Source organism: Streptomyces sp. CA-243310 (assembly GCF_050936775.1).
Classification (GTDB): domain Bacteria; phylum Actinomycetota; class Actinomycetes; order Streptomycetales; family Streptomycetaceae; genus Streptomyces.
In genome coordinates, this window is sequence record NZ_JBNJMF010000005.1 from 53,794 (window position 1) to 100,668 (window position 46,875).

Annotated in this window: 43 protein-coding genes; 30 read left to right on the forward strand and 13 right to left on the reverse strand. The window is 69.1% G+C overall.

All coding sequences use genetic code 11. The features are described 5' to 3' along the window. Positions 1-634 precede the first annotated feature (634 nt). Both ACQEVM_RS38150 and ACQEVM_RS38155 read left to right on the forward strand, forming a co-directional pair. Positions 635-2,083: a transcriptional regulator gene (locus tag ACQEVM_RS38150; protein WP_433087298.1), complete on the forward strand. Its 1,449-nt coding sequence runs from the start codon at positions 635-637 to the stop codon at positions 2,081-2,083. Positions 2,084-2,092: 9 nt separating this feature from the next. Then, positions 2,093-2,986, forward strand: coding sequence for a DciA family protein (locus tag ACQEVM_RS38155; protein WP_433087300.1), 894 nt, complete (start codon positions 2,093-2,095; stop codon positions 2,984-2,986). 114 nt (positions 2,987-3,100) lie between these two features. On the opposite strand, the gene ACQEVM_RS38160 is transcribed toward ACQEVM_RS38155, so the two are convergent. Then, complete coding sequence (locus ACQEVM_RS38160; RefSeq protein WP_433087302.1) at positions 3,101-4,078, reverse strand: hypothetical protein; 978 nt, start codon at positions 4,076-4,078, stop codon at positions 3,101-3,103. A 490-nt stretch (positions 4,079-4,568) separates the two neighbouring features. Here ACQEVM_RS38160 and ACQEVM_RS38165 point away from each other — a divergent pair, with 490 nt between their 5' ends. The 5 genes from ACQEVM_RS38165 (at position 4,569) to ACQEVM_RS38185 (ending at position 7,495) form a co-directional block, all read left to right on the forward strand. Next, positions 4,569-5,096 (forward strand): RNA polymerase sigma factor, encoded by a 528-nt coding sequence (locus ACQEVM_RS38165; protein WP_433087304.1) that lies wholly within the window; start codon positions 4,569-4,571, stop codon positions 5,094-5,096. Then, positions 5,093-5,758, forward strand: coding sequence for a hypothetical protein (locus ACQEVM_RS38170; RefSeq protein WP_433087306.1), 666 nt, complete (start codon positions 5,093-5,095; stop codon positions 5,756-5,758). Before ACQEVM_RS38165 ends, ACQEVM_RS38170 begins: the two co-directional genes overlap by 4 nt. A 93-nt stretch (positions 5,759-5,851) precedes the next feature. Then, positions 5,852-6,019, forward strand: coding sequence for a hypothetical protein (locus ACQEVM_RS38175; RefSeq protein WP_433087309.1), 168 nt, complete (start codon positions 5,852-5,854; stop codon positions 6,017-6,019). Between the two features lie 424 nt (positions 6,020-6,443). After that, complete coding sequence (locus ACQEVM_RS38180) at positions 6,444-6,752, forward strand: STAS domain-containing protein (RefSeq protein WP_433087385.1); 309 nt, start codon at positions 6,444-6,446, stop codon at positions 6,750-6,752. Between the two features lie 404 nt (positions 6,753-7,156). Continuing rightward, positions 7,157-7,495: a PRC-barrel domain-containing protein gene (locus ACQEVM_RS38185; protein WP_433087311.1), complete on the forward strand. Its 339-nt coding sequence runs from the start codon at positions 7,157-7,159 to the stop codon at positions 7,493-7,495. A 125-nt stretch (positions 7,496-7,620) separates the two neighbouring features. Here the strand turns inward: ACQEVM_RS38185 and ACQEVM_RS38190 are convergent, their stop codons facing one another. Further along, positions 7,621-8,010 (reverse strand): hypothetical protein, encoded by a 390-nt coding sequence (locus ACQEVM_RS38190; RefSeq protein ID WP_433087313.1) that lies wholly within the window; start codon positions 8,008-8,010, stop codon positions 7,621-7,623. A 207-nt stretch (positions 8,011-8,217) separates the two neighbouring features. Between ACQEVM_RS38190 and ACQEVM_RS38195 the strand changes: the two genes are divergently transcribed. The 3 genes from ACQEVM_RS38195 (at position 8,218) to ACQEVM_RS38205 (ending at position 14,141) form a co-directional block, all read left to right on the forward strand. Continuing rightward, complete coding sequence (locus ACQEVM_RS38195) at positions 8,218-8,625, forward strand: STAS domain-containing protein (protein ID WP_433087315.1); 408 nt, start codon at positions 8,218-8,220, stop codon at positions 8,623-8,625. 1,320 nt (positions 8,626-9,945) lie between these two features. Further along, positions 9,946-13,389, forward strand: coding sequence for an RHS repeat-associated core domain-containing protein (locus tag ACQEVM_RS38200; protein WP_433087317.1), 3,444 nt, complete (start codon positions 9,946-9,948; stop codon positions 13,387-13,389). 530 nt (positions 13,390-13,919) lie between these two features. Next, positions 13,920-14,141 carry a hypothetical protein gene (locus ACQEVM_RS38205; RefSeq protein WP_433087319.1) on the forward strand — a complete coding sequence of 74 codons (222 nt, stop codon included), beginning with the start codon at positions 13,920-13,922 and terminating at the stop codon, positions 14,139-14,141. Between the two features lie 28 nt (positions 14,142-14,169). Here the strand turns inward: ACQEVM_RS38205 and ACQEVM_RS38210 are convergent, their stop codons facing one another. Continuing rightward, positions 14,170-15,435 carry a hypothetical protein gene (locus ACQEVM_RS38210; RefSeq protein ID WP_433087321.1) on the reverse strand — a complete coding sequence of 422 codons (1,266 nt, stop codon included), beginning with the start codon at positions 15,433-15,435 and terminating at the stop codon, positions 14,170-14,172. A gap of 582 nt (positions 15,436-16,017) precedes the next feature. On the opposite strand from ACQEVM_RS38210, the gene ACQEVM_RS38215 reads away from it, so the two are divergent. The 3 genes from ACQEVM_RS38215 (at position 16,018) to ACQEVM_RS38225 (ending at position 19,591) form a co-directional block, all read left to right on the forward strand. Beyond that, entirely contained in the window at positions 16,018-16,287 is a 270-nt protein-coding gene (locus tag ACQEVM_RS38215) for a hypothetical protein (protein WP_433087323.1), read from the forward strand. Positions 16,288-16,990: 703 nt separating this feature from the next. Then, positions 16,991-17,623, forward strand: a complete 633-nt coding sequence (locus ACQEVM_RS38220) for a hypothetical protein (protein ID WP_433087325.1) — start codon at positions 16,991-16,993, stop codon at positions 17,621-17,623. Between the two features lie 111 nt (positions 17,624-17,734). After that, the gene (locus ACQEVM_RS38225) at positions 17,735-19,591 is read left to right on the forward strand and encodes a zeta toxin family protein (protein ID WP_433087327.1); all 1,857 of its coding nucleotides are present in this window, start codon (positions 17,735-17,737) and stop codon (positions 19,589-19,591) included. On the opposite strand, the gene ACQEVM_RS38230 is transcribed toward ACQEVM_RS38225, so the two are convergent. Beyond that, on the reverse strand, positions 19,549-19,815 hold the full coding sequence (locus tag ACQEVM_RS38230; RefSeq protein WP_433087329.1) for a hypothetical protein: 267 nt from the start codon (positions 19,813-19,815) through the stop codon (positions 19,549-19,551). The two genes, ACQEVM_RS38225 and ACQEVM_RS38230, sit on opposite strands and share 43 nt — an antisense overlap. Before the next feature lie 162 nt (positions 19,816-19,977). On the opposite strand from ACQEVM_RS38230, the gene ACQEVM_RS38235 reads away from it, so the two are divergent. From ACQEVM_RS38235 to ACQEVM_RS38245, 3 genes are all read left to right on the forward strand, one after another. Then, positions 19,978-22,626, forward strand: a complete 2,649-nt coding sequence (locus tag ACQEVM_RS38235; protein ID WP_433087331.1) for an ATP/GTP-binding protein — start codon at positions 19,978-19,980, stop codon at positions 22,624-22,626. A 274-nt stretch (positions 22,627-22,900) separates the two neighbouring features. Then, a complete protein-coding gene (locus ACQEVM_RS38240; RefSeq protein WP_433087333.1) occupies positions 22,901-23,104 on the forward strand; it encodes a hypothetical protein in 204 nt (67 codons plus the stop codon). A gap of 17 nt (positions 23,105-23,121) precedes the next feature. After that, positions 23,122-23,742, forward strand: coding sequence for a hypothetical protein (locus ACQEVM_RS38245; RefSeq protein WP_433087335.1), 621 nt, complete (start codon positions 23,122-23,124; stop codon positions 23,740-23,742). Positions 23,743-23,916: 174 nt separating this feature from the next. On the opposite strand, the gene ACQEVM_RS38250 is transcribed toward ACQEVM_RS38245, so the two are convergent. Beyond that, on the reverse strand, positions 23,917-25,428 hold the full coding sequence (locus tag ACQEVM_RS38250; protein WP_433087337.1) for a hypothetical protein: 1,512 nt from the start codon (positions 25,426-25,428) through the stop codon (positions 23,917-23,919). 505 nt (positions 25,429-25,933) lie between these two features. Then, positions 25,934-27,004 (reverse strand): hypothetical protein, encoded by a 1,071-nt coding sequence (locus tag ACQEVM_RS38255; RefSeq protein ID WP_433087339.1) that lies wholly within the window; start codon positions 27,002-27,004, stop codon positions 25,934-25,936. 506 nt (positions 27,005-27,510) lie between these two features. Here ACQEVM_RS38255 and ACQEVM_RS38260 point away from each other — a divergent pair. After that, the gene (locus ACQEVM_RS38260) at positions 27,511-29,358 is read left to right on the forward strand and encodes a hypothetical protein (RefSeq protein WP_433087341.1); all 1,848 of its coding nucleotides are present in this window, start codon (positions 27,511-27,513) and stop codon (positions 29,356-29,358) included. After that, the gene (locus tag ACQEVM_RS38265) at positions 29,355-30,143 is read left to right on the forward strand and encodes a hypothetical protein (RefSeq protein ID WP_433087343.1); all 789 of its coding nucleotides are present in this window, start codon (positions 29,355-29,357) and stop codon (positions 30,141-30,143) included. Before ACQEVM_RS38260 ends, ACQEVM_RS38265 begins: the two co-directional genes overlap by 4 nt. A 101-nt stretch (positions 30,144-30,244) precedes the next feature. On the opposite strand, the gene ACQEVM_RS38270 is transcribed toward ACQEVM_RS38265, so the two are convergent. Together ACQEVM_RS38270 and ACQEVM_RS38275 are read right to left on the reverse strand one after the other, a co-directional pair. Next, positions 30,245-30,490, reverse strand: coding sequence for a type II toxin-antitoxin system RelE family toxin (locus ACQEVM_RS38270; protein WP_433087345.1), 246 nt, complete (start codon positions 30,488-30,490; stop codon positions 30,245-30,247). Then, positions 30,487-30,747, reverse strand: coding sequence for a type II toxin-antitoxin system Phd/YefM family antitoxin (locus ACQEVM_RS38275; RefSeq protein WP_433087347.1), 261 nt, complete (start codon positions 30,745-30,747; stop codon positions 30,487-30,489). The genes ACQEVM_RS38270 and ACQEVM_RS38275 overlap by 4 nt, the downstream gene beginning before the upstream one ends. Before the next feature lie 123 nt (positions 30,748-30,870). Here ACQEVM_RS38275 and tap point away from each other — a divergent pair, with 123 nt between their 5' ends. Both tap and tpg (ACQEVM_RS38285) read left to right on the forward strand, forming a co-directional pair. Continuing rightward, complete coding sequence (gene tap, locus ACQEVM_RS38280; RefSeq protein ID WP_433087349.1) at positions 30,871-33,123, forward strand: telomere-associated protein Tap; 2,253 nt, start codon at positions 30,871-30,873, stop codon at positions 33,121-33,123. A 5-nt stretch (positions 33,124-33,128) separates the two neighbouring features. Beyond that, complete coding sequence (tpg, locus tag ACQEVM_RS38285) at positions 33,129-33,692, forward strand: telomere-protecting terminal protein Tpg (protein ID WP_433087351.1); 564 nt, start codon at positions 33,129-33,131, stop codon at positions 33,690-33,692. 119 nt (positions 33,693-33,811) lie between these two features. On the opposite strand, the gene ACQEVM_RS38290 is transcribed toward tpg (ACQEVM_RS38285), so the two are convergent. Then, positions 33,812-35,068 carry an endonuclease domain-containing protein gene (locus ACQEVM_RS38290; RefSeq protein ID WP_433087353.1) on the reverse strand — a complete coding sequence of 419 codons (1,257 nt, stop codon included), beginning with the start codon at positions 35,066-35,068 and terminating at the stop codon, positions 33,812-33,814. 637 nt (positions 35,069-35,705) lie between these two features. On the opposite strand from ACQEVM_RS38290, the gene ACQEVM_RS38295 reads away from it, so the two are divergent. The 3 genes from ACQEVM_RS38295 to ACQEVM_RS38305 all read left to right on the forward strand — a co-directional run bounded on the left by ACQEVM_RS38295 (position 35,706) and on the right by ACQEVM_RS38305 (position 38,467). Further along, positions 35,706-36,464, forward strand: a complete 759-nt coding sequence (locus ACQEVM_RS38295) for a DUF4231 domain-containing protein (RefSeq protein ID WP_433087355.1) — start codon at positions 35,706-35,708, stop codon at positions 36,462-36,464. A gap of 64 nt (positions 36,465-36,528) precedes the next feature. Beyond that, the gene (locus ACQEVM_RS38300; protein WP_433087357.1) at positions 36,529-37,602 is read left to right on the forward strand and encodes a hypothetical protein; all 1,074 of its coding nucleotides are present in this window, start codon (positions 36,529-36,531) and stop codon (positions 37,600-37,602) included. 424 nt (positions 37,603-38,026) lie between these two features. Beyond that, positions 38,027-38,467: a hypothetical protein gene (locus tag ACQEVM_RS38305; protein ID WP_433087359.1), complete on the forward strand. Its 441-nt coding sequence runs from the start codon at positions 38,027-38,029 to the stop codon at positions 38,465-38,467. 1 nt (position 38,468) lies between these two features. Here ACQEVM_RS38305 and ACQEVM_RS38310 read toward each other — a convergent pair whose 3' ends face one another. Further along, positions 38,469-39,290: a GNAT family N-acetyltransferase gene (locus ACQEVM_RS38310; RefSeq protein ID WP_433087361.1), complete on the reverse strand. Its 822-nt coding sequence runs from the start codon at positions 39,288-39,290 to the stop codon at positions 38,469-38,471. A 126-nt stretch (positions 39,291-39,416) separates the two neighbouring features. On the opposite strand from ACQEVM_RS38310, the gene tpg (ACQEVM_RS38315) reads away from it, so the two are divergent. The 4 genes from tpg (ACQEVM_RS38315) to ACQEVM_RS38330 all read left to right on the forward strand — a co-directional run bounded on the left by tpg (ACQEVM_RS38315) (position 39,417) and on the right by ACQEVM_RS38330 (position 41,987). Next, positions 39,417-40,007 (forward strand): telomere-protecting terminal protein Tpg, encoded by a 591-nt coding sequence (gene tpg / locus ACQEVM_RS38315; RefSeq protein WP_433087363.1) that lies wholly within the window; start codon positions 39,417-39,419, stop codon positions 40,005-40,007. Positions 40,008-40,110: 103 nt separating this feature from the next. Beyond that, the gene (locus ACQEVM_RS38320) at positions 40,111-40,887 is read left to right on the forward strand and encodes a hypothetical protein (RefSeq protein ID WP_433087387.1); all 777 of its coding nucleotides are present in this window, start codon (positions 40,111-40,113) and stop codon (positions 40,885-40,887) included. Then, positions 40,884-41,144: a hypothetical protein gene (locus tag ACQEVM_RS38325; RefSeq protein WP_433087365.1), complete on the forward strand. Its 261-nt coding sequence runs from the start codon at positions 40,884-40,886 to the stop codon at positions 41,142-41,144. The genes ACQEVM_RS38320 and ACQEVM_RS38325 overlap by 4 nt, the downstream gene beginning before the upstream one ends. 405 nt (positions 41,145-41,549) lie before the next feature. After that, positions 41,550-41,987, forward strand: a complete 438-nt coding sequence (locus tag ACQEVM_RS38330) for a hypothetical protein (RefSeq protein ID WP_433087367.1) — start codon at positions 41,550-41,552, stop codon at positions 41,985-41,987. Between the two features lie 65 nt (positions 41,988-42,052). Here ACQEVM_RS38330 and ACQEVM_RS38335 read toward each other — a convergent pair whose 3' ends face one another. Continuing rightward, positions 42,053-42,976: an HNH endonuclease gene (locus tag ACQEVM_RS38335; RefSeq protein ID WP_433087369.1), complete on the reverse strand. Its 924-nt coding sequence runs from the start codon at positions 42,974-42,976 to the stop codon at positions 42,053-42,055. A 541-nt stretch (positions 42,977-43,517) separates the two neighbouring features. Here ACQEVM_RS38335 and ACQEVM_RS38340 point away from each other — a divergent pair. The 3 genes from ACQEVM_RS38340 to ACQEVM_RS38350 are packed head-to-tail and all read left to right on the forward strand — an operon-like array spanning position 43,518 to position 44,560. Next, the gene (locus ACQEVM_RS38340) at positions 43,518-43,751 is read left to right on the forward strand and encodes a hypothetical protein (protein ID WP_433087371.1); all 234 of its coding nucleotides are present in this window, start codon (positions 43,518-43,520) and stop codon (positions 43,749-43,751) included. Further along, complete coding sequence (locus tag ACQEVM_RS38345; protein ID WP_433087373.1) at positions 43,751-44,023, forward strand: hypothetical protein; 273 nt, start codon at positions 43,751-43,753, stop codon at positions 44,021-44,023. The genes ACQEVM_RS38340 and ACQEVM_RS38345 overlap by 1 nt, the downstream gene beginning before the upstream one ends. Positions 44,024-44,041: 18 nt before the next feature. After that, positions 44,042-44,560, forward strand: coding sequence for a hypothetical protein (locus tag ACQEVM_RS38350; protein WP_433087375.1), 519 nt, complete (start codon positions 44,042-44,044; stop codon positions 44,558-44,560). A gap of 898 nt (positions 44,561-45,458) precedes the next feature. Here the strand turns inward: ACQEVM_RS38350 and ACQEVM_RS38355 are convergent. Together ACQEVM_RS38355 and ACQEVM_RS38360 are read right to left on the reverse strand one after the other, a co-directional pair. Further along, positions 45,459-45,935: a hypothetical protein gene (locus tag ACQEVM_RS38355; RefSeq protein ID WP_433087377.1), complete on the reverse strand. Its 477-nt coding sequence runs from the start codon at positions 45,933-45,935 to the stop codon at positions 45,459-45,461. Then, the gene (locus tag ACQEVM_RS38360; RefSeq protein ID WP_433087379.1) at positions 45,932-46,591 is read right to left on the reverse strand and encodes a hypothetical protein; all 660 of its coding nucleotides are present in this window, start codon (positions 46,589-46,591) and stop codon (positions 45,932-45,934) included. Before ACQEVM_RS38360 ends, ACQEVM_RS38355 begins: the two co-directional genes overlap by 4 nt. Positions 46,592-46,875 lie beyond the last annotated feature (284 nt).

The following is a 46,875-nucleotide window of genomic DNA, read 5'->3' on the forward strand; positions in this document are numbered from 1 at the left end:
GGAGAAATCTCCCCCCGCCCGATCGGTGTCTGCCCCGCTTCTCACGAAGGGGGGCTTACCCGTCACATCCACATGGAGGTCGGTCCAGCCCCGAGGGGCTTGGTCGGTCCAGCTACATGGAAGGCAGGTCGTTTCTCATAGTGCACGAGAGTGGTGCCCCCTGTCAGCTTGACCTTGTCCGTTTCACCCCGGTTCAGGCGCGGCAGTCGTCCCGCGCGACGGGACCGGCGTACGGTTCATGCCCCTTTTTCCGTTCCGTACCGGAAATTAGATTTCCGGTAGGAAGCTACAAGAGCAGCAGCTTCGGAGCGGGCTCGCCGGGCTCGGTCGCGGCCTCTCCCACCCGGCTCGCGCACCCGCTCGCGGAGGTCGTCCACAACCCCGTCGGCGGGGACGTCCTCGAGGGCGCCGTCCCGTGTGGCGGGACGGGTTCGAAGATTCCTGCCCGCCGCGCGGGAACGCAGGGGGTGATCCGCGCTGAGCGGGCTCTGTCCACAGGTCGCCTGATGCAGGGTCGGCGGATGGATCACGAAGCGCGTGTTTTGCCTGTTGAGGGGGGTGTCCGCTTTGGCGTGTACACCGGCCTGATGACGACACAGACGGTGTTCCCCACCCCGGCCGGAACGGTGGGCCGATGAGCGGCACGGCGGCACCGGTCACCGCGCTGATTCCTGCCCCGCGTCCGTCGGTCGACGGCGACGCGGTCTCCGTGCTGCCCGCGCTGTATGTGGCGGAGGCGAGCCAGTGGCTGACGGCGTCGACGGGCCGGATCGCGCTGGATGGCTACTCCTGGATGCAGGCGGTCCACTGGGTCGCCGGGTCCGGGCTGTACGAGCCGCGGCGTCACCGGTCGCACGGGCCGCGCGCGTTCGGGCCGACGACGGTGCGCGTCGCCCAGGAACTCGCGGAGCTGTTCCCGTGCCGTCCGGGGATCGAGTACCTGGTGCGCCGCACCGGGCTGTCGGAGCGGTCGGTGGAGTACCACCTGGGGATGCTGAGGGAGTCCGGGCTGCTCGCGTACATCGTGCGGGGCACCCGGGTCCGGGGGGAGGCGGCGCTGGCGTCGGAGTTCGCGCGGATGATCCCTGTGGAGTTCGACGTCGCGCTGGGGATCCGGACGGCCGGTGAGGGCGCCGGGCGCCGGATGACCGGGATCGCGGCCGCGGGCCGGGAACTCATCGCGGCGCTGTCGAAGAAGGCGGCCCGGAAGGTGCGCAAGCGGCGCGCGAAGACGTCCCCGAAGACGTCGGCGAGCTCCACGGGAGGTGCTCGGAAGGCGGGTGTGACGGCTGTTTCGGATGAGGCCCGTTGCACCCCAATGGTGGGTAGTTCCCGCAGTGTTCTTTCTGCGGGTACTACTTCCTTCCCCTCTGAGAACAGGCTCGCCAGCGGGCAGAGCGATTTCCCCACCCCGAAGAAGGTCAACTGCGGCCGCCGGAAGCTCAACAGCGTCGGGCGCCGCTTCCAGCTGGCCGGTGAGCTGATTCGCCAGGTGCCGTGGATGGGCAGGGCGGCGGTGCCCCGGATCGCCTGGATCCTCAAGGAGGTTGCGGACACGGGCTGGACGGCCGACGAGGTCATCGCCTTCCTCGACCTGGGTGATGCCCCGGAGCGCGTCCACCGTCCCTCGGGGTTCCTCGCCGGACGGCTGGCCACTGCTGTGGCGCAGTGGCCGAACGCTGAGGGCCGGGCCCGCGCTGTCCAGGCGTACCGGGACTCCCGGCGCGCGGGAAATGCCCGTCACCAGGAGTGGGAGGGCCGCTGGCAGGCCCCGATCAGCGAGTCCGTCCGCCGCCTGGTCGCCGAGTCCATCCCGCGTCAGCAGCAGCCGGCCAACGACGCCCAAGGCGAGGTCCTGCCCGCCCAGACCGGGATCGACGACCTCGACCAGGAGCAGCAGCGCGAGCTGCGGGTGATGGCCCGGGGCGAGTTCGCGCGCGGCGAGACGACGCTCGTCATGGGCGCGGTCGACACGTTCGGGCGGGCCGCCGCCGAGCGGCTTTACGGCGCTGACCTGGTGCAGCGCGCACTTCGATTCACGAGCGGCAGCCGCAGCTCGCTGATGGCCCTGGGAAAGAAGTAGGAGGCCGAAATGACCGAGACGATCACCCACAGCCAGCAGGACCAGGAGCAGCCGGTGGCGGCCGCCGGGGAGCTGTCCGGCGTCGACCTGGCCCGTGTCGCCCTGCACCAGGCCCGCGAGGCCGCCAAGGCACGCGGCGCTTCGGGCGGAACCCGGAAGGCGAAGCGGCAGACCCGTAAGGCGTCCGTGCGGCGTGACGGGCGCGAGGTCACCGGGTTCGGCGCCGTGCTCCAGGGCCTGCTGGCCGACCGGGCCTGGGACATCCCGGCCGCAGGCGGCGGCATCCTGGACCAGTGGCCGGACATCGCGGACGCTGTCACCGCAAACCTGTCCGCGCACGTCACGGCGGCGGCCTTCAACGCGGACAGCGGCCAGCTGGACCTGCGCCCCGACTCGCCCGCCTACGCCACCCAGCTCCGACTCCTCAACGCGCGCATCATCGCCGCGGCCAACGACCGGGCCGGGACCCAGGCCGTCCGGACCATCCGCGTTCTGGCTGCCGGCCAGACCACGGTGCCGGAGCCCCGCACGGCCGCTCCGGCACCGGCGGCCGCCGCAGGGCCCGAAGCGCCGGTGCGGACCCGGGACATGGCCCCCGCAGGCTTCCACCGGGCACTCGCCGCGCACCAGGCAGTCCCGCGCACGCGAGAGGTGGCCCTGGACACATCGCAGGCGGCCGCGCGGCAGGCCCGCGTGCTGCGCGAGCTCAGCCAGTGGGCCTTCCCCGAAGAGGAGGAGCGCGCCGACGAGCCGGCGCCGATCGACAGCGCCATCCTGCAGCGGCGCCGCGAGTTCGCCGCCACCGAGACCGCCGCCCTGCACCGGGCCCGGGCCGAGCGCGCCCAGCGGTCCGGGGCCACGGTCATCCTCCCGCGTACCGCAACGCTACGGACCACGGCGTGACCGGGTCCAAGCCAGTTGGGAAGTGATGGCCCGATCCTCGACTGCTCCGGCAGCGGGGCTGGCTCCGGGTGAGTGTGAGGAGGCCCGCAGGACGCGGGCCTCCTCGTGACTGTCTCAGTCGTCGTCGATCTCGGTGTGGCCCAGTCCGTCGTCCAAGGTGATGCGGATGGTTTCCCCGGAGCCGGTGGCGCCGGCGAGTTCGGCCGCGATCCGGTTGTAGGCGGTGGTGGCCAGCGCCCAATCGGCCTCCAGGACGGTGGCGGTGGTTCGGGTGTTCCAGAGCTCGATCAGGACCGCGATGAGCGAGCGCCCCGAGAGGGCTGCCTGGATGCGGCCCTCCTTGACGTCCTCAACCGCAGGCGGGGTGCGGAAGTGGCCGTGGTCGACGGCCAAGGCGGAGAGGAACTCCCAGGTGTCGCGGTGCAGGACGAGCTCGGCCGAGGCGACGCCCGCGGCCTTCAGCAGCAGGACCCCGTGGGCGATCCTCGCGTCCTCGGGCTGAGGCTCGGGCTTGTGGCCGGAAGCCGCAGGGGCGGATACGGCACTGGTGGCCGTGCCGCGGTAGGCGGCCTCGATGGCGTTCTTCAGACCGGCTTCCCCCACCGACTCGCTGTCGGTCGCCTGTCGCGGTTCCCGGCCTTCGGTGTGCTCCACGTTCTCCCCCTGGTCGGCATGGCTGGTCACGATCTGCTGGGCAGATCCTTCGGTGGGCTCCGTCATGTCGTCCGGGCCCGGCGTGAAGTCGGATTCATGTACGGATGACGGCTGCTGTGGAGCGGTGGGCACCGAGGTTGTGGCGAAGTCGCGCAGGAGGTCGGCGAGGTCGCGCAGTTGCTGTGTCTCGCCTCGTACTTCCTCTCGGCTCTCTTGCAGGTCGGCGATCATCTTGTCTTGGCGGCGGCGCAGCTCCCGGTTCTCCTCGCGCAGCCCGGTGACGCCGTTCTGGACGACTTCCTGGATCTTCATCCGTGCTTGGGCGAGCTCGCCGTGCAGCGCGGACAGGCCGACCGTCGGGTCGTCCAGGCGCTCCAGCTGCTTGCGTGCTCCCTTCAGTTCCCCCAGCGCCTCATCGAACGCCTGCTTCCACCCCATGTGACTCCCTGACTACTTTCAGCTAATAGACCGCCCGTATCTCCCCATGGACAGCTCGGCCGACACGGCATTTTCCGGCCCTTCCATGGCCGACGGAGGGGATCGACGGAGGCGGGCTCCACTGGAGCGAGCGTCTCCCGGTCGAGTTCGGCGCGGGCACAGGCCGCTCGAGGTAGCAGTCGCACGTGCGGGCCGGCGCGATCCGTTCAGGGAGTGGCGGGAAACAAACAGTGAACCCCAGCCCAAAACTTGTGAGTTACGCCACCTTGGGCACGCTTTCCGTCAGGTGCATGGCACTCGATGCCATGAAAAGTGGCAGGTCATTCCGCATTCACCATCCAGTCGATCATCACTGTGGGCATCGAATGCCTTTCCGAGCGTGACATTCGTGGGGGCGCGCATGCGTGTTCAGCCCTCACCACCGATTGAGTAAGCGCGCACCGGCGTACTCACGCCGCACCCACCTGTCATCCCTCAACGAAGAGGATTCATGATCGACGATGTCCGTGAGGAGGACGGCCGTAGCCCCGTGGCTGCAGCCCCGCTCCCGCTCCCGCTGGAATTCGAGGCTCACTACCTCACCAACCAGGAGGCGTTCCACGAGTACGCCCTCGCCTTCCTCGGCACAAACGACCTGGCCGAGAAGGCGGTACACCGCGTCTTCCTGGAGATCCTGCGGCACTGGAACACCCTGCTGACGGAAAGTGACCTTCAGGAACAGACCTGGGCGATCATGCGACGCACCGTGATAGCCGAGTCCCTGCTCGGCTTCCGGGACCAGCTCGCCACGATGGACAGCGGTCTCGGCCTCTACAAGGCGCTCGGCAGCCTCCCGCCGCGTCAGTTCGACGTGATCGTCCTGCGGTACATCGCCAAGTACGACACCAAGCACATCAGCTGGTACATGGGCATCACGCCCAGCACCGTGGACTACCACTGCCGCAAGGCCCGGGAGCGCCTCTCCCCGGTCTACCGCCGCGCCACGAAGCCGAAGCAGGAACAGGAGGACACCCTGTGAACACCTGGGAGAAGCGTCTGGCCGACGCTGCCGTGCGCGAGCCCCGGCGCACCTTCGATGTCGCCGCGGGGCTACGGGCCCTGGCGGAGGAGGCCGGCTACGTTCAGCCCGCGCCGGAGGTACGCCGCGCTTCGCGCGCCCGCCGAAACCTGGACACCTTCGGCAGTCTGACGCTGAAACAGGTAGGTGCCAGCGCGCACATGCGGGACCTCACCGCGATCATCGGCGACCCGATGGCGCCCGGTTTCGCCGGATGGACCGAGGACGTCGACATCGACGGCGTCCAGGTATTCGCCTGTGCCCTCCACCTGGCCGGTCACCCCGAGAGCGCGCGCTTCTGGTGGCAGCTGGCCGCGGGCGCCGGTCACAGCGGGGCTGCGTACTGCCTGTATCTGCACCACCTCGGTGGGGGAGACCTCCGCGAAGCCAGGTTCTGGAAACGCCAGATGGAGAAGCTCTTCGCCGACAGCTCACAGCTCGTCGAGGTGCTGGAGTCGTTCACCGGCTACACCGCCCGCCACCGGGACACAGCTCCCGTACCGGCTGGACAGCTGATTGCCGAGTTCGACCGTCTCGCTGAACAACACGAGGACGGCGGGCTCATCTGCCGCCCCGACACCCAGCTCGCGGACCAGATCCACAATCTCGCCAGCCATCCCTGACCGGCGGACGAAGCCCGGCAGGAGCATTCGGTTCCTACGCCTGCAGGCTCCGGCCGGGCTTCTACGACACACCCACACAAGAGGAGCATCACCATGAAGAGTAACCACCGCCCCCAGCAGCGAACCCGGCTCATCCGCGCCCGTCGCTGGTTCGTCCGCCGCCGCAACGTGATGATGACCAGCGCGCTGCGGGGGACCTGTTACGGCATCGGCGCAGGTGCCGTAGGGCTCGTGTTCTGGTGGTGCGAGCAAACCCTGTAACGACGGCCCCGGTCTGGCCGGCAGACTGCCGGCCAGACCGGATGTGCGGTTCTGACCGCACGGCGCGACCGGCGCGGCGCTGCCGTCCCCGGCACTGACAGCCCTGCAGCGATCCGTGGAGCCACGTGGACGGACACGGCCCCGTGCCCGGACCGGGGACCGGGACCGTGCCGCCGGGGCCAGGGCCGGGGCGCCACCCCGCGACCCACGCTTGATGTACTCCTTCAAGGCCCGCCCCGCATGGCGGCGTCTCTTCGACGCCGCGTGGCGGGCGTACCGATCCTGTGGGTGCACGCTCACGGGGAGGTCGCGGAGTTCCAGGCCGCGCCGGTTGCCCGGTGGAACTGCGGGGCGCGCCCGTTCCGGACCTGGGCATCGGGTCCCTCAGGGGTAGCGGCGATAGCCGTTGGGGCATGCTGTGGCCATGGATGAGGAAAATCGGAAAGCCGAGGCGGCGATCGTCATGGCGGTCGGCGAATACGACATCGACACCCTCGGCCCGATCGGCGACGAACTGACCGCTGCGGCCGAAACCCACCAGGTCGTCGTCCTGGACACCAGCGGCCTTGACTTCGCCGACTCCATGTTCCTGAACCTGCTCCTACGCATCCACCGCGCCACGACACTCCGGATTGCGGCGCCCCCCATCCAGTTGACCCGTCTACTGGAGATGACCGGCACCGATGCCGTCTTGGATGTCCGTCCCACCGTCGACGACGCCCTCGCCACATAGTTCCCCAGGCCGTCGACTTCCGGCGGGTACCCGCGACAAGGATCGCTTGTCCTGCGCGAAGGCATCCGCCCCCATGGCTCCAGTGAGGGGCGCGGCCTGGGACGCCACGCGCCGTGCCCTCGCCCGGCGGCCCGTTGGCGTACACGGCGGCGGCCATCTGGATGCCCTCCGAGGGGAGCCGCGCCGACTGCCCGCGCGGCATCGCAGGTCCTCGTATCTATGCCCCAGGTGGTAGCGGGCGCCCGGGCAGTGTGGGCCGTGCGGGTGGCACGCATGCCCGACCTCGCGGGTTGGGGCGCTGTGAGGGGCAGGGATCGTTCTGTTCACATCGCGGGGGTGTGCCGCGGGCTGCGTCACATATCCCCTACGCCATCGACAGAGACGAGAGACTCACCGTGACGGACATGTGGAGCTACACCTCCGACTCGCATTACTCTCCCGGCACCCATCTGACCGGCTTCAAGGTCGAGGCGACCGACGGGCACATCGGGAAGGTCGACGAGGCCACCGAGGAGGTCGGATCCTCCTACATCGTCGTCGATACCGGCCCGTGGATCTTCGGCAAGGAGGTCCTCCTCCCCGCCGGCACCATCGTCCGCGTGGACGTGAAGGAGGAGAAGATCCTCGTCGACCGCACCAAGGAGCAGATCAAGAACGCTCCCGAATACGACAAGGACAAGCACCGCGGCGACGCCGCCTACCGCACCCAGCTGGGCACCTACTACGACCGCGACCACAGCTGAGACAAACCCCGCGCGCACGCGGCAGGGCTCACCACGCCAGGTGAGACCTGCCGTATTCGGGACGGCTCCTGCCGAGAATCCGGCCGGGGCCGCCCCGACTCCGGCCCCGCTGCGGGTAGGCGGGGCTATTTGCCCGTGCGGTCCTTGGCGTGGGGTTCCTGTGGGTCCACTCCCGTGACGGCGGAGGCGTCCCTGGTGCCGCTGGGGCGCTGGGAGCGGCCCTTGGGGCCGAGGTCGTGCATGCCCTCGGGCTTGCCCTTCTTTGCGAGGTCCTCGCCACTGCGGCTGGTGCTCTCGCCCGTGCGGGCGCCGGTGCCCTTCGTCTCCTCTTTCGAGACCTTCCTGCCCGGCCCTGCCGCGGGGGCGTACTTGTCCGGGTGGAAGGAGCGGCTCGCGCTCGGGTTGTCCTGCGTGTGCGTGCTGTCGACGTCCGGCGACCAGCCGTGCTGCTCTGTCCCCGAATGCGGACTCGGCCCCTCACCGTGCGAGGGCTGGGATTTCGGCTTCCTGGACATGACCCGTCCTTCGTTCGACACTCCCCGAGCCCTTCCCATACTGCCCCTCCCGCGTCCGAACACGCTTCGGCCTCCTCGGCGCACCCCACCCCTGTGCCCGGTCGGGACAACCGAGGCCATGCTCCAGCGAGCCTCGCATCGACGTCGGGGGATGCCGGGCCAGGATGGTGGCCCCGCGGGCCCAGCGCCCGGGGAGAAGGAGATCGGATGATCACCACGGACGTCCAGCACTGCGGCAGCTCGATCCTGCTCAGCGCGAAGGGGGAACTCGACGAGGACGCGGGCACCGCGCTCCGGCAGGCCTTGGACCACGCCACCGGGGACGAGGGGGACCTCTTGGTCGACCTCCACGGCGTGGTGATCATGGACTCCACCGGCCTGCTCCACCTCCTGGACCTGCACCGACGAGCGGAATGCCTGGGCCTGCGCGTTCTGGTCGTGGGATGGCAGCCCCAACCCCAACAGCTCATGGCGCACGTCGCCGGCATCCCCGGACCCGGCTCCGCCACCGGCGAGCGCTACGCCTTGGCCAGCTTCCGCCGACTCATCGAGGACCGGGCGCAGCGCGCACGAGATCTGGCGGACTTCGGCGTCGAGTCGCTGCCCCGCTCCTAGAGCGGCACGGCCCTGTCAGTGGTCAGGGTGGTCCGGGCACGTGGACTACTTCGCAGCGCATGTCCTGAAGTACCTGGGGCGAGGCAACAGCTACATCCCGGAGGAGAAGATCCCCAAGCACCGAGGGCGGTCTCCGGGCTGCCCGCAGCCGGCCACGCTGCGCCCTGCCGTGACGGAGCGAGGTGCCGCCGGGAGCAGGACTCCGCCGGTGGCTGCCGACTCCCTCCGGGTGCTCAGGGAGAGCCGGTCAGCACCAGCGATCCGTCGGTGGATGTGTGGACGCCGCGGAGTTCAAGCCGGGGTGACGAGTAGAGGACGGCGCCGTCTGACCCGACAGCGAGCTGGGCCTCCTCGATCGCTGAGGAAGTCCGAGGCTCACTGCCAACCTGGACGCAGAAGGTCGAGAACCTCGGCGGCCACGCAACCCAGCGCTTGGACGACCGGAGCAGAAGATCGGCGCCTCTATCACCGTGCGACGGATCGTGAACGCGTCCATGGTCGGGCTGCTGTCCACGCTGGTGAACCCGCCCCTCTTCACGTGCGAGTGCGGGGTCGGCGCTCTGCCGCGTCGAGGCGTGATGTCACCGGGAGCAGGGCTCCTCCCAGTGACTGCCGGCTCCGACCGGGTGTCGCGGGCGAGCCGGTCGGTACCAGCCGGCTTGTCGTGCCGGTGCAGTCCGCGAAGGACGATGACCTGCCGTAGGTGGGCACTGGTTCAACTCGCCGAGCCACTTGAGGATCGTGCCGACATGTGTCGTCCTTCCATGCCTACGTCACCGCATTGCCCCTCGCGGACGTGGTCCGAAAGCCCCGGGGTGGAGGGGTGGATGTGACGGCCCAGCAGAAGACCGGCGCCGGTTGCGGCCAGGGTCCAGCCCGCGAGGACAGTGAGCACGGTGAACCAGAGGGGCATGGGGGATCGTCCATTCGCTGAGGCGGAGAGTAGTCGCCCCGTGTGCCCGTGCAAGTGCGGTGCATGCGTGTGGACTTGTTCATATGGTCTGCATCTTCAACGTTTTGTTAGGTGTTCAGGCGCGGCCGCCGTGGATCGGTAGGCCGAGAGGGGCGACCCTCCTTGCAATAAGGCCGAAGGGCCAATGAAATTCCGTGGAATCACCTCTGGTGACCTTCGTTTCTGTGAGTGATGGGCGCGTGGAACCTTTCATTCCACTGTGAGGGAGTGCGGATGATGACGAAGCACCCGCCGTGTGGCGGGTGCTTCTTCGCATGGGGGGTTCCATGTCGTATTCGGGCGTCAAACGACGCTGGTCGCAGGCGGTTTGCGCAGCGGGGGTGGCTGCGACAATCACCGCTTGGGGCATGACTCCGGCGATGGCCGCGCCGGGGGCGCTGTCACAATTGGTGGCGTTGACGGAGTCGACGCAGCCGGTCCTGACGGCGAAGACCGCAACCGGCACAGGCCAGGTCACGGTCAAGTTCTACGCCGGCACGTACGCCGCCGGCGGAGCCAACGATCTCGTCAACGGCACCGCGGTGACCGTCAACGCGGGGGAGGTGGCCCGCCTGAAACTGCCGGACCCGCAGCGCATCGGTACCCAGTTCGACTGGCAGGCACAGGCCTGCCAGGGCAGTGACTGCACCGCGCTCACGACGCGTCAGTCCACCAGGGTCAGCCCGATGGTCGGCGCCGGTGAGCGGCCGGGCGCGACGCGGCTGAAGTTCGCCGCCGGTGACCACGTCGGCGCGCAGGTCGATGTCGGCACCGGCAACCTCTTGGTGACGACCGGCGATCTGACGCTGCCGGGCATCAACGCGGACACCGGCCTCGGGGTGGCTTACAACAGCGCCGCGATCGGCACCGACGCCACCGGTGCGAACGCCGCGGCCGGCTTCGGCTGGAAGCTGACCCCGTACGACATCGCGCTGACTGTGCATGAGGAAGGCTCCGTCAGCTATTACGGGCGCGGCGGGACGACCTGGCTGTTCACCAACTCGGCCTCGGGCCTCACGGCTCCCAACGGGGCCAAGGCCAAGCTGGTCAAGAACGCGGACGGGACCTACACCCTCAGCGCGAACGACGGTTCGGGCAAGCAGGACTTCGACGCGGCCGGCAAGCTGACGAAGACCACCGACCGCAACGGCAACGCCACCACCCTCGCCTACAACGGCGCCCTGCCCACGACGATCGTCTCCACTCGCGGCACACAGGCCCAGAAGACCGCCGTGTACGCCTCGACGTCCGGGCACGTCACGACGCTGTCCCAGACCGCTTCGGACGGTAAGAAGCGCACGGTCACCTACACCGTCAACGGGGCCGGCGACCTGGGCTCGGTCAAGGACACCCTGGGCCGCACCACCTCGTTCGCCTACTCCGCGCACAAGCTGACCTCGATCATCAACCCGGGTGGGGGAGTGACCCGCTTCGACTACGGCTCGATCGGCGTCACCTCGATCACGCAGGAGAACAAGGCGGCCGGATCCCCGGGAGACTCCGTCACCCGCCTCTCCTACGCGGACCCCGCCAAGACGGTGGTGGCCTCACCCACCACCGACCAGGCGCAGGCCATCACCGCGGTCCCGCACACCACCTACGAGCTGAGCGACGACAAGTCGGGCCGAGTCAAGAAGGCCACCGACGCCCAGGGCCGCGAGCAGTCGAAGACGTACACGGCGAACTTCGACACCGCGACGGCCACCGACGGCGGCGGAGCGGGTGCCGGGACGACGACGAATACCTTCGGCGCCAACGCCGGTGAGTCCCTCACGAAGTCCGAGTCGCCGAGTGGGGCATCGTTCTCCGCCGCGTACGGCAACACGGCGGCCGGGTCGAAGTACCTGCCCTCCGAGTCGACGGACGCCCAGGCGAACAAGTCGACCTACACCTACAACGGGGCCGGCAACCTCACCGAGGCGACCGACGCGAACGCCTCCACCGCGAAGGTCGACTACAACGCCGACGGCACGGTGAAGACCTCCACCGACCCCGGCAACCCCACCAGCACCACCTACAACTACGACACCGCCACCCACCAGGCCACCTCGGTGGACCCGGCCGGCGGCTCACTGAAGGCCAAGTCGTACACCTACGACAACTTCGGCCGTATGGCCACCGCCAAGGACGGCCGCGGTACAACCCGCACCTTCACCTATGATGACGGCGACCGGGTCTCGAAGGTCGACTACTCCGACGCCACCCCCGATGTCGCCTACACCTACGACAGCTTCGGCCGGGTCAAGACCCGTACCGACGCGACGGGGCTCACCACCTACGGCTACGACGACCTGGGCAAGCTGACTTCCCGCACTGCGGCATCCGGCGGCGGGACCATCGGCTACGGCTACGACAAGAACGGCAACCAGACCTCCCTCACCGACGCCCGGGGCACCACCGCCTACACCTACGACGCGGCGAACAAGCTCACCCAGGTCACCACCAACGCCCCGTCTACCTCCACGAAGATCGGCTTCAGCTACGACGACCGAGGCCGTCGCACTGACACGTACTACGGCACCAACGACTCACTGACCATCTTCAAGGCGCGCGTCCACCAGGATTACGACACCTCGGGCCGCATCAGCCGCGTCTGGGCCGACCAAGGCCCGGCAACCACCCCGACCCGGCAGTTCGACACCACCTACTGCCATGCCATCGGCACCCCCGGCACCTGTTCCGACGCCAAGGCGGACAACCGGAGCAAGCTGCAGTGGAGTAAGGACAACCTTTCGGGTAAGACGACGAGCTACGGCTACGACAGCGGCAGCCGGCTTACTCAGGTCGCGACTTCGGGGGGTGGCAAAACGTACACCTACACCTACGACGCCCGCGGCAACCGCAAGACCTCTACCGACGGCAGCGCCACCCAGACCCTGGCCTACGACGCCGCCAACCAGATCACCACCCCCGGCTACACCTATGACGGCCAAGGCAACCTCACCACCACGCCTTCGCTGTCGGCGGTGACGTACGACGGTGCGGCCCGCATGGCCACCGCGAAGACCAACAACGGCACCGGCAGCTACACCTACGCCGGCACCAACGCCAACGAGCTCGTACACCAGACCACCGACAAGGGCGAAAACGTCGACTACGTCCACGGCCGCACCGACCAGTACGGCGTCCCCGTCATCGAACAGGTCAAACTGAGCACCGGCACCGCCTACATCGAGCACGACCCCACCACCGGCCAGCCCCTGGCCCTGCGCACCACCAACGGCTACGAGGCCTACTACATCATCGACGGCCTCGGAAACCCGGTCCAGTTCATCAACCAGTCCACCGTCCAGTCCGGCGTCTACGAATACGACCCCTACGGCGCCGCCCAGACCGTCAAGTCCGGCACCGCGGCCACCGAGAACCCCTACCGGTTCGTCGGCGGCACCTACGACCGCACCACCGGCTACCTCAAGTACGGCCAACGCTGGTACGACCCCACCACCGGCCGCTTCACCACCCAAGACCCGCTCACCTTCCTCGCCGACCCCGCACAGGGCAACCGCTACGCCTACGCCGGCGCCGACCCCATCAACAACATCGACCCCACCGGGCGGGCCCTGCTGGACGCCCTCGGCCCCGTCGGAGACCTCGTGCAGGCAGGCACGCATCTTGCCGAAGGTGATACCCAGGCCCTCTGGGGCGACGTAGCCGGAGCACTCGCCGGATTCGCGGTGGGAATCGTCTGCGAAGGCATCATGGTCGGAGGAGCGCCGGTCACGGCGGGAGCGTCCGCCGTCGGCGGACAGGCGGTCTGCTATGCGGGGGCCTGGGGCGCAAGCCAGGTGGCCTCCAACCTGGTCTCCGGATAGCTCCAGACGACCTACCTCGCGAAAGTGCACCCACCCTAACTACTCAAATCTCGTAGGAGCAGACGATGGAGCGACCCATCCAGAATTCCGGGCAGTCAACTCCCAAGTACTGGATCGTCGCGAGTGTGCTCGTGGTACTGGGAATCTGCTTCTCAATATTCCTTGTAGCGACGGGAAATAAGGGAGGCTGGGGGCTCATGGCCCTCATGGCCCTGATCGGAGCCTTCGGCTACTTCTACCTTGGGAGGCCGAACAGCCGCAATTGAGAGGGCTGAGGGTCCACGCCTGCGCTTGAGCGAGGTTAGGAAGAGACGGTCCGACTGTCAGGTCTCCGGTCCGGACAGACAGACGTATGCGGCGCAAACCGAAGGGCTAGAACGCTGGCCACCCCAGTGAAACAAACGGCCCGCGGTGATCAGTTTGGACGGGCTGGCAGGATCATCGGCTTACTCCGGTGATCCTGCCTCCCTTCGTCATCCTACATACTCCATAAACCTGGTAAAAAGACGCGGCATTCCATAGACGAATGGATGAATGAGCTTGTGAATCGCATGGGATGGACGCTGGAACAGCGAGCCAGAATCAAGCAGATATTCCTGCTTCTCACCATCGCAGCTGTCTTCGGTATCGGCGTGAGCATCGCCTTGCTGGTCATGGGTGATTCCGGAGGGTGGCTGCTCTTGGGGATTGCGATCGCATGCTGGACGGCCACCTACCTGACGCTCAAGTACACCCGGAAGTCGCAACCGTAAACTGCGCCTAATAGTCGAAGTGCGACCGCTACAGCGGCCCGCCGAGCGGTAGGACCCGCTCGGTGAGCTGTCCACGGAGCCTTCCGTCGGCGGTGCCGGCGTCGGTGAGCCAGTCGGCGTCAGCCAGCAGCGCGGCGTGCTCGGCGACTTCCTCGGGTGCCATGGCGCAGAACGCGGCGACTTCGGCCAGGGCAAGGCCGTCATCGTCAGGGTGCCCGAGGCGTCCGCCGGATTGGGTGTGGGCGGCGGTGTACAAGGCCAGGAGCCGGGTGGCGGCGCTCAGCTTCTTCTTGCGGAACTTCCGGTCGCCGACGGCTTTCTGGGCCCAGCCGGAGATCTTTGCCCGGGTGGTCTTGCCGAAGGGGAACGGGCGGGGCTGCTCCGGCAGCAGGTTGGGGACGGTGAACGTCGTGAAGTCCTCGGGCCTTGAGGCCAGGGCCTCGGCCGTGCTCCCGGGCAGGCGCAGCCAGCCGGCGGCGACCAGCTGCTCCAGGGCCTGCTCGGCGCCGTCGGGCAGCCAGCCGGTGATGTCCTGGCCCGTGATGTTCCCGGTGCCGTCCCGGGCTGCGCGCAGGGTGAGCAGGAGGACCAGGAGGTGGACGTCCGGCTCGTGGTGCGGGGCGTGGGCCTGGACGTAGGCGAGGACGGTACGGGCGTGTGCGGCGTGGTTGCGGGTCAGGAGCCGCTCCACGGCGGGTCCGTCCGGATCGCCGGCGGGAAGTCCGAGGCGGTTGGCGTGCATGTCCCGGGTGGCCTGTGCGGCGCCCGCGGCGCGCTTGGCTTCGTGGCGCAGTGAGGCGTTGCCGGTGACGTCGGCCCAGGATGAGAACGCGCGGGCCTTGCGGTCGTGGAGGTCGGCGAGGAGAGTCTGGTCCGGCTCAGGGTTGCTCTGGTAGGCCCGGAAGGCGTCGCCGAGCTCGATGAGCTCCAGGCGCAGCACGTCGGGCTGCAGGTCGTAGGGCACGATCCGCTGCGCGATCTTCCCCCACCGCTTGGGCCGCCGCGGCGCGGTGGCCGAGGTGGCCGTGCGGGCGGCGGGTACCGAGGCCGATCCAGCGTCCGGGGCTGCCTCGCCGGCGGAGAAGGCGGCGGGATCCGAGAACAGGGCTGTTGTGCCCGCAGGGGCGCTGGCCGCCGGCTCTCCTTCCGCTCTGTGGCGCGTGCCGGCGGCGTCCGGGACGGGAGCGGGCGGGGATGCGGCGGTGTCCAGGACGCGGCAGTCGGGGGTGGCGGCCGCGCAGCGAGCGCACATCTCCGCGATCCGCCACAGCCGCCCTGCACGGTCCGCGCACACGGTCAGGACCGTCGGACCCCCGCACGGTGGCCGTGCTCCGGGCTTGCGGCCGGGGAGGGTGGCGGGGTCCGGGGTGTGCCACGCGCAGTCGGCCGTGCGGCACGCACACCATGCAGAAGCACGAGGGCCCCCACCGGCACGAATCTGGGCCAGGTGCGTGTTCAGGTGTCCGACAGCGGCCTTGCGGCCCTCGGCGGCGCTGGGCAGGCGCTGCTCGGCGCAGGCAGAGCGGGAGCAGGTGAGCCGGACCGTGCCGGCGGAAGGACGCCCGTGGGGGTCCAGGCGCACCACCCACACCCTCCCCGTGACGCGATCTTCCTGCGTACCGGCCTCCACCACCATGAACCTGCTCCCCGCGTCGCCTTGGCCCCGGTGCTCGAGGCGGCCCCATCATCGGGGATACCGGCCGGGCAGCGCCGAAGGAACACCCGGTTCGCCCTGGCGATTCCGGCACACCGGGCCCGGAGATGGTGCGGGGCTCGCGCCCGGGTTGCCGGGGGCCACGGCATGCGTTTCCGCTCCGGGGCTGGGCACTGCGATAATCAGTGGGGCGTACGAGCCCTCTCGATGAACGGAGCCCTGGTGTCCGAAGAGCCGATCTACGACGACCCGGACACCCAGCTGGCCCGCCGGGTGGCGGCCCTGGAGCGCCTGGCGGAGACCCAGGACATCCTGGACCGCACCGAAGCTCTTGCCGTACGCCAGCGCCAGCAGGTCGAGCAGTCCCGCACCGCGCTGCTGGAGAAGATCTCTCAGACCCAAGACGAGCACGGCGCCGTACTGGCGCAGCACGGCAAGATGCTCACCGAAATCCTCGCTCTCCTACGCAGTGCGAACGGCCCCGCCCGCTGAGAGGTCCCCGCCCGTCACCGATCGGCCATGGGGTCGTTGAAGAACCCGGGACGCACGCTGTTTTGGGCATGCCCTGACCTTTCTCCTGGCTGCCCGGAATAGCCCGCGGTCCTGACGTCGGCACGTCGCTACGCGAGCAGGGGTGTGGGGTCGCCTGCTCCTGCCGGATGCACCTCCAGGCCGCCGTCGGCGTACAAGGAATGCTTTCCTCAGCGTCCCGTTGGGCGTCAACCATGGCGGGGACAGGTCGAGCCTTCGGGTGAACACGGAGCCGGCGGCCGATGCGGGGGCGGATTCCTCAGGACACTCGCCATCGTGACTGCTACGACACCACATGAGCCGGACCGACCCGGTCAGGAGCCTGTCCGCGCGCCCCTTCCGGCGGGGGAGACCGTGTCCGGCATGGGCCGGGTTCGGCTTTCTACGTGGCTGTGGCGCTGGGTACTTGATCCGCGGACGACGTGGGACGCCCGCCGCCTGGCGGCCGACTTCGGTCCGGGCATGGACGCACGCACCGCCTGGGTTATGGCACGCCTGCGACGTCACCCCGACGAGCACGTCTACGCGATGAACCATCTCGACCCGGCGAAGAACGCCCTTCGGGAGGAGTGATTCCGACGTGCCCCCGTTGCTTTTCGACGGGGGTGCGTCGATACTGGGGTTCCGCATCACGCCACCCTTGGGGGACACCATGTGGGAACCCGTGCAGCCGCTGCATACCGCGACCGTCGCCGACCTGGAAGCGGCCGAGAAGTACATCGGCACCCACGCCTCCGCGGCCGCCTACCGGCTGACGGAGCTGACCCGTCACCACGACGAGGACCTCCACGTGATCGTCCTCGACCCGGACAGCCGCACCATCTGGTGGGCCTACCGGACCGAACCGGGCCGCCAGGACGACAGCACCTGGACGGTCGACCAGCTCACCCCCGATCAGGCCGCCGACCAGGCGCAGCCGCAGATCGGGCTGGCCCAGGACCGGATGGCCGACCCGACGAGCTACACGACGGCCGGCGGTGTCAACGACCTCGATGACGACCAGGACCTCCTCGACGAGTTCACCCGGCTCCTCCGCCTCGGACTGCCCGCCGACCCCCGGGAGGCGGCGGCCCGGATCAAGGCCGAGCGGGAGGCGCTCGCGGCGCAGGATGCCCTGTGGCAGCGCACGTACGCGGGGATGGTCCGCGAGCTCACTGGTGGGCAGTGGGGCGGCAAGACGAAGGCCGCCAAGGCCCTCGGTATCAGCGACGTGCAGGTGGGCCGGATCATCACCGACGACGACCGGCGCCGGAACACGCTCACCGAGCAGGTCATGGAGCTGCGGGCCGGCATGTAGCCGCCGAGGCGCAGGAAGCAGCCGCGAAGGCGCTCTCCGGCACCCCAGTAGACAACCCCAGCGAGCGACCCGTCCTGCGGGACGGGTCGCTCGGCCTATACAGGAGACCCAGTGAACAGTGCGGGCACTGCCGTGAGAGGGCTGTCCGGCAGGGAGAACGAAGCGGCCCTGGAGCAGGCGCTCCTGTCTGCCGCGGTACTGGGCGCGGTGGCCCAGGAACGGCCGGTCGTGGTGTTCGTCGTCGGTCAGGCCGGCAGCGGCAAGACCCTGGTGATGGACCTTGTGCACGCCGCCCTGGCCAAGCGGGGTGGCGCGGTGCGGGTCGAGCGGGACCTCTACAAGAACGTCCACGTCCAGTACGCCTCCTTCTTAGCGGAGGACGTGCGTACGGCCGGGGTACGGGTCCGGCCGGAGACCTACCGCTGGCAGGCCGCCGTCGAAACCCGCGTTCGGGCGGGCCGCTTCGACGTGGTGGTGGAGGAGGCACTGGCCGATCCGGCGGCGCTGCTGGCGTCGATGGCCCTCTACCGGCGGGCCGGTTACCGGGTCGAGGTCGTGGCGCTGGCCGTCCCCGAGGCGGTATCCCAGCTCGGGGTGCTGGACCGGTACCTGCGGCTCGCCGAGGACGGCCGGCCCCGGTATGTGTCCTGGGAGAACCAGAGTGGCTGCGCGGCCGCCGTGCCGGACGTCCTGGCGGACATCGAGGCCGGACGCCTGGCCCACCGTCTCGTCGTCGTGCGGCGCGGGGCCGAGGTGCTGTACTCCAACGAGCTCACGCCCCAGGAGAGGTGGCTGCGTCTGCCGGCGGCCCGCGAGGCCGTACTGGCGGAGTGGCTGCGGCCGTGGAGCGCGGCGGAGACCGGGGTGTTCCGGCGCCAGCTCGCCGACGCCGACCGGCGCGCGTACGACCCGAGGCTCCCCTCGGACTGGGCGCTGGCCGTACGGCGGGACGCCGAGCGGGCCGCGGCGCTCGCCGAACCCGTCCGCCGGATCGCCCAGCCGTGGCGGGAGGCGCCCGGCGTCGACTACCACCGGCTCTCCGCCGAGGAACACCGCTGGATCTTCGACGAGCTGATCGCGCCGAACTACCTGGCGAACATCACCCCGCAGGACCGGCCGGTCGTGGTGTTCCTGCTGGGGCAGCCCGGCTCCGGTAAAACCCGTATGACACCGCTGCTGCGCCGTGCGCTGCGCGGGAGGCCCACCCAGATCAGCGGCGGCAAGTTCAAGAGCATGCATCCGGACTACCGGCAGCTGCTGAAGGAAGAGCCCCGGACCGCGGGGGAGCGGATCCGGGCGGACTACCGGGCCTGGCAGGCCATGGCCGAGGCGTACGTACGCCAGCGCCGCGGCGACGCGGTCGTCGAGATGGCCCCCTCCAGTCCGGCCGCCCTCCTGAACAGCATCCTGCTGTACCGGCAGGCGGGCTACCGGGTGGAGCTGGTGGTCCTGGCCGTGCGCGCGGCGGACTCCCGCCAGGGCACAGCCGACCGCTACGCCCAGGTACGACGGCTCGGCGTCAACGACCGCTACACCACCAAGCGCGGGCACAACACCCACTTCGCGGTGCTCCCCGAAGCAGTCGCGGCCGCCGAGGAGTCGGGGATGGCCGACTCGGTCATCGTGCTGCGCCGCGACACCACCGTCCTGTACTCCTCTGCCGCCGAAGCCTCCGTGACACAGGTCCGTGCGCCGGGGGCCGCGGCGCTGCGCGCCGAGCACGCCCGGCCGTACACCGAGCAGGAAGCCGCCGTGTTCTGGGCCGGGCAGCGCCGGCTGCAGCTGGAGATGCCCGAATACCGGGCCGACGTGGAGGAGGTCTCCGCTCTGGCCAGGCCGCTGATGCCCGAGCGGCTGCGGCCGCGGCGGCTTTCCGGCCCGGCCGCGGTGGCCGCGCTGCCCCTCCTCGCCGGCTCCGAGTACGGCTACGCCCCGCTGTCCTCCAGTTCCTTGAGCCGGGCCGCGTAGAGGACGGTGATGCGCTCCTGCTCCTCGAGGTCGGCGTCTTCCAGCCGCAGCTGGTCCTGCACGCAGGCGGCGTGGAGGGCGATCAGCTGCTGCAGGCGCTGGGGGTCGGGGCCGGGGGAGCGCCGCTCGGCCAGGATCCGCTCCTGGTACCAGGCGATCACCTCCCCCACCACCGGGCCGGCGGAGTCAGGGGAAGGGAAGCAGGGGGGTGTGGGATCGGGCATGGGAATCAACCTTCGAGCCGGGAACAGCAGACAAAAGGATCATTGTCGGCCGTGGCTGGTTCACCGTCCACTACCGGCGATTCCCGGGCCCGCCCGCGGAGAGTGCTCCCACCAGGCCCCAGCGCCCAATAGGTTGGGACGGACGATCACCTTGGGGGGACCATGGCCGACCTGCGCGCGCTGTTCAGCTCGAACGACCCGTTGTTCACCACGGCGGAGGCGTTCACCGACCGGCAGCACCAGTGGGCCGTCGTCTCCGGGGTGGTCGAGGAGCACCTGCGCCGGATCGCCCTCCCCGGCTTCGACGTCGAGGACCTCGAAGCGCCCCGCCACAATGTGCTGATGCTCCACGGGGTGGGCGGCGTGGGGAAGTCCACCTTGCTCCGCAAGATCGAGGCGGCGCTGGCCGACACCGAGGACCGCCCCGCCCAGTGGGGCACACCCGCCTGGTCGCGGCGGCTCCTGCCGATCCGGATCGACTTGTCCCGGGCCGCGTCGACCGGCTCGGACTTCGAGCGGGTGATCCTGACGATCCGCCTCGCGCTCGCCGGGGCTCTGGGCCGGACCCTGCCCGGCTTCGACGTCGCGCTGCGCGCCTACTGGGAGCACGTCCACCCCGGGGAACCGCTGGATGAGTACGTCCGGCGCACCGGGCTGGCCGGGCGGTTCGCCAGCATGCTGCCCGGGCAGTTGCAGGCCGGGGTGAGCGAGGTCGCCGGTGCCCTGCAGTTGCCCGGCCTGGTCGGCTCGGCCGCCGGACAGCTCACCTCCGCTCTGGTCACCGCCCTGCGCGAGCGCCAGGAGAAGGCCCGGGCGCTGGCGGGCGCCGCACGGACCGCGGCCCTGCTGGAGGCCACTCCGGACCTGGAGGCGCTGTCCTTCTACCCGCACCTGCTGGCCTGGGACCTGGAGGCGCTGCCCGCGAAGAAGAAGCTCACCCCGGTGGTCTTGTTGGACACTTTCGAGGACACCGCAGACCGGCACCGCGACTTCGAGCGGCTGCTCCAGCGTCTGGTCTGGCTCATGCCGAACGTCCTGTTCATCATCGGCGGCCGCGCCCGGCTGCAGTGGGCCGATCCTGCCCTGCACGGCGAGCTCGACTGGACCGGTCCCACGGCCTGGCCGGGCCTCGACAGTGGTTCTCACTCCGCCGTTCCCGGCCCCCGTACGAACGTGCCGGCTGCCCGCCAGCACCTGGTCGGGGACCTCGCTCCCGAGGACTGCGAGCTCCACCTCGCCCGCCGCCTGGTCCAAGACGGCCAGCCCCTCATCCCTGCTGACGTCCGGGCCGCGATCACCGCCCGTTCCCACGGCCTGCCCCTGCACCTGGATCTCGCCGTCAGCCGCTTCCTCGAGATCCGGCGCTCCGGACGCACCCCGGTGGCTGCGGACTTCGACTGCACTTTCCCCGCGCTCCTGGCCCGCGTCATGTCCGACCTCAGCCCCGAGGAACGGCATGTTCTGCGCAGCGTCGCCCTGCTGGACGCCTTCGACCTCGACCTCGCGACCAACGCCGCCGGCCTCACCCAGCAAGCACCCGCCCGGCGTCTGACCGAGCGGCCCCTGGTCACGCAGGATCCCTACGCCCTGTGGCCCTTCCACCTGCACCGTGCGATCCGCACCGCCGTCCACGACGACAACCACAGCGAAGACCACTGGACCGAAGCCGACTGGCAGCAGGCCGCCGCACGAGCCCTGGCCGCTCTCGGTGACCAGTGGACGAAGTCCACCACCGGGCCCAGCCGGATGCTTCTGGTGGCGTGCCTGCGCCAGGGCCTGCGCCTGGCCCGCGACCACCACCTCACCGACATGGGCTGGCTCACCGAGGCCGCCTTCACGTACACCGACGACTCCGTCTGGGAGCCGCTCGCGCTGCCCGCCACCGCGGAGCCCGAGCCGGACACTCCCGCCGACGCCCTGGCCGAGCTCCTCACCGCGATCGCCCGCCGCCAGCACGAACACCGCGCCCGCACCGCCGAACGACTCACCAACATCCTCGACACCGGTCTGCTGCCCGCCGAACTCACCGAGCTGGCCCTGTACTACCGGGCCAAGGCGCACAAGGACCTCAGCAACAACCAGGCCGCCCGCGCCGGGATGCAGCAGGTAGCAGACGGGGGCGGGCGTCTGGCTCCCAAGGCCCGCCGGGGCCTGGCCAACCTGTCGAGGCTGTCCGGAGACTTCCCCACCGCCCTCGCGGCCGTCCCCTCCCTCGGCTGGAAGGGCCGCCACCACCGCGTCCTGGGCGACATCCACTGGTCCCACGCCAACACCGACCAGGCCGTCGCCGCGTTCGAGGCCGGCCGCGCCGAAGCCGAACAGCACGGGGCCGCCGGCGAGCGGGCCATGACGCAGGTCCGCCTCGCCCTCGCGGTGTCCTTCGCCGACCCCGACCGAGCCGAGGACGAACTCGCCTACGCCCACCAGCTCCTCGAAGGACTCGACCAGCGCTCCAACCGGCTCCTCGCCGACATCGTCGGCCTGATCAAGGACGCGGGAGCCGACGGCGTCACCAGCCGCGCCGAGGACCTGCGCAACGAGGTCGAGGGCGCTGGGCTGCCCTTCCTCCTCCGGTTCATCGAACTCGCCTGCGCCTTCCACCACGCGATCCGCGACGAAGAGCAGCAGGTGGCCACCACCATCGACCGCCTACACGTGCTCACCGCGAGCGGCGACTTCTCGTACTTCACCGACATCGCCCACTACATGGCCGGCCTCCCGCTCCCCAGCACTTCGACCACCCGGTGGATCGACGGCGAAGAACCCGTACGGGCCGCCTGGCGGGCCCTGGTCCACGCCCGCCAGACGTGACAACCGAGACGCATACCAAGGAAGGGATGGCCGTGACCGAGAGCACGCCGCAGAGCTCCGGAGATCCAGGGCAGAGCTGGGTCTACAGCGCGGGGAGCTGGAGCTCTTGCCAGGACCCGCTGGCGCTTCAACAGGAGAAGTCATTCACCGAGGCGGTCAAATCCGCCGGCTACACCTGTTGGACCGGGGCTGGAGAGATGTACTCGGTGCCGCTGACCCTGGCCGTCTGGGCGCGGCGCGACGAGCCGTCCTCCTGTTCGACCTCGAAGGATCGGTGGAGTGGTCGGAGCAGTTCTACGCCAAGACGCTGCCCGACGCGCTGGCCTTGCTCAACCAGCTGGCTCCGAAGCTGCAGGCGCTGGCCGTCACCGACCAGATCACCCAAACAGGACCCGAGACCATGTCGGTGCTCTCCGACCTCCTCCGGCACCTGAACGGGCGCGGCCAGGGCGAGCCCGGCCGCGGCAGCAAAACCTGACGAGCAGGAGAAGATCCATGAGCAAGAGCGCCATCGCGTACGTACACAGCAGGGACATCGCCGACGAGAAGGCTCGGAGGGTGTTCCTGGCCGTGGCCGAGCAGACCAAGGTGGAGGCCGATCCGTTCCAAAGCCCCGACATTCCCGTCATCTTCGGCCTGGACCTGTGGGACGCCGAGATCCCGGTACTCGCCCAGCAGGCCGGGCTCGGCACGCAGGAATTCCGCAGCCAGTTGCGCACCCTAAAGCAGCACGTGCGTATGGACGTCCTCGAGCACTCCGACGGCCTGTGGGAGATCGTCTACGGACCCTCGTACACCCAGCTCGCCAAGCCGCGGCCGCCGAAACCGGACCTGACCCGCGGCGGGCCGCACCCGTTCTGGATGCCGGGCTGGGAGCAGTCAAGCATCTGGGGTTACGAAGAAGGACTGGGGCACTTGTACGCCCAACTCTTCGCGAACCAGGACGACCCGGATGTCGAGCCCCGGATCTGGATCACCCCACCCCGATACCTGGTCCGCAACGTCGACGAGCTCGCGGCGGCCATCGCCGGAGCCCTCGCCCCGTACGTATCGGCGCGGGTGCCGGCCGCGCTCGTCAAGTCGTGGCTGACCACCCCGCCGTTCTCCGCACGCTGAGTACCACACGGGGCGGCATCGCCTGTCGGGTCCACGACGGGGGCCCGATGCCCCGGGTGCTCCGCCGAGTCGTCCTGGCCGCGCCGGCGCCGCTTTCCGGCCGGCAGCTGGCGAGCAGACCCTGAGAGGTTTCCATCCATGAACCCGGCCCTTGCTCCTCGGGTCGGAGGGACACTACCTGCGGGCCGTCGCTTTGTAGGCGTTGACTGCTTGCTCGAGGGTTGCCGCCGTGAACCCGAGCATCCGTGGGTGATCGGCGAGTACCCGGACCATCCCTCGGTTGGGGCGCTGTGTCTCGACTTTCCTCAACAAGCCGACCACTTGGCCGGCCAGGTCCGCAGCGTCGCGGTGGATCGGGGCTTGGCGCTGAAGCACGGTGAAAAGCGATTTGCTGGACATCACACCCCCGGCGTCCCGCACCGCGTCAAGGGCTCTGAGCAGCAGAAGAGGGACCGTGTCGTCGTCTTCAGCGCTCGACGCCAAGGTGCGTCCGGCGCGCATGTAGGAGCCGTCACGCAGCTGACGCACTGTGCCGTCGCGGGTCCACTGCATCAGCCAGCTACGCAGCTGCGGGCCCGTGACGAGGTGCTTCTCCTCGTCCAACTGTTGGATGAGCGCACTGTGGGTCATCCCGCTTACGCCGGCGTCTTCGACGATTTCCAACGCACGCTCACGCCCGGTCTGCTGTGCACCCTGATCTGCGGCAGAAGAGGGGCCTTCCTTCGCCGTCTCCATCCGGAGCTGCTCGCTTGATGCCGCTTGCTCGGGGACGCGCGGGCTGCTCCCAGGGCGCGTGGCGCAGGCTCCCCGATCGTTGTAGATGGCGATGGCCTCGCCCAAGGTTTCAGCCGTGAAGCCTGGCAGCCGGGGTCCGGTCTCCCCTCCGTAGCGGGCAGTCACCCTCCCACGGTTGGGGCGTGGGACTCCCACTTCCCGCAGCATGGAGCAGAGCTCGCCACCCACGATCTGTACGTTCTCGTTGAGTGCGGCAGCCAGCTCGCGTGTGGCCATCTCCTTCTTTGGGGACGCGGTGAGGATTTGGTGGGCACGACGCAAGAGCAGGGGGGCGTGGTCGCCTGTGGCGAGCGTGGGGCTGTCCAAGAGCAGATCGCTGCGCAGGTATCGATCGGCATCGACGCGCTGCACCTGGCCTTGCGCACTCCACTCGTCGAACCAACCCCGCGCCTGGCCCTCGGTTACGGGGCGCCCCTCCGCCGCCAGCGCCCTCCTGAGCGTTCCCACCTCGATGCCGGATGGCCAGGACACACCGCGAACGATCTCCAGCGCACGCTCCTCGATGCCTGGCTCATCGCCCGTCGCCTGCTCCGGCAGGGGATCGGCTTGCTCAGTCTGAGGAGCGCAGGGTCCGTCCGACACGTGGCCGGCTGCCTTGGGTTCGGGCGCGTCTGGGTCTCCAGACGGATCCTTCGTCGTACTCGGGCGACTTGATCTGTCCTGCGCCTTGAGGCCGGCAGGTACAGCTGCCTCGTCGACTGTCGCAAGCAATCGGCCCAGCTCAGCCCAGGAAGTGCCGGTGGACAACGCCAGACTGACAAGGCGCCCGATGCTCTGGGCGGCCTCCTCTGCTTCCCCCCATAGCTCTCGCGCACGCCGAAGTACTTGATTGTGGTGTTCGATGCAGGATTCCAGTCCCCGCAACGCGCTGACCTGTTCCGTGTCCATCAAGCGGTCTCATCCTTAGAGGCGTGGTCGGTGTTCCAGGTCGCAGTGCCACAACACCGCTGGGCCGCCCAACTGCCAGAGGCAACCCGTGGACGTCCATAGGGGTCGGGGCACCACGATGCGTGGTTGAAGCAGGCGTTGAACCGCACGCTTAACGCTCTTCACTGACCGGCGTCACGCGTCCCCTTACAGCCGGAAAAAGGTACATCCATCCGGACTCATCCAGGGAGATGGGTTGCAACCGGCTTGATATCGCTAATCGAAGAGTGGCGTGGGGACGCCTGCCCCTGCGGGATGTACCTCCAGGCCGCCGTCGGCATTCAGTACCAGGCGAGGGCCTGGATGGGTATGTCTTGCCGTGTCCAGGTCATACTTGTCGAAGTCGCCCATGAAGACGAGCACGCCGTAGAGGAGTTCCACCTTCTACGCGCTGGTGGGCCAGTGGGCGAGCAATGCTTCGGCGGTCATGGGCGCCGTTGCGGGCGGCAGGTCTGGGCCGGGCATGTGCTCAGCGAGCGGACGAGCGCCGGAGTTGCGTTCTGAAGTGCTGATCATGGTCTTGGATCGCTTGCTGGGGGAGGGCCCGGGTCATCCAGCCTTCTGGTGCACCGACCTCACGCAACGTCTTGATCTGCCAGGCGTAATCGCGTCCTTCGGGGGATGCGTGAACACGCAGGTAGATGGGGACGTCCTCGCTGGTGCTCCGGCCGCCGAAGTAGAAGGAGCAGGTATGCCCCCACTGATAGGGCGCGTTCGGTTCGGCGCAGTGACAGAACCGGTGAGAGACATTGACCGGTAGGCCCCATCGCGGGTGGCACAGCCGCTGCAGGAGCTGGTCGTGCCAGTGGGCACGAGGGTGGGCGGTGCGGGCGTCGATCTTCCAACCATTGCCGTCTTCCCAGCACTGGACACGGTAGAAGGCGGTGACGGTGTGGAAGAGAGCGATACGCCGAAGGAGAGCGCTTCCTACCACGGACCGCCTGACTCGGGCGTTTTCGAGACTGGGGTAGGCATCCAGGCAGGCGGATTCGAGGGGATCGATTGCCGGGCTTGCCCAGAGCGGCCGCATGCCGTTGCTTTCGCACCAGTGCCGATACCGACGCTCGACGGCCTTCCAATCCTCCGCCAGGCCGACCGGAAGGGCGAGTACGACTTCCACGTCTGGCCCGAGGTCTCCCACCATACGCAGCCGCAGCTCCCGGCTGCGGCCCTCGATACTTCCCACCCGCAGACCGGGGATACCGGGCAGATCATCATTGCTGCCAGAGGCGGGAACCGCAGGCAGCAGGCGACGCAGGCAATGCTCGGGAAAGGAATACCGCCCCTCGCCGAGATAGGCGTCGAGGTGCAGGGTGAGGGACGTTCGGGTGCTGCTGCTCAGTGCGGCGATGCCGAACGGATGCGCGCACAGACCTGGCGATGTGCCCAGTTGCTCAAGGATGTGGCTCTCAAGGAGCGCCTGCGCCGGCGAGGCTGAGGGGGCTGGATGGCCGGTCGGAAGGCCGGCGCGGCGAGGTTGTCCGCTGCACTCGGCCCAGTATCGGAGTTTGCGGGAATCCCACGAAGAGTGGCGGCTCATAGCAGTGCCTTCCCGACGCGCCCTGACCCGATCTCGCACGTCGATGAACACTGATGGGCTGCGACTGTGAAGTGGATGGTGCAGGCAGGTGCAATGCCACGCTCCTTGCGTTCCAGTACGCCGGATCGGGCGGCGGTCGGAACGTGGCCCGCCTAAGGCCATGTCCGCCCATCATCCATCACAGCCGAGGTTCAAGAGCGACGACATGCTGACGATTTCACGCGGATGGGCTGGGGCGGAGAGCAGCGAGGAGTCCGGTGATCTTGACCGCATATGAAGAACACCTCTTGAAGCGCGGTCAGCTCGTTTGCCCCCTAGCGAGGGTCTGCGGGCGGCCACGGTCGCATTCCAGGCCGTCGGGGAACTCGGCCCGGGCACAGGCCAGCTCGGTCAACTTCCTGGGTGCCATGTCGTCCGATGTGGCGGTGTCGCGGGGTGTTGGATATCCCGCGGATGCGGGTGGTCGTTGAAGGCTGTCGGCGCACCCCCGCCCAGGGAGGGTGCGTGTGAGCGATGAGGACGTCATGTCGGACACCTTCGTGTTCCTGCGGGAAGAGTTTCTGATTGACGGCGCTTGGGACGGTCTCGATCTTGATGCACCGCTCCGGCAACTGCGCGCCGAGGTCGGAGCCGGCGGCAGCACCGTCTCGGAGGCTGCGTTTGTCGCCCTGGGCGCCACCACTCCTGTCCTGAGCAGCGTTATCTCCGAGCAGTGCGAGGCAATCAGGGTCCGGGTCCGGGCCAAAACCGAGGTGTGGGAGGCAACGCTCGATCTGGCCCGCCAAGAGGTCACCTTCGTCTGCGAGACGACCGGCGAGTGCACCACACTGCCGGTCCGGCCTGAACGAGGTGACCGCTCGGCAGGCTCCTTCACACTCGAGCTGATGGGCATCCCGGCCGTCGAGACACCGAGCGGGAGCGTGACCATCGACTGTGTGATGGCCCTGCACTACCTCCAGCAGGTACACGCCCCGCAAAGGACGTTCGGCGCGGTCAATCCTCAGGACATGTCCGTCACTCTGGAGGTCTGCCTCGGCGCTCTGGACGAGAACGGGGCGCGACTCAAGGCCCAGGCCAAGTCGTCTCGAAGCCGCGCGACGCGGGACTCGACCGCGCAGCGCAAGGCGAACGAGCAGCGCCTGGCCTACGGTCTGCCCACCTCGTTCGACTTCGACATGGAGGAAGAGACCCTCTCCAAAGCTGCGGACGGATACGTGGCCGAGGTCCTGCGGATCGTCCGCGAACTGGAGCACCACCACGGTGTACAGGCAGGCCGGGACAAGGAGGTCGCCGGCGGATGGCAGGCGGTATCGGCCGCGGCCTCTACAGCCGACCGGCTCCAGCAGGCCCAGGCCGCACGCTATGAATCCCGCGGGCTGGCCCGGCAAGCCCTGGCCCGCGCCGAGGAAGCCGCTAGGCCCCGGACCCACTGCTCGGAATGCGAACAGCAACTGCGCGGGCTTTCCGGCCCCGGCCCGGTGTGCCCCCAGTGCCGGCAGCCCGACCTGGAGCTGCCCGCCCGCCAGGCACACCGTGCTGAAGCGGTAGCGAAGGCCAAGACCGCGCTCGCGGCCTCCGAGGCAGCGATCGCCGGCGGCAACACGACAGCGCAGCAGGCGGTCACCACCCGCCAGAAGGCTGAACAGGAAGCACAGCGCCTCATTGGTCGGGCAGCCGCCTACCGGGCGCAGGAGATCACGCCACGGGAGGCCGCTCGCGCGCAGGCGAGCGCGGGTGAGCGCGAGGCCCGGGCCAAGCTCGCGGCGCTGAAAGAGCGCCGCAAGGAGCTGGCTCGGATCAGGGAGCTGGAACAACTCGCCGCCGCGTCCTCCCAGCGGGCAGAGGATGCGGAGAAGGCATGGGCGGCCGCCGAGGGCGACGCTCAGGAACACCGCAAGCAGACCGCGAAGCAGTTGTCCCAGATCTACGCCGAGCTAGTGATCCCCATGGCCCCTGACCGGATCCGCAGCGCGGTCATCGACCCGAAGACGTTCACCCCGAGGATCAACAACCGCACGATGCGCCAGCTCGCCCGCTCCGCCGGCCTGGTCAGCGTCGCCCATGTGGCGTACCACCTCATGCTTCTCGAAGCGGCACGGACCATGCCCCTAGTCAGGCTGGCGCCCCTCCAGTGGCTCGACTCGCCCCTCGACGGCCTCGGGGGTGGAGCAGCAGGAGAACGGCTCGCCACCGCGGTTCTCGACATCTGTACCGCGACTGCCGGCGGGGGCGGGCAACTCATCCTCACCACACCCCAGGCCCTTTCCAGGTCTGTCCCCGGTATGGCGGTCACCGAGCACGACAGCTCCCGCCCGACCATCCCCCACGCCCGCCCGGAAAGCGACGCACTGTGAGTAGCCTGCAGACCAGTCCCGAAACCACTGCCCAGGGCAATGGTGAAGAGGCCAGCCACGTCGTAGAAGTCGTCGGCATCGACGACTTCATGCTCACCTACAGCAGTGAGCACTCATCCGACCCGGCCTTCGACGACGGCGTCCAGCACTGGGATGTCGGCATGCACTTCAAGGACGACGGCGGCCCGAGCGAATCCTTCGGCTCGATTCGGATCGTCATCGCCGACCAAGACCGATGCCTGAACATCGTCGACGCCCTCGATAACCTGAGCAGCGACCTCTGTGCCATCGGCACGGCCCTCTACCGGCCGGACGGCGACCTCCGCCAAGACCTCCACGATCGGCTCGCCCTAGCGGGCAAAACCGCCATTGTGGACCGGGTCACCATCGACCGCCGATTCCGTGGCCAAGGGCTGGGTGTCTACCTCACCGGACTTGCCCTGGACTACCTCAGCCACGGGTCCGGACTGATCGCCCTCTTCCCCGGCCCTCTGGAACGTGACGCGAGCTTCGACTACGCCACGGCGTGCTCCAGCCTGGGACGTGCCTGGTCCCGCATTGGCTTCGAGCCGTACCGCGACGGCACCTGGATCCTCGACCCCGGGCTGCGCACGCTGACAAGCTGCCTGAACCAGGAGTGGGACCGCCTTCAGCAACACCGCTGGTCGATCACCTTCCGCGAAGACCCGACCAGTTACACCGGCAGCGTCGTCACCGGCATCACCATGTGCAAGACGTCGCCCTTCCCTCTCGCCCGCCAGCACACCGCGAGCCCGGCACGCTGACCGTACGACAGGCACCGGGCCGACCTGCCCGGCTCGGGCCAGCAGCGGCAAGAAGTACGGGGGCGTGCCTGGGCGGAACCCCGCCCTCCGTAGGCGGGTGTTCAGCGCAGGCGGCCGAGGTGGATGACGCTGACGCGGACCTGCTGATCGCTGATCTCGTACATCACCCGGTATGCGCCGACGTGGATCCTCAGGACGTCGGCGGCACCGACCGCGCCCTCGGGCCGGGGGTCATCGGCGAGATGGTCGACGGCGGTGAATACCTGCCGCACTCCGTCGGGGTCGTCTTTGGCGAACTTCTCCGCCTGGGCGAGGGCTTCGGGCTCCCAGATGACCTCGTAGCTCACGCCTCGGCTCCGCCGAAGATGCGGCGGTACGCCTCGGCGTGGGGGACGCCGGCGCTCTCGCCGCGTTCCTGGCGTGCGCGGTAGGCCGCGAGGGCCCGCAGCTCCTGGAGCTCGACGGCATCGGCGGGGCTGACCAGCACGGCGACGGTGTGACCGTGATCGGTGATGGCGACCGGCTCCCGTGTGGCGCTGACCTCGCGCGCGATGGCGCCCAGCCGGGCGCGTGCTTCCACGATCGAGTACGTCGTCTCCGTCATGCACACCAGCTTACGGAAGTGTGCATTTCTACGCAGGCGCATCCAGCAATGTGCGTAGTTCGTACGGCGAACGTACGCACAACGTACGTTTCATGGGATAGGGTAGTGGTCAGGAGGTGTTCCATGTCCGAGTTGTTCGATGCGGTCGACGCGCTGGTCGCGTCCCGCTCCGTACTGCCGCCGCCGGCGGAGCGCAAGCGTCTGCGGGCCGCGCACGGGCTGACGATCGACGAGGTGGCCACCGCGCTGAAGGTGCGCCGGGCCACGGTGTCCGGGTGGGAGTCCGGCAGGACGGAGCCGAGGCCGCCGGAGCGTGATGCGTACGCACGGCTGCTGAAGCAGCTCGCGGAGCTCTACCCCGCCCCGGCCGACGCGGCCGCCACCGTCTCTGCCACCGCGGTGCCAGCCACGTTCACCGCCGTGCCCGCCCCGGCCGAAACTCCGCCGGTGTCCACAGGTCCGGCGCCCAAGGCTGTGGCCACGACTGCAACCGAGAACACCCAGACCAGTTCCGCTCCCGCTCCTGCCGCCACGGCTCCGGGGGCCCCTGAGGGTTCGGCGCCCACCACCGAGCCGACGTCGACGTCGCGCCGCCCCGGTGCGAAGAAGGCGGCCCCGGCCGCGACTGCGGAGGGCGAGAGCGATCCGCGGTTCGAGAACGGGCCGCTGGCGGTCGTCGACGTCGAGGACGGGAAGGTGCTCGCGTACTGCGTCGGCGGCCTGGTCCTGGACGTGCCCGCCAAGAGCCTGCAGTCCCTCGTGGACTGGACCCTCAAGGAGGCGAACCTCGGGCAGCCGAAGCTGTCCGGTCCGGGCAGGCCGGCCGACCCGCTGATCGTGCTCACCGCGGCCGCGTGCGAGCGCTACGGCCTCCCGGTGGCCCTCACCGAACAGGAGCGGATCGCCGGGCGGATCCCGGAGGGCCACAAGGTCATCAAGCAGCTGACCCGCGCCGACTGGCAGCTCACCAAGCGCGGGTTCGGCCCGTGGGCTCGGATCTACCGCCCCGCCCAGGGCTCCGACCGCCAGTGCGTCCAGCTGTGCATCCCGTCGTGGAACGCGCTGGACCCCCGCTTCTGGGGTGCCGCCGGGCAGCTGCCGCCGGCGGAGCTCGCCCGTGTCCTGGGCGCGTATGCGTCCCGGGTGATGACGCCGCGCGGCTCCACCGCCGTCACCGGCCTCGAGCTCATGACCGCCCTGCACCCGCCGACCCACGCCGTGCGGGACGAGGAGACCGGCGTCCTGCGGCGGGCCGACGACACGACGCCCGGCTCCCTGGGCACGGACCCGGTGGACTGCGCGCCGTGCGAGGCCCCCGACGGGCACCCGCTCCTGGCGGACCTGCCGCGCTTTCACGTCCGCAGCCCCGGCGAGAAGCTTTTTGAGGAGGCGTACGACTGGGCGCGCCCGCTCACCGACGATGAATGCATGCGCTCCCACCTCGTGGGCCTGGACGTCAACATGGCGTTCGCCGCCGGAGCGAACGGGCTGGTCGTCGGCCTGGGCGAGCCGACGCACGTCAAGAACCCGGTGTTCGACCCGAAGCTCCCGGGGAGCTGGCTGGTCGACCTCAGCCACGTCGACCTGTCGCGGGTGAAGGTCGGCAAGGAGTGGGTGGAGCTGGACGGCTCGCTGCTGCCTTCCCCGTTCACGCCGAAGGGCGACCGGCCCGAGGGCCCTGCCTGGTACGCGACGCCGACCGTCGCTTACGCGGTGGAGCTCGGGTACGACGTGACGCCGACCGAGGCGTACGTGCGGTACGAGAACGGCCGCTACCTGGACGGCTGGTACAGCCGGCTGCGCGACGCCTACCTGTCGACGATGGCCGACCTCGGTGTCGACGCGGACCTGTCGCCGGCCGACTTCCTCGCGGCGATGGACGGCTACAAGATCCGCGACCCGCAGATGGCCATCGTCGTGGGCGCGGTCAAGGCGACCGTGAAGGGCGGGCTGGGGAAGCTGCGCGAGCGGCCCCGCGGCGAGGGCTGGACGTCCGGCGAACGGTGGCGGGCCCTGGAACGCCCCACGTGGCGGCCCGACATCCGCGCGGCGGTCATCTCCCGCACCCGGATCAACCTGCACCGCAAGATGGTCAAGCACGCGTCGTTCACCGGGCAGTACCCGGTCGCGATCCTCTCCGACTGCGTCGTCTACGCCGTCGACGGCCAGAGCCCGCTGGACTTCCTGCCCTACCGCGAGGGCAAGCCGCTGCCGGGCGGCTTCAAGCTCGGGGTCAACCCCGGCCTGGTCAAGCACGAGGGCACGCAGACCGTGCTGTGGGGAGAGGGTGCCAGGGAGCAGTTCCAGGCGCCTGAGCTCAACCTCGCCCGGTACATCAAGGACGGCACCGTCACCGACAAGGACAACGGGGAGTAGGGAGCATGAACAAGGAGTTCGGGGACGGCCTCAACCAGGCGGTGCAGAAGGCATTCACCCGCCCGGCACCGAAGAACGCGGGCCCGCAGATGCGGTACCTGGTCAAGCAGCTGGGCGGCACCAAGGCCGTCGCCCAGATGCTGCGGGTCTCCCAGCGCACCGTCGAGCGTTACGTGAAGGGCCAGATCAAGAAGCCCCGCCGGGACCTCGCCGCGCGCTTGGAGCGCGAGGTGAAGGCCCGGTGGCAGCCCCAGATCCGGGCCAAGGCGAAGGAGAAAGCGGCGACGACCGGCGGCATCGTCATCGACGTCCACGCCCGCCTCGGCTACGCCGGAGCGTCGATGGAGTCCACCGATGAGGACCGCCAACGGCACATCACCGTCGCCCTCCCGCCTCAGTACGCGGCCCGCCTCTTCACCGCCCAGGAGCAGGGCGCCAGCGAAGACCGGCTGCGCGAGCTCACCGCCGAAGCACTCAAGGAGGTCTACTTCCAGGACAGCGGCCGCCGCGCCGGCTCCCTCCAGGAAGTCCAGATCAACGACGTGCTCGACCTCGGCTTCCAGCTGTAGAGGCCGTACCCCGAACAGGCTGCGAGCCCGGACCGAAGTGGTCCGGGCTCGCTCGCGTACGGGAGAGCTCGGATGTCCGTGCACGCGAGGCCGTGCTCAACGACACCGCCGTACGCCGGTCACCCCGCCCCTGTGGAGCCGTCGACGGCCGGAGGCCGGCCTTCCTGTGCGGCGAGGACCGCGTCGGCGAAGGCCCGCACGAGCGTGGCCACCTCGGCCGCCGTGACGTCCTTCGTCCAGTTGCCGGTCACGTGCCAGCCGCTGCACTCCAGGCGGAACCGGTGGACACCGAGCGCGTCCTCCACCTCGCGGACGTAGGGCTGCTTGCTGCAGCGGCCGTGCCGCTCGGTCCGTTCCAGGTGGGCCCGGGCTACGGCCAGGTGGAACCGCGGCGGAAGGGTCCGCTGTTCGAGGCAGCCACGGCACTCCAGGAGGTGCAGCGCGCCGCCTTCGAGCTGGAGGAAGTGGTACGCAATGCCCATACCCTCGCGGGTATTGCAGCTGCCGCAGAGCGGTCCTCGGACGTAGCCGTGCTCGTGGCAGTGATCCCACGCCGAAGCGGGGCTCTCCTTGCACAACCGGCACAGGTAGTCGTCGGCTCGGGTGTTGCGCCGACGCGGTGTCTCGTAGAGGACGCCCCGCAGGTGGCCGGTGTAGAGCTGGCAGGATTCCCCGGCACACTGCGGGCACAGGGTGACGTACCCCGTCCTCGGGTTGTGCCGCCTCCAGCCGCCCCAGTAAGGACCCTGCGTGCCGCAGGAGCAGAGCCTGGCGCGGGCGGTCAGCTCCTCCTCCCGCTGCTCCCAGCGGTCAAGGATCTCGCTGTAGGCGCGCGGCAGCAGCCACGTCTCGCCGGACCAGGTCAGCAGCTGAAGCGGCCGGGTACCGGCGATGTTCTGCCGGTACCGGGTGTTGCTGGACGCGATGAACTCCTCCCATGTCAGCTCGCCGGGCAGGCCGTTCGCACCGATGACCCGCCAGGAGCCCCATTCGTCGTAGTGCCGCCCCTGATCGAGCAGCTGGCTGCGGGCCCGGTCGAACATCCACGACACCAGGCGGCGCCGCCAGTCGGGCCGATCCCACTTTTCCGGGTCGCGCTCCGGAGTGTCCCGGTAGGCGGGCAGCTGGACGTCCACGACGTCGTCCAGGCGCACCTCCATGTCCGCGAGCGCGCGGCCGGCGGCGCGGATGTCGCGTTCGTCGTACGTCCAGCGGGCCTTGTGCTTGTAGGCGCGCACCGCTATGTCGCCGAAGAAGACGTGGCCGTGCTGCCGCAGGCCAGGCGTGTGGATGAGCTCGTCAGGGTCCAGCGGCACCTGGGCGTTGTGCGTCAGGTCCGCGAAGAGGGAGCGTGCGTACTCCCGGCTGATGGGCATGGCCGATGGTGGCAGCCGCCACTGACAACGCCTCCCGCCGCTGACGTCAGCGCGCAGGAACAGGAACGGCAACCGCGGATGGCCGTCCCTTATCCACAGGGACCCGATGGCCTGATGGACCCATGAGCGATCACGAGCAGCAGCACCCGGCCCCCCCGCCGCGGCAAGATCCTGAGGCCCTCGCACGGGCGGAGCGCAAGCTCTTCACCCGGCCCGCCCCGAAATCGGCAAAAGCACGCATGAAATTCCTCCGCACGCGCGAGGCCGGGTCCACCGCAGCCGTGGCGGAGTGCCTGGGCACCTCACGCCGGACTCCGGAGCTTGCGTCGGAGTCGGTGCGGGGCAATGGAGGACGTGGGCACTGGGTCTTCGGCTCGGCTGCGCTGGCGCGCACCCCTGTCTTGCATGGCAAGGGCGAAATCGTGCGGTTGTTTCGCGATTCGGGTTGCCTAGAGGCAACTCACTCGACGACGTTTGACCCGTCTCTGCCATTCGGGTGGGGGCTTGTGCAGGTTTGCGTCCGGACACGGGGGTGGCTCAGTGCGCCCTCCGGCCGGCTGGTTCAAGGGAGAGCGGCGTCATCGCTACTACACCACGTGCCGGGGTATCGACCGACCCTGTCGATACCCCGGTCACGTTGCATCAGAAGGCGGTGGAACTTCGCCGCGCCGTCAAGGTCGCACGGCGGGATCGCATACGGCTCCATGGCTCGTGGATCGGGATTGTCGTGCTTGCCCTGTTAGTGGCCGTGCCCACGGCGGTCACCTGGAAGCGGTACGACATGGCGCCTTACAACGTGCCTCTCCTGATAGCCATGGCAGTGTTGGCCGTCGTGTTCTTTGCCACTGGCACGACCATGGACGTCAAGTCGGTCGACCAACTCAGGATGGAACTGGAGCTGGCGGAGGAGGCGCGTGTTCTGCACGCTGTCGAAAACGCCAGGCCGGCCCAGGTAAGGCAGTTCGCGTACAAGGAGGTTCTGCCCCAGGAGATTGCGCGACTGGGGGCGGAGAGCCGCCGGTACAGGCGGTGGCACAACTGGCTTCAGATGGCGCTCATCCTCTGCTCGGCCGGCATCACGGCGGCCTCCGCCGTGTATGACCCCCCGCAGCCAGGTAAAGGCATCATCATCGCTCTCGGTGCAAGCGTCACGATCATCACGGCCGTGTCGGGGTTCTTCAAGTTCCGCGAGCGCGGATTCAACCTTCAGCAGACCGCAGACGAGATCGAGCAGCACCTCACCGCTCTCAACCTGTCGATCGCTCCGTACAACCAGGCCAACGAAGCGGACAACCTGAGGCAGTTCACCTCGGCAGTGGAGGCTCTGCGCACTGAGCAGCGCAAGCGTGAGCAGCAGCTGGATCAGCCCCATCAGCCGCAGAACAATGCCGTCTGACGGCACGTTGATGGTGCCCCCGAAAGGGGGTGCGCTCCGTAAGCGGAGCCGGGATCATGGGCCCATGAGCGACGAGGACAGGTCGAGCGGGAAAGCTGACGACGAGGACTTCCACGGCGGAGACATAGCCGGGCTGGAGAGCGGTGCGAAGGTGGATCTATCCGGCCTCTACGCGGCAAGGCTTGCTGTCGACTCCGTGAACGACGCCCGCGACCCCGTAGCCGCCTACGCCGAGCAGATGGACTCCGCTCAGATCGAGGCGACCGCCCGCGCGGTGGTCCCTGTGATTGAGATGGTTGTGCGGGCGCAACAACAGTTTCTGACGCAGATCGGACCAGTCGTCCCAGCCGTCATGGCTCTCGCTCGCCAGGTCGACGACTTGCACAGCCGTATCAGCAAGGCAGTCAGCAGCTTGTCGCTGCCCCTCACCCTGCTGGCCGAGCTCGCGAGAACGGCCGCGCAGTTCCTTCCCCCGAACCTCCGCGGGCTGAACCAGGATGAACTGTCCAGGATCTTGTACATGTGCGAGGAAGACGGCCTCTCGCTGGCGTGGGCGCCCCGGACATCGATCGTCAGGTCTGCACTATCGCTGAGCACGAATGTGGAGCGCTGCACCTTCTTGGCGGAGCGGCGCGATGATGTCCTGGACGACATCGAAGCCAGCCTGCAGTGCGTCACGCACCCCGCGCTTGCGGGTATGTCGCTCCTCCTCAACAAGGCCGTCCGTACGGCACAGGCGGGTTTCGACGAAGGCGCCCAGGCGTTGGCGGGCAACGTGCTGGAGACCGCCATGCACCGACACGGCAACGACTGGATCAGAAGCACGTTTCCGCAAGCCGAATACCAGAAGAAGAAGACGCACCACCCCACCATCGCCAGCGCGCTGGGCGACTCGACCTCCTGGGCCGATCTCACATTGCTCCAGTTCAAGCACTTCCTTGTCCTGGTAGGCCTGAGCAACGCCTTTGCGCCGGGAGTAGCCACGCAGGACACCTTCAATCGTCATCTCGGTGTGCACCAGGCCTCACCCCACTCCTACCGAGCAGAGTTCGTTCTCCCTGCCCTCCTCCTTGCCCACGCTCTTCTGCGTGCGCTTGACCAGGATCTGAAACAGGAAGTGACACCGGAGCCGACGTGAGGTGACCTACCCCTACGGCCGCCGGTGGGGGATCCAGTGCACAAGAGGGCCGGCGGGGCCGATGTCACCGAAGAAGACGTGGCCGTGCTGCCTCAGACTAGGCATGTTGGATGAGCTCGTCAGGGTCCAGCCGCACCTTGGCGTTCTGCGTCAGGTAGAGGAAGCGGGCGTACTCCCAGCTGATGGGCATGCCCGATGGTGGCAGCCGCCACCGGCAACGTCTCCCGGACGAGCTGTGCGTCGTTGCCCTCAATGTAGGTGAAGCCGGTCGGCCGCTGCCGCGGCGCCCCTACGATGCGGGGGTGCGGAACACGAAGGCGTTCAAGGAAGCCGTTGCCCAGACGCTCGCGGAGCTCGCTCACCGGGGGGGGTGACGCTCGCGCCGTCGACGGTTGAGGACACCATCGAGAAGAACGTCGGCACCGTGGCTGAACGGCTCGGGATCCAGGTGCGCTCCGCGTGGCGGTACTTCGACGCCAGCGCCCTCGCCGACCGTCTCGCCGACAGCGTGCGCACCTACGAGGAGAGCAGCAGCGACAAGGGCGCGGGCCAGGCCCCGATGCCGCCGCTCGACAATCCCGAGCTCGCCCTGGTCCTCGCCGGTGTCCCGGACTCCCTGGCACAGACCGGCGGCGACCTGTACGCCGTCATCGTCAACGTGGCGGTCAACGCCTGGATGGCCGGCCACATCCACGGCGAGGACGGCTGCACCGGCTGCGACGGCAGCCGCGGCCCGGCCGGACACGACTGGGAAGCACGGATGCGCACCATCACCGAGATGCAGCCGACCATCAGCAAATGGTTCGACCGCGACGCATGGACCCGCGCCGTCAACGACACGGGCTACACCGTCACCCGCCTGTGAGTCAGCGCGCCGGGACCGGCAGGATGCCCCGGATGACCAGATGCCGCCCGTACGGGGTGGCCATGGATTCCATCTGGATGCCGGTGCGCAGCGGCTTCACCGAGAAGCGGAAGCCCTCGATCGGGCTGTGACAGACGAAGCCGGCCGGTGTGGGGATGCCGATGCCGTCGGGGGACAGGGTGAAGCCGAGCCCGGCGTAGAAGTCCGTCAGCTCCGGCTCATGCGTGGCATACAGGACCGCCGCGCCCAGCTTCCCGGCCGGACGTGAGCCCGCCGCCCTCTCCGCTTCGGCGACCAGGGCGCGCGCGACGCCCTTGCCGCGCCACCGGTCGACCACCGCGAGGGAGTCCAGGCAGGCGATGAGACCGGCGATGATGCGCACGTTGGGCGACCCGATGAGCATGGGGTGGGTGAAGGCCCACGTCGACGGCAGCGCGAGCATGCCGCCAGCCAGCTCGCCGGACGCCGTCACCTGCACCACTCGCGCGTACGTGAGCGCCTCCGGATCGAGGCTCTGGTCGATCACGGAGGGAATCGCCCGCCAGGAGCCGTCGGGGTTGTCCGGATCGGCCAGCCGGATCACCGGCTGCAGCGGGCCGGCGTCGGCGCGGGTCGCGTCCCGGACCACCAGCCCGTCCGGCAGAACCGGGACGGGCACCGGAATGATGTCTCCCGGCTGCCTCGCGGACCGGTCGGCCGTGGTGGGGGCGGCGTACATGCGCTCGCCCAGCACGTTCCCCGAGTACAGACCCTGCTGCGCCTCCCGACGTGCCGGATTTCCCGATCGACGGGCACCCTTGCGCACCCCTGTTCGCTTCCCCACAGCGTTCCTCCCCTTGTCATCCGCAGCCTCCCCCACCCGGGTCCTGCTTAACACCCGGCTCTGACAGCCGACTTGGTCGCCGGAGCCCGGCCTCTGTCCACAGGGGCGCGATGGCCTCCTTGGGGCATGAGCGATCACGAGCAGCAGCGGCCGGCCCCGCGCCGCGGCAAGGTCCTGGAGGCCCTCGCACGGGCGGAGCGGAAGCTCTTCACCCGGCCCGCCCCGAAATCGGCAAAGGCACGCATGAAATTCCTCCGCACGCGCGAGGACGGGTCCACCGCAGCCGTGGCGGAGCGCCTGGGCACCTCACGCCGGACGGTGGAGCGCTACCTCGCCGGGAAGCTGAAGACCCCACAGAAGCGGCTTCAGGCCGCCCTGGTGGAGGAGACGGAATCGGAGTGGCAACCGCAGGTCAGGGCACAAGCACGCGCGCAGGCATCCACCTCCAGGGGGATGATGGTGGAGGTGACGGCGTACTTCGGATTCACCTGCACGGGCAGCTCGGACGACGGCCGCGAACGCCAGATCACCACGGACATCTCGCCCACCTACGTGAAGCAGATCCTGGAGCTCCAGGACGCTGGCGCCACGGAGGAGGAGCTGCATCCGATCGTCGCTCAGGCCATCACCGAGTCGTATTTCACGGAATGGGGCACACGGGCGGATGGCCTCCGCGCGGATTTCACAGCCGTGACGTCAATTTCCTTCCGGTTCTGACCCGGGCGAATTTCGGACCTGCTATAAACCAATCTGCGGGCCGCCGTACAGCGCTCTGGCGGCGGCCCGCTTCCGAATTCATACGATGAATGCGAGACCGAAGATGACCCGCTTCTGGCCGCCCGGCGAGACCACCCACCGACCGCTCGCCCCACGCCTCGCTGCGCCCCGTGAGCCGGTCGACCCCGCGCGCATCGGCCGCCGCGTCGTACGGCGCCGGGCGAAGGACATGGACGCCGGCGCCGTCGCGGCGGCCCTCGAGGACGCACGGTTCGGCGCCCGGCAGGCGTCCCGGCACGAGGACCTGGCCGACGACGCACGCGGCCGCGCGGAGCTCGCGGAGTGGGAGCGCCTCGCCCAGCTGCTCGCCGACGCGGCGCCGGGCACCGTCTACGACCCGGACACCGACGACGTCGTCCAGGCCGAGCTCGCCGCCGACGCCGCGGCCGCCGCCACCCGGGAAGCCGAGCTGCGCGAAGCCCAGCGGATCGCGGCCCGCGCCGACGAGCTCCAGGCGCTGCGCGAGCTCGGCACGCTGGAGCAGACCGAACCCCGCCACGGCGACGAAGCAGTCCGCGACGAGCTCACCCGCCGCGCCGGCTCGTACGTGCAGCCCGACGTCGACGCCTGGCTCGCCCGCGCCCTCGCCGCGCACCGCGGGCACTACGCCGACCCGGCCGCCCGCGACGCCGCCGCCGGCCTCCTGCACCCGCCGGTCCTTGCCCACGCCGCACTGCTCGCGGTACTCACCCAGCTCGTGGCCAACGCCGACGTCGACCAGCTGTCCTTCGCGGCCCGGCTGGCCACCGCCGACTCCGAAGCCGCGGCCGAGCTCTCCTCGTTCCTCACCCGCGCCATCACCCCGGGGAGCCGGGCATGAACCACGGCCAGGAGGTCGTCGCCGTCTGGGAGGAGCACAGCGACATCGGCCACCACTACGAGGAACTGCGCGGCGACGGGACCGTCGACGCCTGGACTGAGCCGCCCTTCGGTGAACCGCTCTATCCCGGCCAAGGCGACCCCGACTACAACCCGATCTGCTCCTGCCCCGGGCCATGGCCCTTCGCCTTCTGCCTCGACTGCGCGGGCTGCGACAAGTGCGGGCAGTGCGACTGCTTCCCCCCGCGCCTGCTGTGAGGTTCACGCTGAGCGACGACAACACCCTCACAACACCCTGCCGGCCAGCCTGTGAGCTGTGAGGCTAATGTGAATGTATGCCCTGTTTGCCTGGGAGGTGGCGGGCTGTTTTCCCTGGTGAACAGGTTCCGGATCATCCGGCCTGTGAGCTGTGAGGCCCAGACCCGCAACCTCGGCGTTCGTCACCCTCGGTTGCACACAGAGTGCAACGCTGCCGCGCAACGCACTTGCGCACCACATTGCAACAGACCTCCTGTTGCGGGCCTGACCTGCGAAGACGTCTCCGCTGCAACGCGAGCAGGCGTGTTGCACCCCCGCGTTGCACCCCGCCACCGCGCCCGGACCCCCGATTGCCCACACGCCGCTGCCCGTCACTCCCGCCCGACCACGGACGTTGTGCGGGGCATGGACTGGACGCAGCTGCTTAAGGACCTCGCGGACGCGGTGGAGCTACGCAATCGCAGGGTGGCGAGCCTGCGCACCGCCGGGTCCACCGTGGCCGAGCTAGCGGCGCAGGCCCTCGCAGCCGGCGCCCCGGATGCGCCCCTGCGCCGCATCCTCGCCACGATGGAACCGATGATCGAGCACGAGCGCCGACCGCAGCAGTCCACGACTGCGCCCGAGCCGCCTCCGGCTCCTCCCAGGTACTCACTGACGGAAGCGTGCGCGAAGAAGATCCTTCCCTGGACAGCTCCCACGGCGCGCAAGTACATGCGGGGGCATTCGCCGAGGCGCGGCATCCCCGTGCCGGCCGGAAGTCTGGAGGGGAAGGCGACCCGCTATACCGAGGATGAGCTCACCACCTGGCTGTCGGCCTGGCAGCAGCAGGTCGATGTCCGGTGACATCGAACTTGGACCGATTGCCATCGATGTTGGATCGCAGCGTCGGTGGCAGATCATGGGCTTCATCAGGCATCGTTCACACCCACGAGCTCTTGACGCTGGCACTCATACTCGACGGCCACTTTCTCCGACGTTCGCACTGCACGGAACACCCGAACCTGGTCCCACTCGGTCAACAAGCGATCGCTCTTGCTGGCATTGCACGTTCGGCACGCGGGGACCAGGTTTGACGCGTGCTCCCATCCACCGTGCGTGGCCAGAGGCCGTATGTGATCGACCTCGGTCGCGGCGCCACCGCAGTACACGCAGGGGCCCTCGGCGCGGATCCGCTGGTACTCAGCGGCGGGTACCGGACCAGCCACCTGTGCGGCCAGCTTTCGTGCCCGGTACGCATTCCCGCTCGCCCGGCTGATAGCCGCTCGCACTTCTGCCGGGATCTGGGCCCACCAGCATGGTCCGCATCTCGTCGTCCGACCCCGAAACTCCTTCTCGCAGTCGGAGCAGATCCGGTCGGACATCCGGCAGCCATGGCACAGGGCACGGTCACCCCAGTACATCGTTGTGCAGTCCTCGTTGGAGCACTCCCGCTCAACCGTCCGGCACGATAAACACAGCAGCGTCGTACCGCGGTAGGTGTTCTCGCAGCCGTCAGCCTCGCAGGTCCGGTCGACGGCTCGATGCTCCCAGCAGAGCCGCGTCGTTCCTCTGAACAGGGTCAGGCAGTCGGGATCGGCGCAGGTGCGCTCAGGGGTTAGGCAGGCCCGGCAGTGCCGAGCATTCCCCTTGTAGAAAGCGTCGCAGCCATCAGAGGCGCACTCCCGGAAGATCTCCCTGCATGCCGAGCAGATTCGATTCGATGCGCGGAAACGGTGGATACACCCGTCGACCAGGCACTCCCGTTCTGGGTACCGATGGCGAGAGCAGTACCGGCCGCCCGCTGATGTGAACTGTCGGCCGCAGCGCGACTCTTGGCAGGTGGCGGTCCGCATTCGGTGCCGGGTGCAGAACTTGTTGGTAGCGGTGTAGACGCGCTCGCAGGACGGGTCAGCACAGACCCTCAACTTCGGTGGCAACGGTTTCTCTCCCTGCTGGTCAAGCTGCCGATCCTAGAAGCAGGGTGTGACAATCCGGTTGCTATCTGATGCGTCTTCACGGACCTCCGCGCCCCCCGGTCCAACTTCGATGGCAATCGATCTAAGTTCCATGTCAGAGGACAGTCGACGCCGCTCCCGGTCGCGTCGGCGAAGAGTCCGGCCTGGCGTCACGCTGACGGAGAGTAGCTGTCACGCATGTCCACTCCTATGTGTCACGCTGCCCTGAATCTGTCCCTGTTTGTCCGTTTCTCGGGGTCGTGGGGCTCTCCAGGGGCCGTTTTCGGGGTGGCGCGTGACACGTAAGAGTTGACATCCCGCACGCGTCGGAGCAGTACGGAACGTAGCCACGGAGATGGGTTCGGCCGGACTGGTCCCGGGCCCGGCAGCCCGGCGATACCGTGGTGAGACATGCCAGTTCTGCCCTCTGGAGCCCTCGATGAGCGAACAGCCGGCCCCCGCTGACACCGCCGCCTGGCAGCTGGAGCCCGCGGCCGCCGACGCGGTCCGTGCGTACGCGGCCAAGACCCGCGCCGACGCCGACCGGTTCGCCGCCGTCCTGGAGGACATCGCCACCAACGGCCTGCCCGACCCCGAGCAGTGCACCCCGTGGGAGGAGCTGCGCGAGGCACACCTCACCCGCCTCGCAGTCCAGCGCCCGGCCATCGCCTGATGGCCACACCGCACGGCCGGCGCCGCGCCCGGATCGCCTTCTCCGACTCCGCCGCCAAGCAGCTGGAGAACATCACCACCGAGGCGGAGATCCACGCCCTGGACCGCGCCCTGGTCGTCATCTCCGTGGACCCCGACATCGGCGACCCGATCCCCGGCGACACCACCGGCCCCCAGCTGCGCCAGTACACCGACGAGCTCGAAGCCGTCCGCGTCCTGTACTTCGTCACCGCGCTGCGCACCGTCGTGGTCGTGGCCTACATCGAGGTCTGACCCCCGAAGGAGCTCTCGGTGACATCCCTCCACCAGCTCACCGCCAACCGCCCCATCACCGCGCTCCGCACCGTCGTGCGCTGCCCCGCCCAGGCGACCGCGCTCCGGCAGGGGCCCGAGGTCGAGGCTGGCACCGGCGCGGCCTGGCTCGCGTTCCTGTGCCCCGCCCACACCGAAGCCCTGCCCGCCTGGCCCACCGCGGCCATGCACACCGACGCCGGCTCGATGACGTGCGGAACAGTCCTGGACTACCGGCCCGCCGAGCAACTCCTCCAGTCCCACGCCGACCTGTGGCTCACGCCCCTGACCGGCGTAGACCCCAAGGCGTTCGGCTGCATCTGGTCCGACGTCCTGGACCAAGCCGACAGAGTGCTGAGCGCCAGCCTGGACGAGCGCCAGACCGCCGACGACGTGGACAGACCACTGCAAGGCATCGTCACGATGATCGACATGGCCCACCGATCCGCAGCCGAGGGCGATCTCACCCAGGCAGCCATAGCCCTCGGCTACTGCGAAACGATGGCCCTGGACCTGTAGCCCCCGCTCACCGGCCAGCCTTGCACCCGTCGGCCCCTGCGCCCTCCTCGAAGCCGCAGGCCGAGCGGACCACTCGGAGCCGGCCTCGCAGACCGTTCTTGCACCCCAATGTAGGTAGGTACTTGTAGTACCTATGTGCGGGTTGAGTTCTCTTCCCCCTGAGAGCGAAGCTTGCCGCGCGGGCACACAACACCCGCCCCTCACCCGTATCGAGCCGTCGGATGCCGTTCCGCGCACATGATCCTTCCCGGCGCTGTACGGCCGCCTGCGGCGCCAGAACGCCCTTTCGGCTCCCCGAGGGCGACCAAGCCTCCGAGGCGCCCACAGAGGCGTACAGCGCCTCACGGGCCCGGCGCGGTGCTGCCGACCTGGAAGAGCCGGCGCCAGCAGCAGAACTTCGGCGTTGGCTCACCGCCGGTCTCCTCCCCGTTCCCGCCCCGAGCTCTGCTCTCAGAGGGAAGGAGATACAAGCCGCACATAGGTACTACAAGTACCTACCTACATTGGGGTGCAAGACGGCACCCGCGACCGGCCCGGCCCAGGGCCCCGGCGGCGGTCCGGTGCAGCGCGGTCATGCTGCCCCTGCTGCTCCTGGCGGTGAAGGGTGCAAGGCGGCGCTGCTGCTCGTGCTGCTGCTGACCGGCGGGGTGCAGCAGGCCCCGTCTCCGGGGTGCAGCGCAGCGCAGCATTCGCACGACCCGGGTGGCACACGGCTGCTGCTCGTGTAGCAAGGCCAACCTCACCGGTGCAGCGGGCGGCCGCTGCACCGGGGCCGGCTGCTGCCACCGACGTGCTGCTCGGCTGAGTGCTGCTGCGCGCGCAGGCCCGCAGATGCGGGTTCCCCTGGACATGCGAACGGCGCCGCACCGGTGGGTGCAACGCCGCTACGGACAGGAGGTCAGATGCGCCGGCGGGCGGCGAGGTCGATGGGCGGCTCCAGCCGCTTCTGCCGCTCGGCTGCCTTGGCTTGCTTCTCCGCCTCGTACGCCGCGATCTGCCGCTCGTAGCGCTCTTGGAAGTCGGGATGGTCGAAGCGGTCGTCGTCGTGCATCGCGCCGATGGCTTGGAGCTGCTCGGCTGGGGTGCGGAACCCGGCGATCAGCGGGCTGAGGCGGTAGGCGCCGTTGCCCTCCTTCCACACCATCCGGGCGAAGGCGAGGTGCTGAAGGGCGCGGGTGATCTTCGTTCGGGTGATGCCGAGTTCGGTGGCGAGGGTGCCGTGGGTGACCAGGAGGCGCCCGCCCGGCTCCTGGCGGCCCAGGAGGTGGATCAGCACCGGGTACGCGGACGGCGGCATGCCGCGCGGGGCGAACACCAGGGCGTTGTTGGCCGTCCAGACGTACTCCGGCGCGACGTGCTCCACAGCGATCGTCATGACGTCCCATCCTCCTTGGCGCGGGCCTGGGCGCGCGCCTTGTCCTCCCGGAGCGGCTTCTCCTCCGGCTTCGGGAGCTGCCGCAGTTCCTTGAACACCTCGGGCAGATCCGGGTTGTCCTCGATGGCGTCCAGCAGCGAGAGCTGATCCACCTTCAGTGTCCCCTGTGCCCGCATACCCGCCTTCGGCTCCACCGGCACCCTGCCGCCGCGCAGCGAGAGCCGCGGGTGGAGCTGGTAGAGGCCGGCCTTCACCTTGGCGGTGACCCCGAGGGCTCCGGTGTCCTTGAGCGACCGGGAGATCTGGCTCTGCTTGACCTTCAGGAGGTCGGCCAGCTTGCTCTGGGTCGCCTCCACCGTCCCGCCGGGCTTCTGGATCCCCATCATCCGGATGATCAGCCGCAGGGTGACGATGTCGTCGCGGTAGTAGTCCGAGAGCCAGCACAGGAACGCCTGGCTGTCCATGACGAAGTCCTCGCCCAGGAAGCCGTCGCTGGTGACCGGCGGCTCGACACTGGCCCGGTAGCCGTCCGGCAGGTTGACCACGTTGGTACGCCGCAGCGCTCCGGGTGCCCGGAACGCGCTGGGCGGCGGAGGCGGCGGAGCTCCGGGCGAGGCCGGCCTCCGGCGCGGCTGCTGCTGAGGCTGTGCAGTCATCGCGGTGGTCCGCTCCTCAAGATCAGTAGGGCCAGGCAACGGCAGCATACGCGATTGTCTCCCTGCTGCACTTTCGTGTCTCCCCACTGCACTTTCGGCGTGTCGTTATCACCCGGGGGTGATTTCTCCCCCCCTGCCGGTCCACGAGACGCCCGCGACCACCGCCCACCCCGAATGTCTCCCCAGTGCACAATCCGCCGACCGCCCCTGTGGAAGCGGTCGGCGGATTGTCTCCCTGGTGCACAAAGCGACGTGGTTTTATAACCCCCGGGCGATAACTGGAC

Bases quoted from the DNA above. Each gene is read 5' to 3' on its own strand.
- ACQEVM_RS38150 (WP_433087298.1), top strand. From the start codon at position 635: ATGAGCGGCACGGCGGCACCGGTCACCGCGCTGATTCCTGCCCCGCGT.
- ACQEVM_RS38155 (WP_433087300.1), top strand. From the start codon at position 2,093: ATGACCGAGACGATCACCCACAGCCAGCAGGACCAGGAGCAGCCGGTG.
- ACQEVM_RS38160 (WP_433087302.1), bottom strand. From the start codon at position 4,078: ATGGGGTGGAAGCAGGCGTTCGATGAGGCGCTGGGGGAACTGAAGGGA.
- ACQEVM_RS38165 (WP_433087304.1), top strand. From the start codon at position 4,569: ATGATCGACGATGTCCGTGAGGAGGACGGCCGTAGCCCCGTGGCTGCA.
- ACQEVM_RS38175 (WP_433087309.1), top strand. From the start codon at position 5,852: ATGAAGAGTAACCACCGCCCCCAGCAGCGAACCCGGCTCATCCGCGCC.
- ACQEVM_RS38180 (WP_433087385.1), top strand. From the start codon at position 6,444: ATGGATGAGGAAAATCGGAAAGCCGAGGCGGCGATCGTCATGGCGGTC.
- ACQEVM_RS38185 (WP_433087311.1), top strand. From the start codon at position 7,157: ATGTGGAGCTACACCTCCGACTCGCATTACTCTCCCGGCACCCATCTG.
- ACQEVM_RS38190 (WP_433087313.1), bottom strand. From the start codon at position 8,010: ATGTCCAGGAAGCCGAAATCCCAGCCCTCGCACGGTGAGGGGCCGAGT.
- ACQEVM_RS38195 (WP_433087315.1), top strand. From the start codon at position 8,218: ATGATCACCACGGACGTCCAGCACTGCGGCAGCTCGATCCTGCTCAGC.
- ACQEVM_RS38200 (WP_433087317.1), top strand. From the start codon at position 9,946: ATGACTCCGGCGATGGCCGCGCCGGGGGCGCTGTCACAATTGGTGGCG.
- ACQEVM_RS38205 (WP_433087319.1), top strand. From the start codon at position 13,920: ATGAATGAGCTTGTGAATCGCATGGGATGGACGCTGGAACAGCGAGCC.
- ACQEVM_RS38230 (WP_433087329.1), bottom strand. From the start codon at position 19,815: ATGCCCGATCCCACACCCCCCTGCTTCCCTTCCCCTGACTCCGCCGGC.
- ACQEVM_RS38235 (WP_433087331.1), top strand. From the start codon at position 19,978: ATGGCCGACCTGCGCGCGCTGTTCAGCTCGAACGACCCGTTGTTCACC.
- ACQEVM_RS38245 (WP_433087335.1), top strand. From the start codon at position 23,122: ATGAGCAAGAGCGCCATCGCGTACGTACACAGCAGGGACATCGCCGAC.
- ACQEVM_RS38255 (WP_433087339.1), bottom strand. From the start codon at position 27,004: ATGAGCCGCCACTCTTCGTGGGATTCCCGCAAACTCCGATACTGGGCC.
- ACQEVM_RS38275 (WP_433087347.1), bottom strand. From the start codon at position 30,747: ATGACGGAGACGACGTACTCGATCGTGGAAGCACGCGCCCGGCTGGGC.
- tap (WP_433087349.1), top strand. From the start codon at position 30,871: ATGTCCGAGTTGTTCGATGCGGTCGACGCGCTGGTCGCGTCCCGCTCC.
- tpg (WP_433087351.1), top strand. From the start codon at position 33,129: ATGAACAAGGAGTTCGGGGACGGCCTCAACCAGGCGGTGCAGAAGGCA.
- ACQEVM_RS38290 (WP_433087353.1), bottom strand. From the start codon at position 35,068: ATGCCCATCAGCCGGGAGTACGCACGCTCCCTCTTCGCGGACCTGACG.
- ACQEVM_RS38300 (WP_433087357.1), top strand. From the start codon at position 36,529: ATGAGCGACGAGGACAGGTCGAGCGGGAAAGCTGACGACGAGGACTTC.
- tpg (WP_433087363.1), top strand. From the start codon at position 39,417: ATGAGCGATCACGAGCAGCAGCGGCCGGCCCCGCGCCGCGGCAAGGTC.
- ACQEVM_RS38320 (WP_433087387.1), top strand. From the start codon at position 40,111: ATGACCCGCTTCTGGCCGCCCGGCGAGACCACCCACCGACCGCTCGCC.
- ACQEVM_RS38325 (WP_433087365.1), top strand. From the start codon at position 40,884: ATGAACCACGGCCAGGAGGTCGTCGCCGTCTGGGAGGAGCACAGCGAC.
- ACQEVM_RS38330 (WP_433087367.1), top strand. From the start codon at position 41,550: ATGGACTGGACGCAGCTGCTTAAGGACCTCGCGGACGCGGTGGAGCTA.
- ACQEVM_RS38335 (WP_433087369.1), bottom strand. From the start codon at position 42,976: ATGCGGACCGCCACCTGCCAAGAGTCGCGCTGCGGCCGACAGTTCACA.
- ACQEVM_RS38340 (WP_433087371.1), top strand. From the start codon at position 43,518: ATGAGCGAACAGCCGGCCCCCGCTGACACCGCCGCCTGGCAGCTGGAG.
- ACQEVM_RS38345 (WP_433087373.1), top strand. From the start codon at position 43,751: ATGGCCACACCGCACGGCCGGCGCCGCGCCCGGATCGCCTTCTCCGAC.
- ACQEVM_RS38355 (WP_433087377.1), bottom strand. From the start codon at position 45,935: ATGACGATCGCTGTGGAGCACGTCGCGCCGGAGTACGTCTGGACGGCC.
- ACQEVM_RS38360 (WP_433087379.1), bottom strand. From the start codon at position 46,591: ATGACTGCACAGCCTCAGCAGCAGCCGCGCCGGAGGCCGGCCTCGCCC.